This is a genomic window from Acinetobacter sp. YH12070 (genome assembly GCF_013419625.1).
Classification (GTDB): Bacteria; Pseudomonadota; Gammaproteobacteria; order Pseudomonadales; family Moraxellaceae; genus Acinetobacter; species Acinetobacter amyesii.
Map to the genome: position 1 here is coordinate 1 of NZ_VOZT01000008.1, position 57,671 is coordinate 57,671.

Here is a 57,671-nt window from a genome sequence, read left to right on the forward strand (position 1 = left end):
GCTAATAGAGTTCGGTTCTGTCATGAGAAAGCCCATATAAATGGGTAATGTACAAGTTGCTGTAGAAGCATGTTTAATTCGTCTGATCACAGATACTTTATAAAGTATTTTAATACTTTTTTGAATCAGTCAATGCGTAAGTCCTAGGATATTAATTTGATGTTGTTAAGCCCTGAAATTTTTACATCATTCAGGGCTTTTTTTTAGCTATATTTCAACTTATTTCAGTTCTTCAACCAACGTTGGATAGATTGATCCATCGACATCCATTTCGGTTTTATAAATGCCATTGGCAACATTAAATTTGTTCACGTGATAACTCGAGCCATAAAGTGAATCAAATCCTGTACCTTTTTTAAAGACTTGTTTATTGGCAGCCAAGTCCAATAAATGTGTGCCTCCAATAAACTGTTCATATTGTGCAGGGTCAACACCAACTCGGGTTGACATGATTTTCACTGCATCGGCATGCGTTGCAGGGTCGTTGATGTATTTAACCGTTTTATCCCAAACTTGAATAATTTTTTTCCATTCTTCTTTGTTGGCAGATAAATGCGTCATATTGACGGTTAATGTGTCGTAAATCAGACCGGGTTTATCTTTCGATGTATAAATAATTTTAGAGCCAGCAACAGCTTTCAGTGCTTGATTTGCGACCGGTTGCCACACGGCAATTGCTGCAATATCAGGACTCGCAAATACTTGTGGCAGCTCGTTGGTCATGGTGTTGACCAATTTCACTTCAGACGCTTGAATTTTTGTATCATCCAACGCCGTCGCCAAAAGCAAGTGATCAACCAAGCCTTTTTCTGTTGCGACACTTTTTCCTTTTAAATCGGCAAGGCTATTGATGCCATCTTTCGCGATGATAACATCATTACCCGCAGAATAGTCCGTCGCCATAATCATGACGCCTTTAGTGCCGCCAGAACCCGTGACTAAGTTGTCACCATTGGTGACTAGAACAGCATCCAACTGATTTGCCGCAAATGCAGATAGTGAAGCTGAATAATCAAACCATTTAAAGTTCACATTGACACCAGCTTCTTTCAACCAGCCTTTTTCAATAGCAACTTGCCATGCGACAAAACCAGGCCAGTCGCTATAGCCGATCGTGATGGCTTTTGTATTGACTGCGCCTTCTGCCTGAGCATTTGGTTCAGGTGTTTTGGCCGTATTGTCACAACCACCTAGTAAGATGGCGGTCAAAACGGATGCAGATAAGCAGGCTTTTTTGATCATAGTGCGATTTCCCCGATGGCATTACAGTTAAATTTGGTATTGGTATACAAAAACGATGATGTATTCGGATTGCTGACAGATTGAGCATGGTGCTTTGCACGATTTGGTCTTTGGTTGGCTGCATTAGCATGTGCTTGCTTTTGGTTTGTGATTTGATCTTTAAACTGACCTTGCGATCGATATAATTGGCCCATTTTAAAACTCCTTAATTCTTTGCATTTTGCGGAATTGGCGGCATTACAGCGTCCATCAACTCCAAATGTCCTTTAATCACACCTTTAAGTGCTGAAAAATGCTGACTGATAACTTTGAGCTCTGAACTGATGCCTTGCAGAATCATGACTTCTAAAATTTTGTGGTCATCAAGCTGAATATGCAGCGAGCTCACCACTTGTTCTAAAAACTGCTGCTGTAAATCTAAAAGCTGAATACGTAGCGCCGTACTACTTGCGTCATAAAGTAAGGTAAACGTGCCAACCATCACTTCGTTGCGCTGCTCCTGATCGGCAATCAGATGCTTATTGATCATGTCGACAATGGCCTGAGAACGGCTTTCATAATGCTGATCGACAATTTTTTGATCCAAAGCATCGACTGTTTTTTCAGGCACTGTAATACTGATACGCGCCAGCTTTTGTTTAGGCACTGTTTTTCCTTATTTTTTTTGCTGAATATAGAAACCCGCACGGGCGCTCAGTAGTTCAATAAATAAATGCTTTAATTGATGCAGAAATGTTGCAGATTGATGGCGGTTCATATGCATCTCCTGTTTAAGTAATACAAAATATTTATTTCGTAATATCGATAGAAATGCAGAAACTGTGCCAAGTGAGGAATATGAAAAATGATCGATTATTTTCTTCTTTTAACTTTCTTATAGATTTTATTGTTCATCATTTGTGCAACAAGTGCACTCATAGCGACTCATTTGCACTATTGCTGCGATGTATTATTTGATGAAAGACTATTTCTAAAGGTCGTTGTTCTTAAGCAAGAGCATTGACCGACATGCAACAAACTCGAAGTTCAATTTATTTCATCAACATTGAACATCATTTATACTGATTGATCATTCTATTCATCACTCAACGCCTATGAAGTATTTCAGCTGCGCGGTATGTTCTAACCAAATCTTTTTTGCCAATTCACACTGTGTCAATTGTCAGACTGCGCTGGGTTATATTGCCTCTGAAAAGCAAATGGGTTGTTTTGAAAAGCACAGCACTACGCTGTGGCTTGCGTTAAATCCTGAAATAAAGGGAAAACGCTTTAAGCCTTGTCATAATTATCAGCATCATCAGGTTTGCAACTGGATGGTGCCTGCCGACAGTGAAGAAATTTACTGTGAGTCTTGCCTGCTCACGCACACCATTCCCAACTTAGATAACCCAGACCATATTGTGTACTGGGCACGATTGGAACATGCCAAACGGCGTTTTTTATATTTGATGCAGCAGCTCAATACCATGCCGCGTCCTAAACGCAGTCAAGATGACCGTTTTGGGCTGCGTTTTGACTTTCTGATGCCAACAGAAAATACACCTGTCATGACCGGTCATGCCAATGGCATTATTACCTTAAATGCCAGTGAAGCAGATGTGATTTACCGCGAAACAACGCGTATAAAAATGGGTGAAAACTACCGTACACTTCTAGGTCATTTTAGACATGAAAGCGGTCATTATTATTTTGATTTGATCAAACATTTACACCCTGAACTGATTGAGGAATTTCGGGAACTGTTTGGTGATGAACGACAAGATTATAGTGAAGCTTTGAAACGACATTATAATGATGGTGCGCCGCAAAATTGGGCGGATTACTATGTCAGTTCCTATGCCAGTACGCATCCTTGGGAAGATTGGGCGGAAACATGGGCGCATTATTTGCACATGATGGACACTCTTGAAACCGCCTACTATGCAGGATTAGTGGTCAAAACCAATAAGTCAGATTTAAATAATTTAGAACTGAAAGAGAACCCGATTGGCGCTCAGGATTTTGACCTCTTGCTGCAACATTGGATGACCTTGACCTTTAATTTAAATGCATTGAACCGCAGCATGGGCTTAGATGATGCTTATCCATTTACATTGTCGAATCCCGTATTGGATAAATTACGATTCATTCACCACAAACTGCTCAACATGACCTTAAAAAACCAGCAGCACAATTAGATTAAATTTAACACGTGACAGTGTTTGAATCTCAAATCAACTTTTCGGTATCACAGTATTCGTACATTAGCTTATAGAAAGGATGTATACGTAGTAATTTTCTTGGATTGAGCGCTGTAACACCTGCCCTATTTTTACTATTTTATAAAGGTTAAAATAACAAAAAATAGATGCCTGTGACCTTTCCAATGATGCCTTTCACGCATTTACCCGCTCGTTTTATGTGTATCATCAGCCTGAGTTTGCTCAGTGGATGTCAATTGATCAAATTACAAGAAAATCAACTCAGTGCGTCACTAAATAATAAAACAGATAGCATATTAACCCATCAGAAGCTCAGTACATTTAGCCATCAAATCCTGTTAATGGTGAATGAAAGCGACCAATCTTGTTTAAATGCGCTTGAAAGCTGTATTCACAAAATGCGTAACAATGAAACTTTAGATATTGCTCAAGTCTATGCAGCAGCAAGTGAGCTGTACATGGCACGTGCTTTAAACGCCGATCAAAATCCACAATGCAAAAAAAGCTTAAAACAACACAGCGGAAAACTAGCTTCAAGTAAAATTAAAATGTGTATGGATCAGCAGCTTGCAGACTTTGATTTCAGTCTGCGTTACAGCTATGTCTATCTATTTAAATCCGCTCAAGCCCCAGAAGAACGCTTATTTGATTTGCGTCAGGGACAAGTCCGCACCTTTTATAATGTGGCTTTATCACGTTTAATCACCTCATCATTCACCCGTTTTGACTATCAGCAAATGCCTGAAAGTTTAATGCTGGGTTCATCGCTTTATCATTTTAACTATGAGTATTATCCTGAAATCAAAAATGCGGACATTGATAAATTACTGTCGAGCTATAATTTTAATTTTTCAGGCCTAAAAACCATTAACCGTCAGGAAGGCATTGGTTCTGAATTTGTCTTAGTCAAAAAAGCCACGGATCTGTCTGCTGCGCAGCCTTTTGTATTAGATCCTGAACAATATTATTCAAATAAACCTAACCCCAATATCCATACGGCACGGTATTTATCTGTCAGTGCGATCGCCGAACCTGCCAAGACCAATAGCAGCATTAGTGAAATTGTGTCACCGCAATCAGAGTTTAAGGTTGAATTATTTAATCCCTATCAATTTAAAAAGGCAAAAATTGAATCTCAGTCCTACACGCTAACGGCCAATTATTCTGTGCCTTATGGACTTTGGTTAGCCGAAAATAAATTAGGACAATCTGGCTATTGGACACTCCTGAATAAGGAAGAACATTTGCGCATGCCACATGTGTTTATGTTAGAGCCGTATCAACCTAATAAAAAGATTATTGTCATGGTTCACGGTTTAGCCAGCAGTCCTGAAACTTGGATCAGCCTGACCAATAACATTATGGGTGATCAAAAACTACGTGATCATTACCAAGTTTGGCAAGTGTTTTACTCAACCAATATGCCAATATTTGAGAGTCGCTTTCAAATCAATGCTTTACTCAAACAGGCATTTGCAACTGTTCAGCCCAATACACCATCGGCTCAGGATGCTGTCATTATCGGGCATAGTATGGGCGGCATCATCAGTCGTTTATTGATTAGCGATGCAGATATTTCCGCTCAAGCTATTCCACTCATGAACTATGAACAAAATACACAGTTACAACGTCATCCAATTATCCGCGATCGTTTTGTCTTTAAAGCATTGAAGCCAGTTAGTCGTGCAATTTTCATTGCCGCACCGCATCATGGTACTGACTATGCAGACCGCTGGTTTACCAATTTGGCGAAAAAAATCGTGGTATTGCCTTTAAGTTTTTTAAATGATGTCAATGTTGAAATCCCGAATGCAAAAAATTCAACTATGGGCCTGATTAAGTCTGGGCCGGCAGATTTAAGTCAACAATCACGTTTTATGCTGTTGACCGCAGACATCATGCCAAATAAAGATATTCCTTATCATTCTATTATGGGGAATCAGATGCAAAGCACTGAGCCGAGCAAAATGTCGGATGGCATTGTTCCCTATACAAGTTCTCATTTAGATGGTGCGGTGTCTGAAAAGATTTTCAATGGTGGACATTCCATCCATGAGTCTGCAGATGCCATTTTAGAATTGCGACGCATTTTGAGAGAGCATTTGGACAATGAAGCGTTGAATCAATAACGATAAAATTGCTTTATGTATTTATAAATTATCTTTTAAAAGCAGTGTTTTATTGCTAAATTAGCTCTATATTTTGGGGGCTTTATGACAGAAAAATTATACTATTGGGCTGAAAATTTAGAAAATTACACATCAAATAATGATAGTGAAACTGGTTATGATGAAGTTATAGAAATCAAACGACTTAATTTCTTTATTGGTAAAAATAACGCAGGTAAAAGTAGGTTTTTACGTGAATTATTTAAAACATCTCAAGGTCAGCAACTTTATAACTCACTACAATTCAGAAAATTAATAACTTTTAAAAATAGGTTAATCGTTAGCAAAAAATATAACAAACATGATGATTACAATCATTTTTTAACAACGATTGAACAAATTAAACCGTCCAATATCGGTTCTGTAATCACATTATTCTCAAATTCGCTTACCCACTTATCAAGATTCAATCAACTATCAGGAATTTATTCAAATAATAATATTCAGCAAGCTCAAACATATTTTAATCAAGAACTTCAGCAAAACCTAAATCCTATTTTTACAAATACTAAATTTTATATCCCTATCTTACGTGGCATGCGCCCTGTAACCGATTTAGACGAAAAATATCCTTATATAGAGCGTGCACAAAAAGACTATTTCAAGAATCAGAATAAATTTAATCATGAAAATATAATTACAGGAGAACGCTTATATTACGAGCTTAAAGCTCACTTATTAGGAGAACCTGAACACCGAGAACTTATTAAAAAATATGAAGAAAAATTAAGTCAGTATTTTTTTGATAATGAACCTGTCACTTTAATTCCAAAATTCGGAAAAGATGAACAAGGAAATGAGATTGATGTCGTTCATATTAAAATTGGCTCAGATGCTCAAAGACCTATTTATGAGTTAGGTGATGGCTTACAACAAGCGATAATCTTAACTTATGAAGCTTATATAAAAAGTAAAGACAAAGCAGGCAATCCAAAAACACATGCCTTTTTTATAGAAGAACCGGAATTACATATGCACGCGGGTATGGTTCGTCAACTGATGAACTTCTACTTAAATGAGACTCCACATTATTATTTCTTTACGACACATTCCAATCATTTACTTGATATGGCAGATGAATCAGATCAAGTGATGATTCAAAAATTTGTTAAACAACCCAAAGCTGGTTCATCTAACAATTTTGATTTTAAAATTTATCGCTGCGACCGGGATCGTGACTTACTTGCTTCATTAGGTGTGCGTCCGTCTTCTGTCTATTTGGCAAACTGTACGATTTGGGTGGAAGGCATTACAGATCGGCTGTATATCACTAAATATATGGAAAAATATTTAGCTGAACTAGAGTCAGCTGATATGGAGCTTTATAAAAAATACCGTAGATTTATGCCGAACTATCACTATACGTTTGTGGAATATGCAGGCAGCAATTTATCTCATTGGTCTTTTGATGATGATTATCCTAAAACACGGGAAGAAAGAATCGAATTTTTAAAGCAAGACCGTGGTCAAAGTGCAACTGCTGTTGCAAGTGACATGCTATTAATTGCTGATGGCGACATACAAAAAAATTCTGAAAAAATAAAGTTCTTAAGAAAGGAATTAAATAAAGAAAATTTAATTATTTTGGATTGTAAAGAAACAGAAAATACTTTACCTAAAGATTCTATTCTTCGTGTAGCTCAGAAAAAGTTCAGTAATATGAAAAGGAAGACCTCTCAAGGATTTAATATCGAAAAGCTAGAGGGAATTAATTCATTAGATTATTTTGATCATAAAGATTATGGCATAGGAAAATTATTGGATGATCAAATACGAAATCCAAGAACTTCTGCTGAAAAAACTGCTTTTGCCGATGGTACAGGTGTAGGAACCATTAAATATAAACTAGATTTTTGTCGTGAAATCATCAAATATTTTGATGAAAATCCTGATTGGGAAATGACACCAAAAGCAAAGGATCTATGCATCCGAATTTTCAAACATATTGAAAAGTGTAATTCAAATTAGAAAAAGACCGCCTAAGCGGTCTTTTTTAATTAAACATTAAATCCAATATGTTTACCTGTAGGTAATTCGACATCAATACGAAGTTTCCCACCCATTGCTTCTACATATTTTTTCATGGTTGATATTTTTAAATCATTACCACGGTTTTCGATTGCAGAAAGCGAAGGCTGTTTAATCCCTAAAGTTTCTGCTAATTCTTTTTGAGACATTTCCAACTCTTCACGAATCATGTGAAGATGCTGTTCAAGCATCAGTTCTTCTGCCATTTGCTGAATACGAGCTTGGCTTTCAGCAGAGCGAGCTGCCAATAATTCTTGTAAACTTTTTGCCATGTTAGGAATCTCCTAAACTCTTTAAATGCAAAGTGTATTGCTCATCTGCAATTGCCAGCATTTCTGTATAAAAACGCTTTTTACCGCTTTTATCACCAATGCATAACACAATCGCTTGTCTTAACGGATCAAAAGCAAAGAAAGCTCGAATCGGTTTGCCACGGTGTTGCACACGAAGTTCTTTCATATTGGTATATTTAGAATCATATACAGTGTCCACCAAAGGTCGACCTAAGCTTGGTCCTTGTGATTGCAACACAACCAAAGCTGCCAAGACCTTTTCTTGTGTCGAATCGTCTTGCTGAGCAAGCCATTCATTAAATACATCTGTGGCCAATACTGTCCACATAGCACAACCAAAATATAGACTATAAGCTATATCATAATTTAATCGAGTAAACACTGCAAATAAAAAACCGTCCTTACGGACAGTCTTAAAATTCCCTCCTTTTTCAAAGGAGGGTCAGGGAGGATTATTTAAGCCACTGGCGCCAAGGTAAACAACACTTGTCCTGTTTTTACCGTTTGCCCTTTTTCAATGACAATCTCTTCCACCTTCATACGCTCAGGCGCAATAATTGGAATCTCAATCTTCATCGCTTCAATCACAGCAAGCGTTGCACCTTCTTCCACAATATCGCCTGATGCACATTCGATTTTCCAAATACTGCCCGGCATGTGCGATTCCACTGCACAGCCACCTTCTGGAATTTGAATATCGCTGTCTTCTACTACAGCATCCAAACTTTCAGAAACATATTCTGCAAGCCCAGCTTCATGCCAACGACGACGTTCTTCATCAAAATTGGCTTGTTGGACATATTTAAATGCTGAGATAGATTCGGCATTTTCAGTCAAGAAGTCATTGTATTCTTTTAGATTCAGTACACCTTCTTCTACACGCAGTTTTAAGCGTCCTGCTTTAAAGTCCTCACGCATTTGCATAAGTTCAGTTTCTGAAACTTCATAAAACTTAATTTGGTCAAAGAAGCGTAGTAACCACGGCATGCCTTGTTCAAAATCAGGGTTTTTACGGTAGCGTGACCACATTTGCGTGGTACGACCCACAAATTGATAGCCCCCCGGACCTTCCATACCGTACACGCACATATACGCACCGCCAATACCGACAGCATTTTCAGGTGTCCATGTCCGTGCAGGATTGTATTTCGTCGTCACTAAACGCTGGCGAGGATCAAGAGGTGTTGCCACAGGTGCACCTAAATACACATCGCCCAAACCCATGACCAAATAACTCGCGTCATAAACCACATCTTTGACCGCTTGTTTGTCTTTTAAACCATTAATACGACGGATAAACTCAATATTGTCAGGACACCATGGCGCATCTGGGCGTACTGTTTGCATATAACGCTCTGTCGCTAGCTGGGTTTGTGAATCCTCCCAAGCGAGTGGCAGATATACGGTACGTGATGGGACTTGCATTTCAGTCACATCAGGCAGTTCAGCTTCAGCGACTTGTAATAAACGCAGTAAATCAATTTGATTAAGTTTGATTGAATCAAAATGGATTTGTAGCGAACGTATTCCCGGTGTCAGGTCAATAATGCCGGCAATATTTTGCTTTTGAACCCATTGCATTAAGGCATGAATACGGAAACGTAAGTTCAGATCTAAAACTAACTCACCATATTCCACCAACATGTAGTTATTGCCGGCAGGACGATACACCACATCAGGCGTACCATTCTGACCTTTTAAAGTATCAAGCACCGCATTTTTTAAGGTGGAAAGTTCAGGATAAAATGACTCATCAAATGCCACAACCTGCGTATCAGATGCTTCTAATTGTGCATGATATTTTTCATTTAAAAGTTTCGCTTGATGATAACTCACAGGTATAAATTTGACTTTGTCTCCTGCTTTCAATTGACCGAGTTTCCAAAGCTCAGAATTAATCACCACGGCAGGACAAACAAAGCCTCCTAAACTTGGACCATCTGGACCCAAAATAATCGGCATATCACCCGTAAAGTCGATAGCACCAATGGCATAAGCATTGTCATGAATATTCGATGGATGCAAACCGGCTTCACCACCATCCTCACGTGCCCATTCAGGTTTTGGACCAATCAAACGAATACCTGTACGGCTTGAGTTAAAGTGAATCTCAAAAGTATTGGCAAAGAAGGTATCAATGTCTTTTTTAGTAAAGAAGTCTGGTGCACCATGCGGGCCGTACTTCACCGCAATTTCCCATTCATGACTAAACGTTGGCACTTGTTCAGGCGCAAGCGCTGTCACTTGTTCAGATGTAAATGCCATGATTGGCAACATATCTCCAATCAATAAATTACGACCAGCATGACCACCAAACTGACCAAGGGTAAAGGTTGCTTGTGAGCCTAAATATTCAGGTACATTCAAACCGCCTTTAATGCCGATATAGGTACGGCAACCTGTGGCGATTTTTCCACATTTTAAAATCTGACCTTTACGCACATTCACGGTTTGCCACATTGGTACAGACATACCATCAAGCGTTGATGGCATATCACCACCCGCCAATACAATTTGGCTATCACAGTGGAATTTTAAACTTGGGCCTTGCAAAGTGCATTCAAGCCCTGCCGTGTTATATGCATTGCCTAACAATTGATTCGCAACATTAAGTGACAGCGGATCAATCGCACCTGATGGTGGCACACCCACATCCCAATAGCCCAAACGACCTGTGACATCTTGCACAGAAGTTTGAATGCCTGATTGCAACACTTCAATTTTTTGGGTTTTCCACTCAAATGTATTTAAGAATCGTGTGGTTTGCGTACCGGCTTTAAATACATCGCAGTTGATAATATTTTGTAGATATTCAAGATTGGTTTCGATACCTGCAACCGATGTTTTGGCGAGTGTTTCGGTCATTGCAGCAATTGCAGAGTCACGATCATCCGCTGTGACAATGATTTTCGCAATCATCGGGTCATAAAATGATGAGACATTTGAACCGGTTTCTACCCAAGTTTCATTGCGTGCCTGCGGATCAAAATCGACATAGGTCAACAGCCCTGCACTCGGTTGGAAGTTTTTAATTGGGTCTTCTGCATATAAACGTACTTGAATTGAATGACCTTTCGATTCAAGTTGTGCTGTTGGTGCAATCCAATCCCCACTACCGAGAGTCACCATCCATTCCACAAGGTCTACACCAAACACTTGCTCTGTCACACCATGTTCAACTTGCAGGCGGGTATTCACTTCTAAGAAATAGAATTCCTGTGTGTCGGTATCCATCACAAACTCAACTGTACCTGCCGAACGGTAATTCACCGACTGCATCAACCCAATCGCAACCGATTGAATATAGGCACGTTGATCATCATTGATATGCGGTGCTGGGGTTTCCTCAATCACTTTTTGGTTTCGGCGCTGCACCGAACAATCACGCTCACCGAGTGCTAAAACTAAGCCATTGCCATCACCAAAAATCTGCACTTCGATATGACGGGCATTTTGTACGAATTTTTCGAGGTACAAACCTGCATCTTTAAAGTTGGCTTGGGCTAAATAAGACACCGTTGCATAAGCATCTTTCAGCTCTTCTTCACTCCACACCAAACGCATACCAATACCGCCACCGCCCGCGGTACTTTTCAGCATCACAGGATAACCAATACGATTGGCTTCAAGCAGTGCTTCAGCTTCATCTGCCAAAAGCTGACTGCCCGGAAGAAGTGGTACATTGGCTTGAATCGCGAGTTGGCGCGCGGTATGTTTTAAGCCAAAGGATTTCATTTGCGCCGAATTTGGCCCTAAAAATACAATGCCTTGCGCTTCACACAGATCACAAAATTCTGCATTTTCAGACAAGAAGCCATAGCCCGGATGAATCGCTTCTGCGCCTGTTTGTTTCGCGACTTCTAACATTTTATCGACATTTAAATAACTTTGGCTGGCTGGTGCTTCACCGATGTACACCGCTTCATCGGCCAAAGTCACATGCAATGAATCACGATCTGCTTCTGAATATACCGCAACAGATTGGATACCTAACTTTTTAAGGGTACGAATAACACGACACGCAATTGCACCACGGTTGGCGATTAATACTTTATTAAACCCATATTTTATAGACATGGCTTATTCCTCGCCTTCACGGATGATCAATTGAATTTTGGTTGGGTTATAAGCATTACATGGGTTATTCAGCTGTGGGCAGTTGGAGATCAGCACGATCAAATCCATTTCCGCTTTGACTTCGACATATTTACCCGGTGCAGAAATACCATCATCAAACTTTAGATGTCCCTCACTTGTAACGGGCACATTCATAAAGAAGTTAATATTTGGACCGATGTGACGTACGTTTAAGCCATGTTTTTTGGCAATCGAATGTTGCGACAGAGCAATCATGAAATTATTACGGCAACTGTGCATTGGATATTTTTCATGTGCATAACGAACGGTGTTACTTTCACATGAACATGCCCCGCCTAAGGTGTCATGGCGACCACAGTTGTCATCATGAATAGTGGCAATTTTATTGCCAAAGTTGGTATATAAAGCTGTGCCTTTTTCTAAATAAATCTGTTGGTTAATCGCTAAAGTATCCGTCGCGCTATAACGCTCTTCAGGGTTTTGGCTAGAGATAAATAGCGTATCCACCGCTTGATTGCCTTCGAGGTCAACGATACGGAAATATTGCCCTTTTTTGACTTCGCACATCCAAGCTTCGCCGGCAGGACATACTTCGCTTAACACTGATTTTTCAAAATTTTGTGTTGGATTTACTAATGCAGTCATGATCATTCCCCTCAAGCCGTTAAAGCGTAATAGCGTTTATTATTTTGAAAAGCACGTTGATTTTGCGGGCAAGAATCACGGCAAACATCGGTGTCTGCCAAAGGCAACGCCTTAAATAAACTTAGTTGTACATCAGCAGAGTTATATTCTTCTGCTTGAGATAATCCATGTGGTGCACTAGATAAAAAGACCAAACAATCCATTTCAAAGCGCAGTTCAATGACTTGATTTGTATTGTCCGAAGCAACATAACTTAAGTTGCCATTGTCATCAGGTTGAACTTTAGAGAATAAATTTAAGGTACTGCTGAGGTCAGTTGCAGATAAGCCAAACTTGGTCATTTCAAGCAATAAGCTATCTTTGCCATTACGGTACATATCATTACGGGCATCTTGGAAAGTTTTGTTGCCGAATTGGTTTTCAATTTGCGATGCCGTACTTGGTGCACAAAAAGCATCATTCCAAGCGTGATCATCTTTGACTATCGAGATCATGGCACGGCCTAAATCCGACGCCAAAATATGACCTGTACTTAAATAAGCCGTGTGCTGCCCCTTAAGACTATCTGGCATGTTGTAACGTTCAAGCTTATCTTCACTATTTACACAGTACAGCGACACATTGGCATTTTGCCCTAGCGATTTAAGCTGTAATACTGCCCCACGCTGAATACGCGCTGACCAGTGGTGTCCACCCGGTAAAAGTTCAGTCCATAGTGCTTTATCGTCATGATAATGTATTGTGCTCATTGCAGCCTCTGCCTAATTCTTAACTGTTTACCTCCCGGGCTTTTATCCCTCCGTGCAGCTTTGCTTTGAATTAAAACGAAGCCGTGAACTCTCGGTCGCGGTCATACATGAAGATGTATCGGAACCCTAGATCACTTTATGATGTATGTAGAAATGCAAAGGCTGTGCCAATTTAGTATTACCAATTTATATAAACGTAATACTGCTATTTATTAGACTTTTTTATAGTATTGAGCTATAGCATGACCAAATCGGGTGCAGCCCATGCACAAAATTGCTGCAAAAATTGCAAAAAAAAAAGCCCAAAATCATTTTTGGGCTTTATGTAATGCATAAAAATTATTTTACCAATATCTCATGGAACATATGACGTAGCCATTGATGGCTGGTTTTATGATGGCAAGACATATGCCAATATTGCTTCACGCCATAGGTTGGAAATGCAATCGGTGCGTCAAATATTTTTAAGTTGCCGCGCGAAAGCAATACTTCACTCAAGTAATACGGCACAGTAGCAATCGCATCAGTGTCTTGCACGACTAAGCCTACACCTAAATAACTAGGTAAACGCATCAAAATATCACGTTTTAAATCAAGGTTAAGCAGCTCATTTTCAATATGGTAGTGCCCCATCCCTGCATCAATATCAATGTGCGACTCTGATAAATATTGCTCAGTTGTAATGGTGTCACCCTTTAATCGTGGATGATCCTTAGCTGCAATCACCACATAATATTGCTCAAACAGTTTTTGCTGATAAAAGCCGCTTTCCAAATGCGGTAAAAAACCCAGTGCCAAATCAATTTCACCATTCGCCATTTGATAACTGGTTTCAGTGGTAATCGGTCGTACATTTAGACGTATTTGTGGCGCATGTTTTTTTAGATATTGGCTGATTTTAGGCAATAAAACCAAATGAGAAACATCGGTCATGGCTAGAGTAAATTGTTGATCTGAAATGGCTTGATCAAAATTAATTGTAAAATTATTAATGGCTTCAACTTTACTCAAGGCTTCGCTGACTAAAGGAAATAATTGACGCGATAACTCCGTAGGCACCATTTCATTGCCGATACGTAAAAATAAGGGGTCGTTATAATGCTGTCGTATTTTATTTAAAATATTACTGACTGTAGGCTGACTCATTTGCAAGTGTTCAGCAGCTTGCGACACATTTTTGTACTTATAAACATGAAAAAAAATGCTAAGAAGTTTACAGTCCAATTCAAACACGAAAGATTTAGTCCCTAATTAAATATTGCAAGTTATGCTGTGCATCATCTGCTGAATTATACAAAAAGCCAATAACGAAATATTACTTTTATTGCAGATGAAACGCCAGTTTAGCCTGCTCAGTTGAGTTCAGCTTTTCAACACTCCAATCAGTCCGCATAATAGACATAGCTCGAATTTGGATATCAACATGCTTCAAGGAAAAAAACTGGTTTGTTTTGATTTAGATGGCACACTTATCGATTCTGTTGGCGTGTGGAATCAGGTCGATGCAGATTTGATTCAACAGTTAACTGGACAAACCATCCAACTGGGTTTAATTCAACGTGAACGTGACATTCAGCTGCAATTATTTAAAAACACCGCAGACCCTTACTTAATGTACTGTAACCATCTAAAAGATACTTATAAAATTGAACAACACACGGCTGATCAAATCAAACAGCAACGATATGCCATTTCACAGCATTTTTTAGAACATATCATCTTGCTTAAACCACATGCAGCGTTATTTGTTCAACAGCTCATTCAGCAAGGTATTCAGGTGGCAATTACCACCACGACCAGCTTGCAAAATATTTATCGATATCAAAAAAATATCAACATTTATCCAAAGCTGCATTTTGAAAATACTTTTGATCTGATCCTGACCCGTGAAAGTGTCAAAAATATTAAGCCGCATCCTGAAGTCTATTTACAGGCGATTGAACATTTTGCAGTAAGACCTGAAGAATGTTTAATTTTTGAAGATTCACTCATTGGTGTAGAAGCCGCAAATGCTGCGGGTATTGAAGTCGTTGCCGTGTATGATGCATATTCAGAACACGAAATTGAGCAAATCAAAAATAAAGCGGATTATTTTATCCATGATTTCTCTTCGGTTTTGAACTGAGTTAAAGCAAATAAACATTCGCTTTAGAGTTAAAAAAAGCAGCCCAATTTAGAGGCTGCTTTTGATATTTTTGCATCAATAGATAATTGATCTATTTTACTTTTTTATAAATTGATCCAGATCCGACTAAATTTCCAGTTTTTTCGTCAATTGCAAATTCAACAGCACCTGTCCCAGAGTTTAAAGCGAGTAAACCAGATTCAGCGACAGATGCAGGTACAGGATTTTTCTTTTCAGATTTACCACTTTGTTTATCTTTTAAAGTATTGGTAATGAAATAGTTTTCACCATTTTTACTAATAATCAACGCATTTTCAAGTTGCGGATCTACTGCGGTATTTTGCCATGTTCCAGCATAATCAGGCGCTGGACTTTGTTTACATGCAGTGAGGAGAACTGCGAACAACATCGCAAAAAAAAATTGAATCTTTTTCAAAATACTGACCTTCTTTGTCAATGAATTTTGCATTATAGAAAGCCTTGAACAGAACTTAAGACCGTTCGTGTTGTGCAAAAGTTTCAAACCAAGTGCTGCTGTTTTTCTTTTGTCATGTTTTGAAACATTTGTAGTCTTTCATAAAAAATAAGCCCACTTAATCGTGGGCTTATTTAAAAATTTTCAATCTTTAGATTTATACGATTTGACGCATTGAACCAGTTTCTTCAAAAGTGGCATGCCAAGATAAAGCCTCTTTTAAAATATGCGGCGTTTGACCACCACGCTCACATGCGCGTTCAAAGTAGCTCAACAATGCTGCGCGATAATCTGGATGCGCACAGATTTCAATGACTTTACGTGCACGCTCACGTGGTGAAAGACCACGTAAATCTGCCAAGCCCTGCTCTGTAACCACGATATCAACGTCATGGTCAGTATGGTCGGTATGACTCACCATTGGGACTACAGATGAAATCGCACCGCCTTTTGCAATCGACTTGGTTACGAAAATGGCAATGTGCGCATGACGAGTAAAGTCTCCAGAACCACCAATACCATTCATCATTTTGGTACCCGTCACATGGGTCGAATTTACGTTTCCGTAAATATCAAACTCAAGCGCCGTATTAATCGCGATAATGCCTAAACGTCGAATGATTTCAGGGTTATTAGATAGCTCTTGTGGACGTAACACAATTTTGTCTTTGTACTGATCAAAATTGTTCATCACGTGCTGTGCACAAGGCTCAGATAACGTCATTGAACAGCCTGAGGCAAATTTCATTTTTCCAGAATCAATTAGCTGGAAAGTACAGTCTTGTAGTACTTCTGAATACATTTCCAAATCATGGAAATTAGAATGCTCAAAACCGGCAAATACAGCGTTGGCAATCGAACCCACACCTGACTGTAGCGGGCCTAAATTTTCAGGCAAACGCCCTGCTGCGACTTCACCTTCAAAGAAATCAATCAGATGCTGAGCAATCGCTAGGGTTTCAGCATCAGGTTCATCCATTTTAAACTGGGTATCTGGCAGATCATTCAACACAATAGCTGAAATCTTATCGGGGCTGACATTGATCCCAATCGTACCGATACGTTCACCGACCTGAGTCAGTGGAATTGGCCCACGGTTTGGTCGCGCTTTCGGCACATAAATATCATGTACACCTTCGAGCACTGGGTTAATCGTATTATCAATTTCAATAATCACATGATCTGCCATTTCAATGAAATTGGCTGAGTTACCACATGAACCTGTCGGAATAATTTGACCATCTTCGGTAATTGCAGTCGCTGCAATAACGGCCACATTAATGCGCGGTAAATTATGATGACGAATATTGTCAGCCATTTCAGACAAGTGTTGGTCAATATACATGACCTCGCCAGCGTTAATGGCTTTACGTAAACCAGGATCTGCCTGATACGGATAACGACGTTCTATCGCATGCGCCGCATTGAGGCGACCATCGATACTATTTCCTAAACTAGCACCCGTTGCCAACGTGATACGAAGAGGATGTGAAACTGCATGATCTGCAAGTGCCAATGGAACCGTCTTTGCCTCACCTGCACCACCAAAACCACTTAAACCAACCACTGAACCATCTTGAATTAACTCAATCGCTTTTTCAGCAGACATTACTTTGTCGCGAAGGGAGAGTAAGCGAATGCGATCTAAACCATTCATAATTAAATCTCAAAAAATAAATATCTCAAAATAAACATCTTTTTTCGCCATCCCAGCGAACTGAGATAGCGTTTGTTATTGCTTATCTAAAACGTACTTATCTAAAAGCTTACTTATATAAATTGAGGCAAATTAAATCAGTTCAACCGCAATTGCAGTTGCTTCACCGCCACCAATACACAGTGCTGCGACACCTTTTTTACCGCCAGTGCGTTTTAAGGCATGAATCAGCGTCACAATAATACGTGAACCTGATGAACCTAGTGGGTGACCAAGTGAGCAAGCACCACCATGAATGTTCACTTTTGCTTCATCTAAGTTAAATCCATCAATCGCCAGCATTGTAACCATGGCAAATGCTTCATTGACTTCCCACAGGTCAACTTCTTGTGCATCCCAACCGGCTTGTGCAAGTACTTTCTCAATAGCACCGACTGGAGCAATCGTGAACTCTGACGGATGCTGTGAATTTGTAGCATAAGCAACGACTTTTGCCAGTGGTATTAAACCACGTGCTTGGGCCGTTTCTTCTGATGTAACCACCAAAGCAGATGCACCGTCAGAAATTGAGCTGGCATTGGCAGCTGTGATCGTGCCGTCTTTTTTGAATGCAGGACGCAGTGTAGGGATTTTTTCAGGCTTAGCACTTAAAGGCTGTTCATCTGTGTCAACAACGACGTCACCTTTACGGCTTTTAACGGTAACCGGCACGATTTCATTTTTGAAGAAACCGCCTTGAATCGCTGCAACGGCTTTATTGAGTGAGTTGATGGCAAAAGCATCTTGCTGTTCACGGGTATAGCCTTTTTTATCTGCCATATCTTGTGCCAGAATACCCATCGATAAACCTGTCTCAGCATCTTCTAAGCCTTCTTGAAACATGTGGTCTGTAGTTTTACCATGCCCCATACGATAGCCTGAACGCGCTTTTTCAAGTAAATATGGCGCATTTGACATCGACTCCATACCACCAGCAACCACAATATTAGCAGAACCGGCTTTAATCGCATCAGCTGCTTGCATCACTGCCTTCATGCCTGAACCACAGATTTTATTAATCGTGGTGGCACCCGTTGTATCTGGCAAACCTGCTTGACGCATCGCTTGGCGTGCAGGACCTTGTTTAAGACCAGCCGGTAATACACAGCCAAAAATAACTTCGTCAATATCTGTAGGTTCTAAACCTGCACGTGCAACAACAGCCTGAATCGCTGCAGCACCTAAGTCTGGGGCTGTACAAGATGAAAGTGAACCCTGAAAACCACCCATCGCTGTACGTACGCCATCTACAATTACAATCATTTCTTATTTCATCCTGTTTTAAATCTTTTAACCCCAAGGAACCATGACTGGTTCCTCAGATTTTCCATCTTAATGTTTTTCACAGTGGTTTCGATGAAACCTTAAGATTGAGCGGTGAAGTATTCTTCAGATAGCTGCATGATAAGTTCAGAACCTGCTTTAATGCGTTGAGCACGAGCAGCAAGGTCAGGTAGAACTTTCTCAACATAGAAATCTGCGAGTACCAGTTTGTTTTGGAAGAAGCTCTCTGGTTTTGCAGCCGCAGCTTTGCTAATACGCGCAAACATATACACAAAGCTGAGTAAACCAACAGCGTGCAGGTAATCGACTGCCACCGAACTGCTAAAGTCTGGGGTGGTCTTAGATTGTTCTACAATGAATTGCGTTAATGCTTCAACTTCGTCAGAAACTTGCAATGCTGCAGATTTAACTTTTGAATCAGCCATGGTTGCAGCAAAGTCACGAATTTCAGCAATGTATTCGGCAATAAATGCACCATTACATTTCGTGGTTTTGCGTCCAATTAAATCAATCGCTTGTACGCCATTTGTGCCTTCGTAAATCTGTGAAATACGTAAGTCACGAATGCATTGCTCCATACCCCATTCACGGATATAGCCATGACCACCAAAGCACATTTGCGCTTCTAAAGTAGCTTGTAGGGCTGTATCTGTTAGGTAGGCTTTTGCAATAGGTGTCAATAAAGCCACGCGGTCATTAGCTTTTTTCACTGCAGCTTCGTCAGTTGAATATTTTGTAATATCCAGTTGCTGGCCAACATACACAGCAAATGCACGAGATGCTTCGTTGTTGGCGCGTACATTCAACAACATACGACGTACATCACCATGTACTAAAATAGAGTCTGCTGGTTTTTCAGGAGATTTCACACCTGTCGCAGAACGACCTTGTAGACGATCAGTCGCATACTGTGCAGCATTTTGGTAAGCAAATTCTGCAGCGCCAATCCCTTGGATACCCATCGATAAACGTTCATAGTTCATCATGACAAACATCGCCGCAAGACCTTCGTTTTCTTTACCAACGATATAACCTTTGGCACCATCAAAGTTCATAACACACGTTGCAGAACCTTTAATACCCATCTTGTGTTCAATTGAACCCGCTGAAACAGCATTACGTTCACCGACTGAGCCATCGGCATTGACATGGAATTTTGGAACGATAAACAATGAAATACCACGTGAACCCGCAGGTGCATTTGGCGTTTTTGCTAACACAAGATGGATGATGTTTTCACACAGATCATGTTCACCACTGGTGATGAAAATTTTCGTGCCTGTAATATTAAATGAACCATCTTCATTCGGCTCTGCTTTGGTTTTAATGATCCCCAAATCAGTCCCTGAATGTGGTTCAGTTAAACACATAGTGCCTGACCATTCACCCGTATAAAATTTTGGAAGATAGGTTTCTTTTTGCTCTTGCGAAGCACGGTCATTAATCGCCATACCTGCACCCACAGTCAGTAGTGGATACAACATAAATGATGGATTGGTACTCCAAATCATTTCGTCAGCAAGTACTGTCAACATTTTCGGCATGTTTTGGCCGCCCCATTCTTCAGAAGCGCCTAAACCCACCCAGCCACCTTCAGCGAATTGTTTAAAAGCGTCTTTAAACCCTGTAGGCGTAGTAACAACACCATTACTAAACTGCGCACCACCTTCTTCATCTGCAGTACGGTTCAAGTCTAGAATAACGTTTTTAGAAAACTTAGCCATTTCTTCTAAAATGGCATTTGCAGTCGCCATATCAATATGAGCTAAGTTTTCATTTGACTGCCAGAACTCATCTGCATTGAATACATCATTTAAGATGAAGTCCATGTCCTTTAACGGCGCATTGTATATTGGCATTGTACTTTCCTTTTCTACAGGCTTTGTCAGCGTCTTTGACAAAGTACTTTTTTAAAGTTGCACGCTCCCGCACAAAATCATCAAATCAATTTTGTGTGGATTTTTTAAAGATCTGTTTTTTCAGATAGATATCTAAAAAGAATATAGATAATGTGTTTTTACCGACAAGTGAAAAATAACCACCTGATATTTTGAGCAGCATTATTTTATTACACTTAAATAAATTTATTGAGTTGACTAAATTTATAATTGGTAATTGATTAAAACCAAACATAATAGTACCCATAATCATGTTTAATTTAGGTTGTATTAATAACATAACAACCAAGACCGTTTTGTTAAATGCTGCTTTTGTTGTAAAAGCGAAAAGACAATAAATTAAAAAAAATAAAAATGGAATTTTATTTCAAAAAAATGACCTCAAGGGTTCAGTTTTATTGACATTAATTTTATGCTATGAATTCTATATGCTTTACGCACTCTACTAATGTGTTTATTTTTAAACCAATTTATGTAATATTTGAGACCATAGTGGAATGTAAGATTCACAAGATTTAGCTTAAGCTAGGCTTGTTCACCCTCAAGCTGTTTATGGAACAGGTATCATGAGTTCAGTACGCCAACAAAATTTTATCCTTCGCAAGGAAAAAATTTTAGCCATGGCAGAAACCCTGCTATTAGATAATAATCAAGACATCACCTTAAGTGAGTTAGCTTGTGAACTAGATATTGCCAAAGGCACGATTTATAAACATTTTAAAAGTAAAAACCAATTATATTTAGAACTGATTATCTTAAATGAAAAACGATTATTAGAAATTTCAAAAAAATATAATCATGATATTAAAACTTATGTTTCACAATATATGCTTTACAATATGTTGAATTCTAATCGAACTATATTATTACATGTCATTGAAGAACGCTTAACCAATAATGAACGTAAATTAAAAGAGTTATTTGAAGAGCTCTATCGTGTTCGTGAAGAACGTATTATTGAAATTAAGGATATGACCAGTGATTATTTAAAATCACTTGAAAGCGCAATGTCGATACGTGATTATTTATCTTATATTTGGACGGTCACTTATGGTGCATCCCTACTCCTCAATTCAACGCATTATCAAAAATCAATCGGTTCACGTGAACGCTTAATCAAGCTATATATTAATCAGGCGCTGATGACGCCAGATAAAATTTCAGCCGTATAGAATTGATTTATAAATAAAAAATCCGAACAATTGTTCGGCTTTTTTTTTCATTAAACAATATCTAGGTTATGCAATCACAGGTGGGAAGCCATCTTCGGTTAAAGCGCTAATCAATTGCTCTGCACTGGCACTAGATTCAACGTCAACTAATTTTGTAGCTACATCAATAGTGACCGTTGCATTTTCGTCTAAGTCTTTAATCGTTGCTGTTACGCTACGGGCACAACCACCGCATGTCATATTATCAATACGAAATTTCATGATATTCATCCTTCTTTTCTAATAACAACACTATAAACCTTGCCACGATTGTAAGGTCAAGCGGATTTAAATCTTTGCTGTATGGCAGCACTCAGCCATGCCCGTTTCGATTTGATTTAAAATCGTACAATCGGCTTGATCATTACCGGCACAGCCATCTACAGATTGTTGCAAGAGCTCAACCATGGCCTGTAAGTCTGCGATTTTTTGATTTAAGGTCTGGATATGTTTTAACGCCAATGCTTTAACTTCTACACTTTGCCGACTTTGATTTTTCCAAAGCCCAAGTAAATCTTTCATTTGTTCAGAAGAAAAACCTAAATCACGCGCATGTCTTAAGAAACTCAAGGTTTTAATATCGGCTTCCGAGTAAATTCGATAGCCTGCATCGGTGCGCTTTGCATTATTTAACAGCCCAATCGATTCATAATAACGGATCATTTTTGCAGAAATGCCCGAAGCTTTCGCTGCTTGTCCAATATTCATCTCAAGACTCCTGAAAAACTGGCCCTTTAAATGCTTTTAAACGTAAGGCATTCGATACAACAAACACCGATGAAAGTGCCATTGCACCAGCTGCGAACATAGGTGAAAGCAATATGCCAAAGAATGGATATAACACACCTGCAGCGACAGGAATCAATGCTGCATTGTAAATAAATGCCCAAAATAGGTTTTGGCGAATATTATTCATCGTCGCTGTGCTCAGTGCGATTGCTGTCGGCACCATTTGTAAATTACCCGACATAAGCACAACGTCCGCGGCCTCTATCGCCACATCTGTCCCTGTACCAATCGCCATGCCCACATCTGCTTGCGCAAGTGCAGGCGCATCATTAATACCATCGCCAACAAAACATACAACACCATGTTCTTTTTGCAACTGTTGTACAGATTGCACTTTTTGATCTGGCATCACTTCAGCGATCACATGATCAATTTTCAACTGTCGTGCTATGGCAGAAGCAGTATGTCGGTTGTCGCCTGTAATCATGGCCACTTTCAGCCCTAAATCATGCAAAGCTTGAATGGCTGCGAAGGTTGTGGCTTTGATCGGGTCGGCTACAGCAACAATGGCAGCAAGCTGTTGATCGATCGATACATATAGCGGGGTTTTCCCTTCATTGCCCATGCGTTCTGCCAGTGCTGAAAAGATTTGTGTTTCTAAACCAAGTTTATGCATCAAATGATCTGCACCAATATAAATGCTTTGTCCTTCAACAACCGCCTGAATCCCAGCACCAGTCACGGAATCAAACTGTTCAACTTCTAAAAGTTGCACTTGCATCTCTTTCGCAGCTTGTACGATGGCATAGGCAATTGGATGTTCAGATTTCTGCTCTACGGAGGCCAATAACTGAAATACACGATCTTTATCAAATGCTTCAGTGACTTCAAAATCTGTCAGTTTCGGTTTACCTTCCGTCAATGTCCCAGTTTTATCGACCGCAACCACTTGCGTATTTTTGAGTTGTTGTAAGGCTTCACCTTTACGGAACAATACTCCAAGCTCTGCACCTCGCCCTGTACCGACCATAATAGACGTTGGCGTTGCCAAACCCATTGCACATGGACATGCGATGATCAGAACTGCTACAGCATTGACTAATGCATAGGTTAAACTCGGTTCAGGTCCAACTACATACCAAACTAAAAAGGTGATCAACGCCAACGCCATCACCACCGGTACAAACCATAACGTGACTTTATCCACCAAAGCTTGAATCGGTAATTTTGAACCCTGAGCTTGTTCGACCATATGGATAATTTGTGCCAAAACAGAATCTTGACCTACCGCAGTGGCTTGTATTTTCAATGCCCCATTTTGGTTAATCGTACCACCGACAACTTCATCACCGGCTTTTTTCTCGACCGGAATCGGCTCTCCACTGATCATCGATTCATCAATATAACTGTTCCCAGACACTACAGCACCATCAACTGGGCAACGTTCACCAGGCCGTATTTCAATCAACATACCTGTTTCAACATCACTAATCGGCAAATCTATATAGCTTCCAGATTGCTCTACACGTGCTGTTTTGGGTTGCATGCCGACTAAGTATTGAATGGCTTGCGATGTTTTACCTTTGGCTTTCGCCTCCATAAAACGACCCAAAAGAATCAACGCCACAATTACTGCGGCTGCTTCAAAGTACACATGAACCGTACCTTGCGGTAATAATTGCGGAGCAAATGTTGCAACACAAGAAAAACTATAAGCAGATAAAGTCCCGACTGCGACCAAAGAATTCATATCCGGGGCAAGTCGCGCAAGTGCTGGTATGCCGTGCTGATAAAAGCGTCTTCCGGGTAGGATTAACACCAAAGTGGTTAATATAAACTGAATATACCAACTATTTTGTGTCCCTAAATTATGCGCAATAAAATGATGAAAAGCTGGAATCATGTGTGATCCCATCTCCAAGATAAAAACAGGAACAGCGAGTACCAATGCGATGATTAAATCACGTTTGAGTAACCGAGCTTCGTCGGCTTTTTTTTCTGCCATTGTCGGTTGTTGCTGCGTAGCAACGGTCGCATTGTATCCCGCTTTTTTTACTGCCGCGATCAATTCTTGTGTTTTTGAAACTGGCGCCTGAACAAAGGCTTTTTCACTGGCTAAATTTACCGTTGCTTTACTGACACCGTCTACAGCGTTTAAGGCTTTTTCAACCCGTGCTACACATGAAGCACAGGTCATACCGTCAATATTTAATTCAATATTGGGCTGTGCAATATGAAAACCTGCTTTTTCTACGGACTTCGCCAATGCAGAATTTTCAACAGATGCCAATGCCGTAATTGTGGCTTTTTCAGTTGCCAAATTCACTTTTGCATCGATGACTTCTGGAACTGTCTTTAAGGCTTTTTCAACACGTGCAACACACGATGCGCAAGTCATTCCTTCAATTTCAAGTTCAATCTGCTTTTGTGCAACGCCAAAACCTGCCTTTGCAACGGCCTGAATTACAGCAGAATAATCCACATTTTTATCACTCTGAACATGTGCTGTTTCAGTGGCTAAATTCACTTGAGCATCAGTGATGCCATCGACTTTTTTTAAGGCTTTTTCCACCCGTGCCACACAAGAAGCACAGGTCATCCCTTCAATAGCAAGTATGCCATCAAAAAGTTTGCGTTCTGTCGAATCTGTCATGGCAACATCCCAATCATATGTGCTTGTTTTAGGCTATAGCTTAAACTTTACCACAATGGGAAGGTCAAGTTTTTCTGACTCACAGCAAGGCTTTTCTTTAAGGTATAAAGAATTGCGAAGATTTAAAAACATAATCAATAATATTGAATAATGATTATTCAATTAGTTTATTTTTCTGATATTAAAACTACACATTTCCTCATTATTCAGTAAGATAGAGATTCGTGACCGCCAAACGAATTACTCTCTTTCGCATGTACAAACTGTCGAACATTTGCTTTAACTGCGCATATTTGTGTGCTTTTTTATTTTTAATTTTAAGTTGGAGTCGGGATCATATTGATGTTTGGGTCACTCAAGTGGTTATCCCTGCTGTCACGATATGCATACTCTTAGGCTTCCTGTTTAAATACATCGCTCGAAAGTTAGGACATGAACCACCTAAACGAAAAACTAAACAACAAAATGCCAAAAACGATGATCACGACGCGTCTTAAGACACGTACAAATAGCAAAATCATCAATAAAAAAGCCCATTCAAATGAATGGGCTTTTTTTCATGTCAGACCTATTAGTCAGCACTAATATCTTCAAATAAAACGGAAGAAAGGTAACGTTCACCACCATCCGGTAAAATGACCACAATGGTTTTGCCTGCATTCTCAGGACGTGCAGCAAGTTTTGCCGCCGCAGCCATTGCCGCGCCACTAGAGATACCCACTAAAATACCGTCGTGAGTAGCCGTTTTACGTGCCCACTCGATCGCTTCAGCACTTTCAATACCGATCACTTCATCAACAAGGTCTAGATCTAAGTTACCCGGAATAAAGTTAGCGCCAATCCCCTGAATTTTGTGTGGCCCAGGAGTCAGTGTTTCGCCTTTTTTCGCTTGGGCAATAATCGGAGATTCAGCCGGTTCAACCGCAACAGAATAAAGTGGCTGATTTTTCACTTTTTCAAAATAGCTTGAAATGCCTGAAATCGTACCGCCTGTACCTACACCTGAAACTAAAATATCCACTTTACCACCGGTCGCTTCCCAAATTTCTGGGCCAGTGGTCAATTCATGAATTTTAGGGTTTGCAGGGTTTTCAAACTGTTGTGGTAAATAATACGTTTCAGGATGTTCGGCAACGAGGCGCTGTGCTTCTTCGACCGCACCTCTCATGCCTTTAGCAGGTTCAGTCAATACGAGATTTGCACCAAAAGACTTCAACACCTTACGGCGTTCGATACTCATACTTGCTGGCATGGTTAATGTAATTGCATAACCTTTCGCTGCTGCAACAAATGCCAAAGCAATCCCTGTATTACCACTTGTAGGTTCTACAATATGCATACCCGGTTTTAATAAACCTTTTTCTTCTGCATCTGCAATGAGAGCTGCACCTACACGACATTTCACAGAAAATGCTGGGTTACGGCTTTCAACTTTAGCCAAGACCGTTGCTTCTGACTGAATCGCACGATTAATACGAACTAAAGGTGTATTACCAATCGCTTCAGCGTTATTACTATATACTGCGATACCTAAATTACTCGTTGCTGGAAAAGCTGAATCTGTTGTCATGACTATTTATCCCTTGTGTATTTATTGAATACGATCTTTAGATGATACAATTATTTTCAAAGTGTGCATGATTTTTTAAGCTAATGTCTTATATTTATGTGCATTTTGTGAAAGCTTGCACTAAAATCAAGCAATAAATTTAACTGATTAACTAAATTTAAACTTATAAAAATTAATGATATTTGATTTCATAAAAAACCATAGAAATTGTCTTATTTATTCAATGTATTAAGCCGTGATATCCGTATACTTGAGCTGTTGTTAATCGTATGGACATATCCAATGAATACCGATCTGGAAATCACTACTATGCGTGATTCTGCCGAATTAGTCGTGGGCGTTTTAAAGTCGCTGGCAAATACGGATCGTCTACTAATTTTATGTCATCTAGCACAGCAAGAATTGAATGTGTCTCAGATTGAAGAAATCACTGATATTAAACAGCCAACCCTCTCACAACAACTGATGATGTTACGCAAAAGTGATGTTGTGACCACGCGTCGTGATGGAAAGCAAATTTATTATTCAATTAAAGATGCAAATTTAGTTCAAGTTCTCAATACTCTTTACCAATTGTATTGCAACCAATCTTATAAATAACACTCAGTTATTTTAAAATTTCAAGCCAGACATGCTGTTCTTGCACCACTATAGATGAATTATCGCAATGGACAGCAATTCAATACCTCAATTTACCCGCAATACTTCTTCAAAATTTCAATATCTATATCTATTTCGAATATCCAAAGCTTTAAATCAGCTCATACTTTTTATTAATTCATTTAAAATGATGGTTTCTTACATATCCCGTAAATAAGCAGCGATATTGAACGGTCAAAATTTATTGCACAAGACTTCTTAGCACTTTTTGTGCATAATATATATGAAATTGTGATTTAGATAAGTTTATGTCAGATTTAAAACCTCATTTCTTACAGAAATTTCCTGCTTGGCAGTGGTTACAGCACTACAGCCCCGTGAAATTTAAATCTGATGTACTTGCTTCGCTGATCGTGATTGCCATGTTGGTTCCTCAAGGTATGGCGTATTCTATGCTGGCCGGTTTACCTCCAATCATGGGTTTATATGCCAGTATTTTACCAATGATTGTGTACGCCCTCATTGGAGGAAGTTCAACCTTATCGATTGGCCCTGTGGCAATCATTTCGATGATGACCTTCGCCACGCTCAATCCGCTATTTGAAGTTGGTTCGCCTGTTTATATTGAAGCAGCGACACTTTTGGCCTTAATGGTCGGGCTGATTTCTCTACTTTTGGGTGTATTCCGTTTCGGTTTTTTAATTCAGTTGATCAGTCATCCTGTCATTAAAAGCTTCATTATTGCTTCGGCACTGCTCATTGCACTGGGTCAGTTTAAGTTTCTCGTCGATGTCCCGCTTAAAGCCAATAACATCCCTGAGTTTGTTTTAAGTTTGTGGGAATACCTGAGTTTGACTCACTTTGCTTCACTCATCTTTGGTGTGCTGGCCATACTGTTTTTAATCTATGTGCCGAAAATATTGGCCACTCAATCGATTCAATCCCGATTCGGCTCTACAGCCTTTCTAAGTAAAGCACTGCCACTGATATTAGTGGTGATCTCGATTGCATCGGTCATGTTATTTGACCTGCAAAATGTCGGTATTAAAACCGTCGGTGAAATTCCTTCAGGTTTTCCACCCTTAAGCTTTCCACATTGGAACTGGGAACTGGTACAAACCTTACTGCCCGGTGCAACAATGATTACAATGATTAGTTTTGTTGAGTCACTGTCTATCGCCCAAGCTACTGCCTTACAACAACGAAGCCAACTTAATAGTAACCAAGAGTTGATCGCTCTAGGTTTAGCCAATCTAAGCGCTGGGGTTAGCTCCGCCTTTCCTGTGACAGGTAGCTTATCGCGTACAGTTGTTAATGCAGATGCAGGTGCAAAAACACCGATGGCAGGTGTGTTGTCGTCATTGCTGATTATCGTTGTCAGTCTCTACTTCACTGGTTTTTTCCAAGACTTACCTTTAGTGATCTTGGCGGCCACAATTATTGTTTCCATTTGGAAATTAGTCGACTTTAAACCTTTTGTGGATACATGGCGTTATTCAAAAGCTGATGGTATAGCGATGTGGGTGACCTTTTTCGGTGTGGTGTGTATCGATATTTCTACAGGTCTCATTATTGGCATCATTTCTACCTTTATTCTGTTGTTATGGCGCATCAGTCGTCCACATATTGCGGTGATCGGTTTAGTCGAGGGCACACAGCACTTCCGCAATGTACAGCGCCATCATGTCTATACCGCACCACATATTCTCTCGCTCCGTATAGATGAAAATATCTCGTTTTTAAATGCCAATACGCTTAAAGGTTTCCTGATCAATGAAGTCAGTGAAAATATTGACCTAGAACATGTTGTTATCAACTGCTCAAGCGTCAGTTCAATTGACCTCAGTGCCTTAGAAATGTTGGAAGAGTTAAATGCTGAATTATCAAAATTAGATATTCGACTGCATTTTTCCGAGGTCAAAGGCCCTGTCATGGATAAATTGCAGCACTCAAAATTACTCACTCATTTGAGTGGTCAAATTTTTCTCACCCACTATCAAGCCGTTACTGAGCTTGCGACAGCCAGTTCTGAGTACCAAATTTAAAGGCCTATTAGCTCACTGTTTAATCAATGCGAATTTGATAAACAGTGAGTTTTGAAGGGTTTACATTTTAATACACAAAAATAGATTATAAAAAACAAAGTTTTATTTTTAAATTAAATTATTTTTTAAGCATTCCACATTTTCGTATAAAATACAGGGCTAATTTTCATCATTTTGTCATTGTAATTCTGACAAGGCTCTCCTATGTTTTCAGCATTTACACGCTTGAGTTTAGTAACCCGAATTATTATCGCCATTATTTTAGGTGTATTGGTTGCTGTTGTGGCTCCGGGCGTTGCACCCTATTTAAGTTTGCTTGGTGATTTATTCATTAAGGCATTGAAATCCGTAGCACCGATACTGGTCTTTGTACTTGTACTGTCATCCATTGCAAATTTCAAAGTGGGTAGCAGTAATTCTTACATTAAACCGATTATGTTGATGTACGCTATTGGTATGTTCCTTGCTGCTTTAAGTTCAGTAGTAGCAAGCCTTTTATTCCCTAGTACATTAATTCTTGATGTTGCTGCAGAAAACCTTGTGCCGCCAGGCAGTCTTGCTGAAATATTGAAAAACTTATTATTAAGTTTTGTCGCAAACCCTGTTACAGCAATTTCTGAAGCAAATTTCATTGGTATTTTGGCTTGGGCTGTTGCCTTAGGTATTGCATTTCGTCATGCATCAGAGAACACCAAAGTCTTTTTATCTGACGCTGCTGATGCAGTGAATAAAGTGATCCGTTTAGTGATTAACTTTGCACCTATTGGTATCTTCGGTTTGGTTGCTGTTACATTTGCCGACTCAGGTCTAAAAACGCTTGTTAGTTATGCGCACTTACTTGCGGTATTACTCGGTACCATGTTCTTTGTAGCTTTGGTCATTAACCCACTAATGGTGGCATTTATGACTCGCTCAAACCCGTTCCCATTGGTTTTCCAATGTCTACGTGAAAGTGGTATCACTGCATTCTTTACACGTAGTTCCGCTGCAAACATTCCTGTAAACCTTGACCTTGCAAAGCGTCTTGGTGTACCAGAGTCAACTGCAAGCGTAGCGATTCCTTTAGGTGCAACTGTCAATATGGCAGGTGCATCGGTCACAATTACAGTCCTCACACTAGCAGCAGTTCATACTTTGGGCATTTCTGTTGATTTCAGCACAATGTTGATTTTATCAGTCGTTGCTACCGTTTCTGCATGTGGTGCTTCAGGTGTTGCTGGTGGTTCATTGCTGCTTATTCCAGTGGCTTGTGGCCTGTTTGGTATTTCAAGTGATATCGCGATGCAAGTTGTTGCCATTGGTATGGTCATTAGTGTACTTCAAGATTCAACTGAAACAGCTTTAAACTCTTCGACTGACGTATTATTTACAGCTGCAGTAGACCGTGGTTTAAGATAATATCCTGATATTGGATACTTTTTAAGGCGAGGCCATGCCTTTTCAAACTTTACCGCTTTGGATACAACTGGGTGCTTTTTTTCTCGCAGTGAATGCAGGAATGATTAATGTACTCGGCCTGGTGACGATCTTGCACCAGTCGGTATCTCACATGACGGGTAATGTCAGTATGTTAGCCATGGCCTTCATTGCATGGCAGCCAGCTACGATTATTTATTTGATTTTAGTCTTGCTCTGTTATGTGATTGGCTCATTTTATAGTGGGCTTATTCTTGGAAATAGTCACTTTAGCTTAACCCGACGTTATGGCGTCCCATTAAGCTTGGTGGCTTTTTTTATTGTCCTGTGTTGGCTGCTATTACCCTATTTTCCACGTTATGCTTTGCTTTGGGCATGCGTGGCGATGGGTGTACAAAATGCAATGGTCAGCCACTATAAAGGCACCATTATTCGTACCACACACCTCTCTGGTGTTTTGACGGACTTAGGTTTGGCTTTGGGTTATAAAGCTCGTGGACTTTCGGTTGAGTCTAAACGTGTGGTCTTACATTTATTAATTTTAGCGGGATTTATCGTCGGTGGCATACTTGCCAGTTGGCTTTATCCTTATTTAAAATTAAACGCATTCCTGATTCCTGCCGCACTCAGTTTAGTCATGAGCGCAGTATATTGGATCATCTATTTTCATTATCGACATATACACGATTAGTTGGAACGTACTATGGTTAAAAATGCATTACAGGCGCAACTGCTTAAAGCAGGTCTGGTCGATAATAAAAAGGCAAAAAAATTGTCTAAACAAGCCGTACATGAAAAACGTACCGGTGAAAGTAAAGATGCTGAAATCAAGGCGAAAATTGAGCAAGATCAGCAGCAAAAAATCGCAAAAGATCATGCTTTAGAGCAAGATCGTAAAGCAGTGTTGCAAGAAAAAGAATTAAAAGCTGCCATCATGCAAATGATTAATCAGCATAAAATTCGTGATACCGATGGCGAATCGACCTATCAATTTATCGATGATGCCAAGATCAAAAAGCTTTATATCAATCAGCAAATTTATAATGCCTTGGTTGCTGGCAGTCTTGTTATTGCACGGGAAAATAGCAACTATGCTTTTTTACCAAAAGAATTAGCCGACCGTATTAATGCGAAAATGGAAGGCTTTATTATTGTGAATAATTCTGAAGTGAATGAACAAACCACGGATGAAGAAGATCCGTATGCAGCTTATGTAATTCCTGATGATTTAATGTGGTAAGCACTTCAAATCGCCAATGAAGCTCCCGATTCGGGGGCTTTTTTTTATCAACATTAATCTTTTTCAGTCCATAAATATCGGTTATACCTTCAAAAAATCATTCCTTAGCACCCAATAAGTAACATTATGGACTATACATGTCGTAACTCCGTAAATTTTACGAGTATAAAATTGCTTATATAATCACCACAATTACAATAGTTTGATCATTAACCCTTTCATTTACTTCAATAAGAGTAGGATAATTTTGGAAAAATTTCAGTTCATTAAAAATATTCAAGACTGGTCAGATCAATATCCGTGGCTAGAAATGCTGACTTCGCTCAGTCTTATTATTATTTTTGCCATTATCGCAAATTTTATCGCCAAGCAAATCGTGGTGCGTGGAATTCGTAAGCTCGTTTCTAAAATGGCCTTTAGCCATAGTCAAATTTTGTCAGAACATAGTGTGATTAAACGCTTTGCTAACATTGTTCCAGCAATTGTGATCTTAAATGGCATAACCACAGTCCCACATTTATCTGTGAAATTTATTTCAATCGTGCAGATGGCTTGTCAGGCTTTTATCTTCTTGACCATTGCTTTGGCAATTTCTGAATTACTGAATATTTTTAATCTGATTTACCAACGTAATCCAAAATCTAGAAACAAACCGATTAAAGGCTATTTGCAGTTGGTCAAATTGATTATTTTTTTGGTGTGTGGCCTGATGATTTTAGGTACTTTCCTGAAAAAAGATGTATTTACATTACTCGCAGGCTTTGGTGCTATGGCGGCCGTGCTCATGTTGGTTTTTCAGAACACCATTTTGTCACTGGTGGCTTCGGTACAAATTTCTTCTTATGATATGGTGCGAATTGGTGACTGGATTGAGATGCCGTCGCTTAATGCAGATGGCGATGTCATTGATATGTCATTACATACCATTACCGTGCAGAACTTTGATAAGACCTTTACCACGATTCCAACCAATAAACTGGTGACTGACACCTTTAAAAACTGGCGTGGTATGGCACAGTCTGGTGTGCGCCGTATCAAACGCTCGCTTTATATCGATCAAAGCTCTATTCATTTCATGACTCAGGATGAGCAAAACAAACTCAAAGAATTTTTATTATTAGATCAATATCTTGACCATAAGCATGAAGAGCTTGCTCAGTTTAATCAGCAACTTTCAAATCAGTCGCAATATAATCAGCGCCGTTTAACCAATCTTGGGACCTTTCGTGCCTATGTAGAATTCTACTTACAACAGCATTCAGGCATTGCCCAACACCAAACGATTTTGGTGCGTCAGTTACAACCCACGAGTGAAGGCATTCCTTTAGAGATTTATGCTTTTAGTAAAACCATTGCATGGAAAGATTATGAAGCGATTCAATCGGATATCTTTGACCATCTGATCGCAATCACACCTGAGTTTGGACTTAAAATCTATCAAGCCCCTTCTAGTGCCGATTTTAAAGCCCTCGTTCAACCAAATGTTGATAAAAGCTAAGACTTAATTGCGCATCTCCCCATGTATATTTGAAGAAGAAATTCTTTAGGTTAAAGAATTCACAATGTCGATTGAATATATATTGGGGGCGTTTTCTTTAAAAGCTATTCGACATCTGCTAGTGCTTGTTTATCGCGCAATGCAAGGATTTAGAGCAGGCTAGATAAATGCGCTGATCGTATAATTTCCTAAAAATATAATGCATCTGAAACAACTAAAAATAATTAACTGATGTTACGCACATAACAGTAATTTCACATTTTAAAAATGATTTTTAATTCTATTCGACGGAGTCTTACATCTAGGGGGTGAATAAAGGGATTAGCCTTCGGCTGGAGGTACTTTTGTTTTGGCAAAAGCACCCAAAACCATTGTCATCCGCAAAACTCGTTCACTAGCGTCAAATTATTCAAAGTATCGCAAAAACATTTTTGATTAGAAGAAGTGCTGTCTCAAACACTTGCGGATGACGTTACCGCGTATCATACTTTTATTTAAATCAAATTACGCTTCTAGTGTTACTGCGTAACATCAGTAATTAAAAAAACCCAAACAAATACTATACAAATGTAGACATTTTTAGATACTATTTGTTAACAGTTGCATAAAAACGCTTCTAAAATAGGAACTTGATCATGGAAGGCCCCAATCAACCTTCTCGGAAATCAGTTAAAAACGAATCACAATTACTCATAGAATCGATGAATCGCACTTCTGCCAAACATACGCTCATACAGGCAGAAGCATGTGACTTAGAGAATCGTGTCCGTATTGAGCGTGCTTTATCCGACCCGATTGCACGTATCCCGGCACAGTTTAAAAATGCTTATTACAAATTTTTGTACTACAACCAGAAAGACTATTTAAAGCAGGTCAACTATTTCGCTCAATTGGCATTTTTAATCTATTTTTGGGCAGATCGCTATGTTCTGCCTGACATAGAAGTACTGTCAGGTGTGATTCGTATCATTGCTATTATTGGTGCATTTAGCCTGAACTATGTTCTGTTTAAATATATCAAACAGATTAAATTGCTGGATTTGATTTTGCCACTCGCCACTTGCATTTCAGCAATTCTCTGGTTTGAGATATTACTTCAGTCGAAAAATGAACTGGTTCATAGCTATCAATATGCCGCCATTATTTTGATCGTATTGGGTAATTTAAGTATTCATGTGCATTTTCGCCCTTCGATTATGACCTCAGCCATGATCACGGCAGCGATCCTTTTTGGCGCATGGCGCATTAATGATTTTGGTGATTTTACGATTTTTTTATTGGTGTATATTCCTGTGCTGCTATTCAGTATGTATATCTGCTGGAACTCAACGCTCAACTCTCGTAAAACGTTTCTAAGAGCGCTGCTAGATGACTGGAACTTTCATACCCTTCGCAAAATTGCCCATACGGATGAATTAACCCAGTTAAGTAATCGTCGCCAATTTGTACATGCCGCCAATAAAAAAATCCAAGAAACCCCGATGACGGTCTGCACCAGTCTATTGATTTTTGATGTCGATCATTTTAAAGCGATTAATGATCAATACGGACATGATGTCGGCGATCAAGTGCTATGCCAAATTGCTGAAATTGCACGTAAAGAAATGCGGTTTTACGATATGTTGGCACGTTTTGGAGGTGAAGAATTTATTGTACTTTTACCTTTTACTGTCCCAGAAGATGCATTAAAAATTGCTGAACGGTTAAGACATAAAATGGAACAATATCAATTTCATATGGATGGTCAATTGGTGAAATTTTCGATCTCCATTGGTGTTTCCAAAATTGACCCTGACCACGCCAAACTTGATCAGTTAATTAAACAAGCCGATATTGCTTTATATGAAGCAAAACGCCAAGGTCGTAATCGGGTTGTGCATTTTAATTTTATGAATTTTTGCAGCCAAGCTTTTTAAGTAAATAAACAAATCAAAATGGAGAAAAATTAGCGAATCCATTACACTCAGAGCTGAAGAAAGAAAGATTAATTACAGTAAAATTCTCAGGTTATCTGCATGCTTAAATGGTTTGAAAATTTAGTTGACGCTTATCCTGAACAGGACTTGAATAAACCATTGCCAACAAAATTTTTCCCCTTTGTATGGCAAGCTGCAACGGGTGTAAAAAAATACCTCTTGTTATTGGTACTCTGTACAGCTGGTGTAGCGAGTTTTGAAGCATTGCTTTATTCCAAAATTGGCGAATTAGTCAATTGGATCAGTAAGTCTCAGCCTGAAACCTTTTTACAGCAGCACCAGACGAATCTAACTATTTTAAGCTTTATTTTATTGGCAAATATCTTCTTTTCTTGCCTTCAAACCATTATTAAACATCAGATTTTATATAGTACCTTTCCAATGCGCCTACGTTGGAGATTTCATAACTTATTATTGAAACAAAGTTTAGATTTCTTCCACAACGACTTTGCTGGTCGTTTATCTGCCAAGGTTATGCAAACTTCACTGGCTGTACGTGAGTTTTGGATTATTCTTGGTGACATGTTGGCCTATGTCTTCATTTACCTGATTTCGATCACTGTCATTTTAGGTGCTATATCGCCACTGTTGATTATTCCTTTATTACTTTGGCTGGCTTTATTTATTGGTTCTGCATGCTATTTCATCCCAAAATTAAGCAAAATTTCAAATGAACAAGCCAATGCACGCGCAGTAATGACTGGTCGTGTCACCGATGCCTACACCAACATTCAAACGGTGAAATTGTTTGCCCATGCAGGACGCGAAAGCCAATATGCCAAAGCCTCAATGAAAGAATTTATGGTGACGGTGTATAAGCAAATGCGACTTGCGGCAAAATACAACATCGCGACGAATTTGCTGATCATTGTTTTATATGGTGGCGTACTTGGAACAGCCGTTTGGCTTTGGATGGATGGTCAAGCTGAGCTTGGGGTCATTGCAGCAGCGACCGCTATGATTTTAAAACTCAGTAGTATTTCCGAGTTTATGATGTGGCAAACGTCTGCCCTATTTGAAAATGTCGGGACCATTCAAGATGGGATGAAAACCATGGGTCGCCCAATTCAGATTCAAGACAAAGCTGATGCAACCGACTTAAAAGTACCGCAAGGCGAAATTAAATTTGAGGACGTCAGTTTTGCTTATAATGATAAAAATGTCATCGATCAATTTAATTTAACTATTCGACCAGGTGAAAAAATTGGTATTGTCGGGCGTTCGGGTGCCGGAAAATCAACACTAATTCAACTTTTACTCCACTTTTATGATATCAACCATGGTCGTATTTCGATTGATGGCCAAAATATAGAAGATATTACCCAAGATAGCTTAAGAAAAAATATTGCATTGGTGACCCAAGACACCTCGTTATTGCATCGTACAGTTGAAGAAAATATTAAATATGGTCGCCCGAATGCAACCGATGAAGAAATGTATGATGCAGTGCGTAAAGCGAAAGCTGACGAATTCATTCCTCAATTGATCGATTTACGTGGCCAACGTGGCTATGACGCATTTGTCGGTGAACGTGGCGTAAAATTATCAGGTGGTCAGCGTCAACGTATTGCGATTGCTCGGGTATTTTTAAAAGACGCACCGATTTTAATTTTAGATGAAGCCACAAGTGCGCTCGATTCAGAAGTCGAAGCCGCGATTCAATCGAGTTTAGATGATTTGATGCAAGGCAAAACTGTGATTGCCATTGCGCATCGACTTTCAACCATTGCGCAAATGGATCGCTTGATTGTCTTGGATCAAGGACGTATTGCTGAGCAAGGCACCCACGAAGAGCTTGTTGCTTTGAATGGTATTTATGCACACTTGTGGCAGCGTCAAACCGGTGGATTTTTAATAGAACAACATAAAGTAGAATCAAAGGAAGATGAAAATGCTGTATCTGGAAGACCTTAAAGTTGGTGATCACTTTAGCAGTCGTGAATATGAAATGACTGTTGAAGAAATCAAGCAATTTGCCAACGCTTTTGATCCTCAGGAATTTCATACAGATGAAGTCAAAGCCCAACAGCACCCGATCTTTCAAGGGCTAGCGGCAAGTGGTTGGCATACTGCTGCTGTAACAATGCGCTTATGGACTGAATGTTTCCCTGTGGCTTATGGCTTAATTGGCTCAGAGTCAAGTCTGCGTTGGCCGCGCCCAACACGTCCAGGGGATAAAATTCGTGTAGAAGTTGAAATATTTGCAATTACTCCGTCGAAAAGTAAGACAGACCGCGGCATTGTGACCTATGTTACGCAAGCGCTCAATCAGCACAATGACGTTCTTTATATGTCTACGACCAAAATTGTGGTCTTTTCCAAAGATTTTAAACCGAATTAATCCTTAACGGCCTACTTTACAACGCTAAGGTAGGCCGCTATAAATAGTTGAGCCTAGTCAGTTTGTCCAACAATTTTTGTGGGATATAACACGGAATCATGCCAATATAACCTTGAACAGAAGAAAAACCCGCATTGCAACGGAACGCTATGAAAACAATTAATTCCCGTCAGGATCAGGGTATTCCCGGAGTGTATGGATTGCTCCTTTTAGATGTGGTCTCTCGATGGGGCTACACTGCAGAAACATTATTTAGTCCATTCGGATTAAACAGCGAACAATTGGCTGAACCAGATTTCCGTATTCCAACACCCATCGCCAATCAATTGGTAGAGCACGCACTACGATTAACCGGTGAGCCCACTTTAGGTTTTCATTTGGGCAACCAAATGCGCATCTCGATTCATGGTTTTATTGGCTATGCCATCATGACGGCGAAGGACATAACCGATGCCTTAGTCTTGGCAAACCGTTTTATTCAGTTACGCATGCCCTTTTTACAGCTTTTTTTCTCGACTTTTGGAACCAAAGCGACTGTTCAACTACAAACCGACGTTACGATAGAGCCTTTACGTACTGAGATTTCAATTGCCTTAATTTTTGGCATGATCAGCATGGGCAAAGCAATTACCGGTGTGGATTATTCTGCTGGTGAAATTGATTTTGATTTCCCTCAACCTGAAGGTTTTGAGCGGTTTATTGCCAAATATCCACGGCACCAATTTAGATTTGATCAGCCACACCTTTTACTCAGTTTTGATAAGCAATATTTAACCAATAAATTGGTCCATGCAGACCCGATTGCCAGTCAAATCGCGATTAATCAATGTGAAGCTGAACTCTCCGCTTTGGGCGAACGTCACCGTATTGCCATGCGCGTTCGTGACATTTTAACCAACTCCGAGCAGCACTATTTAAGTATCGAAAGTGTTGCTGAACGGCTACACATGTCCGATCGAACCCTTAAACGCCAACTTGCTGCTGAAGGGACTTCATTTTCAACTTTGGTCGACGAAGTTCGCTACCGTCATGCCACTTCGCTTCTATCACGGACTGACTTTACCTTAGAGCAAATTGCTGATGAATTGGGCTATAGCGATGTTGCCAATTTCAGCCGTGCATTTAAACGCTGGAGTGGTCGTAGCCCAAGCAATTGGCGTAAAGATCCGTACTTATAAGTCTTTTGTTTTACGTAAAAAGCATGTATAACTCATGCCAAAAATGAATTTAATGGATTTAAGGAGTTATCAATGAATCATCCTTCAGATTTAAAGTACGCAAGTACACATGAATGGGTGCGAATTGAAGGTGACCTTGTTGTTACAGGCATTTCTGATCATGCACAAGACGCATTGGGTGATTTAGTTTATGTTGAAGCACCAGATGTGGGTCAACATATCACAGCTGGCGAACAAGCGGGTGTGGTTGAGTCGGTAAAAACTGCTTCTGATATTCATGCTCCAGTTTCTGGTGTGGTTGTTGAAGTCAATCCAGACCTTGAAGATGATCCTGATTTTGTAAATGATGCACCTTATAGCAAAGGTTGGATTTATAAAATTAAACCAGACAATATGGCTGATGTAGATGCTTTGTTGACAAGCGAGCAATACGAAGCTGGTCTGTAAATATTTCTAATATCTAAAAAATCAGCCATCAGGCTGATTTTTTTATTTCAATATGATGGCTGAATTGGCTTATATAACATTTGCATGAATATGCAGCTTATATTTCTTCCGAAGCTTCGGTACTTTCAGGTTCTTCTTTCTTTTCTTCAACCATACTAAAGGATTGCGCAGTCGCTGAAGTACCATTTGCACGTGAACTTTTCAGTTTAATTTGCAAACGTAATTCATTAGTTGAATCGGCATTTCTTAAAGCTTCTTCATAAGAAATAGCGCCGTCATTATATAAATCAAATAAAGCTTGGTCGAAAGTTTGCATCCCAAGTTCTCGAGATTTTGCCATGATCGCTTTTAGTTCATGAAACTCACCTTTCAAAATCAAATCTGAAATGAGCGGTGTGTTTAACATAATTTCAACGGCTGCACGGCGTCCTTTACCATCTTCAGTCCGGATTAAACGCTGCGAAACAATCGCTTTCATATTGCTCGATAAATCCATAAGCAATTGATTTCTTCGCTCTTCTGGGAAGAAGTTAATGATTCGATCTAGGGTTTGATTGGCGTTATTTGAATGTAGCGTACCTAAACATAAATGTCCTGTTTCAGCAAAGGCAATTGCATGTTCCATAGTCTCGGTGTCACGAATTTCACCAATTAAAATCACGTCTGGTGCTTGTCGCAAGGTATTTTTTAAAGCGTTATGCCACGAATGACTGTCTACACCGACTTCACGATGCGTAATCATTAATTTTTTATGCTTATGCACATATTCCACTGGGTCTTCAACAGTGATGATATGCCCTGCGCTGTTTTCATTTCGATAATCAATCAGCGCCGCTAAAGAGGTTGATTTTCCTGAACCTGTACCTCCAACCACTAAAACTAAACCACGTTTTTCCATAATCACGTGCTTAAGCGAAGCCGGTAATTTAAGCTTTTCAAAATTTGGAATTTCTGCCGTAATGGTACGAATGACCATACCCACATGTAACTGTTGCTGAAATACATTGACACGAAAACGCGAAACGTTTGGCACACTAATCGCAAAGTTACATTCTAGTTCTGTTTCAAACTCTTTGCGCTGCTTCTCATTCATCAAACTATAGGCGAAAAGCTTTGTTTTCTCAGCATCAAGTTCTTGCTGCCCAAAGGGTTTCATCATGCCTTGATGTTTAATACTTGGTGGAAAATCTGCCGTAATAAATAAATCAGAACCACCATATTCAACCACTTTGGTTAACATGTGGAACATAAAACGGCGTGCTTCTTCCAGCAATTCAGCAGTGTACATCAACTTCCCCAATATAAAATTTCAAACACCCAAGCACAGATTGTCATTATTTCTGGCGCTGTATTGAGCTTAGACATTATTGTGCATAAAAAATTTGATTCACTCAAACATAAAACACTGAATTATCAGTATATATTTTAAATATATAGGCCATATTTCAATTTTTATATTGAAGTAAGCAACAAAGGATTTTTCAAAATAAAAGCCTTAGAACAATCAATGTTCTAAGGCTTTGGGGTAAATCAATTCAGACTGAGTATGCTCTGGATTGTTAAGCACTACGTTTAATTTGTGATGCATGAAGTTCATTCGTAACCTGTTGAATCAAAGCAATGGTCTTATCCCAACCTAAGCATCCATCTGTTATAGATTGACCATAAGTCATGTCACAACTAATTTTTTGATTACCATCCACTAAATGACTTTCCAACATCACGCCACGCACTTGGGTATGCTCACGCTCCGCTACAATAGTGCGTAATACTTCAGGTTGCTTCATTGGGTCTTTATGGCTATTACCATGACTACAATCGATCACTAAAGCCGGTAAATCGCCTTTTACTTTACTACGAATTTTGTCTATTTCAGCCAAACTATAATTTGGACCTGTATTGGAGCCACGTAAAATCAAATGTGCTTGTGGGTTGCCAACAGATTCTAAAATACACGGTAAGCCGGCTTGACTCATACCTAAGAACTGGTGTGGATGGGACGCAGATTGAATGGCATCTAGAGCAATTTGGATTGAGCCATCTGTTCCGTTTTTGAAACCAATACTGTATGGCATATGACTCGAGATTTCACGATGAATTTGTGATTCGCTGGTACGCGCACCGATTGCACCCCAAGCCAAAAGGTCATCAAAATAACCCGTCGCCATTGGGCTTAAAATTTCAGAGGCGATCGGCAAACCCATTTCAATAATTTGTAAGTACAGCTCACGTGATTTTTCTAAGCCCAACTGCATATTAGATGATCCATCTAAACTTGGGTCATACATATAGCCTTTCCAGCCCACTGTAGTACGTGGTTTCTCAATATATGCGCGCATCACAAGAAAAATTTGATCTGAAACCTGTGCCTGTAATTGTTTTAATTTTTCAGCATATTCCAAAGCAGCAATCGGATCATGGATTGAACATGGACCTGTAATAATCATTAGACGCGGGTCTTGACCCGTCAAAATATTTTGAATCGTTGCACGATGTGCAGCAATTTGTTCTGCAGCATGAACTGATAAAGGTAATTGTTGTTTCAGTTGATGTGGCAAGCTCAAAAGCGTTTCTTTTGACTGTGTAGATTTCTGAATTTCTGAATTTTGAGTTTGTTGTAAAGCTGTATTTAGCGCATTCATTGGTTCTATTCCTTTGGACTGTACGTATAAACAGTCCGATCTTTTATCTGAGCGTTATGGGACTTTGGGACTTCAGGGCTTTAGACATAGACTGACTAAAGTAAAACCAATAACCGTTGCTAAAATATGAATTATTTACTGTAAACATGAGATTTCTCCAAAAATATTATAAAAATCAAGACATAAAAAAACCTGATCAGGGTTGCCGATCAGGTATAAACTTGGTGGGCAACCTTTTTCATGCCCGAACGCGTTCAGGCAATTATCTAAACTGCCAAAAGTAATAATATGCGTTTAAGATTAAAGGTTGCTTTAACATCTTGATTTCATCAAAAAGTATCTGTCTGAAAATTAAAATACGCTGTATTCATCGGTTTGACAATAGTTTTTTGCTATTTTGTTGTATTAAATAACTCTACTGTCAATTACTGCGACCTATTTTTAAAATTTGATGTATTGATTAATAAATAAACATTTATTAGACTGCACAACATTAGGCTGTCTTAAGATTTTTTCCATTTATTTTTAATTCGAGTATTTGCCAATGAAGTAAGCCCTGTTTTTTTCATCATCAAATCCATTTTTTTGATGTGCAAACACATGGCTAATGACTTCGACTGCATTTTCTCAAATATTGTCTTTTTTATAGAATAAAATTAGTTATTTGTATTGCGCATCTTTGCTATCGCAAGGTGCATCTATGACTCAAACAACTTGTACAATTTCCAAACTAAGCTTGGAATTTCCTTCTAAAAAACTTTTTAAAAACCTGAAATTTAACCTCAATCAACAACAGCTTTCGGCATGTATTGGTCGCAATGGTTTAGGAAAGTCCTGCATCCTTAAAATTTTACATCAGCAAAATCTGAAAGATCTCCCATACGAAGGGGAAATTTCATGGAATGTACCACATGCCTATTTATCACAATTTACTCGACTAGAAGCTGACACGATTGCTTCTGCACTCGGTGTGGAAAATTTATATGACGCATTTCAACGTATCGAAATAGGCAATGCCAGTTTTGAAGACTTTGAGCTGACTGAAAACCAGTGGCACCTTCCTACACTTTGGCAGCAACAACTTAAGCAGGCTTCACTTCCAACAGATTTAAATTTCCCAGTCGCTCAGCTGAGTGAAGGTCAAAAAACCAAATTGGCATTGTGTGCATTATTTTTAAAACCCGACCATTATTTGCTTTTGGATGAGCCAAGTAATCATTTAGATGTATCTTCACGTTTATGGCTCATCGATCGCTTAAAAAACCATCCTGCCGGTGCATTTTTTGTCAGTCATGATCGAGAGTTGCTGCAACATGTAGAGCATATCTACGCTTTAAATGAGTTTGGAGTCACGCATGTTACTTGTAACTATGAAGACTACGTTCAACAAAATGATCTGCAAAATAAAGCCTTACAACGTAATGCTTTACAGCATAAACGTGAGTTAAAACAGCTCAAATTACAGCAACACGAAACACAAATGAAAGCACAAAAACGAGAACAACAAAGTCATGCACTACGCAAGTCGGGCTCCCAAGCCAAAGTGTTACTCGATTTTAAAAAGGAACAAGCCGGTCAAAACCTCGCAACAGTTCAAACACAACAGCAGAAGCAATTGGAAGAAAAGAGAACCCAACTGCTTCAATCACAGCAACAACTTGAGCATGTCAAAGAGCAGCAATTTGTTTTTCAACATCGCGCTGAAAAAACTGGAGAAATCTTAAGAGTTAAACATTTTCATAGCAAAATATCTCAGCACCAGCCTTTTGACTTGGCCTTACAGGCAGGTGAAAAAATTCATTTAAAAGGAAAAAATGGTATTGGTAAATCTACATTTCTAAAGTATCTGAGTCAGACCACATCACAGTCTAGCCATGAAACGTTTTTGTCTGTGCATACCCTGTATTTAGATCAAAACTTGAGTAATTTATCACCTGAACTGAGTGTTTTGGACAATTTGGCAAAGTTTAATCCTGAGGTTTCGTCAACGGAATGGCGTAATCAACTCGGTCAACTTAGAATCCGTGGTCAAAAAGCGGAACTGCCATTTCACTGTTTAAGTGGTGGTGAGCGTTTAAAAGTGACCTTGTTAGGCTTAAATTATTTAACACCGAATATTGAGCTTTTATTGTTAGATGAACCTGAAAATCACTTAGATATAGAGTCTAGAATGTTATTGGCTCAAGCCATTCAGCATTATACAGGTGCGGTGATCCTCGTTTCACATGATGCTTATTTTGTAGAATCTTGTGGCATTCAGAGTAGCGTCCAATTAGTTGAATAGCTCTTACTCTTTAGAAAGATCTAAAAAAGCCAAAGTAGATGAACGCTACTTTGGCGAATTTGCTGCTTTAGAAATCGTTCTTATTTAACTGATATTACGCACGTAAAAGTAATTTCGCATTTTTAAAATGCTTTTTCAGTCTATTCGACGGAGTCTTACATCTAGGGTTTAGATAAAGAGATTAGCCTTCGGCTGGAGGTGCTCTTACGAAACGATGTTTCTCATTAGGCAAAATGAGAAGCAAAGCTTCGCAAGGAAACCATCTTGCAGTGCAATGCACCTCACCGACAAAACTCGTTCACTAGCGTCAAATTATTCAAAGTATCGCAAAAGCATTTTTGATGAGAAGTAGTCCTGTCTCAAACAGTTGCAGATGACGTTACCGTGTATCGTTCTTTTATTTGAATCAAATTGCGTTTCTGATGTTAATACGTAGCTTCAGCTTCTAATTTAAGATCTCTTAGGACAATATTGCTAAACAATACTGTGTTTTAACGCCCGATTTTCTTCATGATTTTTTGTTTAACATGCTGTTGAAGTGATGCTGAACGTTCCTTGATTTCGGCTCTCCAGTCATTCGGCACTGAGCATTTCGCGAGGCGAACCCAAACGCTAGCAAACTGTTTGATAAAACTGGCTTCGTTATAGTGAATACTATATTCCTCACAAAGTGCTTTAATTTTAGGTGCGGCTTCTGCATAGCGATTCGCAGGCATATCTGGAAATAAATGGTGTTCAATTTGGTGACTCAAATTACCACTGAGTATATGTAACCATTGCGTTCCACTAAAATTACTTGAGCCACGAATTTGACGGAGATACCATTCTGCTCGAGTTTCATTTTCGGTATTGTCCATCTCAAAGTTTTCCGCATCTTCAGTAAAATGTCCATTAAAGATGACAGCGGAAGCCCATAAGCTACGAATCACGTTGGCTACAGCATTTCCTGCAAATACAGGAATTGCATTGGGACCTGCAATAAGCGGGAAAAACACATAATCTTTAATCACTTGGCGCTTAATTTTCTGACGTACATCGGCCGCTTCATGCCATACATCTTTCCAAGTTTTGGTTTTATACGCGATAACATCTTCTAAATGTAAACGTTGAATGCCGACATACCACTCAAAGAAAACCATGAGTTGGGCAGCCAGTGGAATATTAAAAAGGAAACGTGGCTCCCACTTTTGCGATTCACTTACACGGATTAAGCCATAGCCGACATCATGGTCCATACCGACAATATTGGTATAGGTATGATGCACATAGTTATGGGTATATTTCCAGTCTTGACCTGTGGCAATGGTATCCCAATCATAATTAGCACCATTTAAACTCGGGTCATTTAACCAATCAAACTGACCATGCATCACATTATGACCGAGTTCCATGTTCTCTACGATTTTAGAAATACCCAATAAACCCGTACCCATTAACCAAACTGGTGGAATCCAACCTGCAAACATCAACATGCCACGAGAAGCAATCTCGCTATAACGGACAAAATTGCGAATTTTATAAATATACGCTGCATCTTTTTCACCTACACTCTGCATGATTTCACGTCGTATTTGCTCGACTTTTTCACCAAATTCAGCAGTTTGTTCGGGTGATAAATAACGTGACTTACTATTCGGACGAATATATATCGATTGATTCATGATGATGCCCCTGATTTGTTTTTATGCGGCTTGGGTTAGAGTTGAATACGTACAGGTGAAATTGCCTGAGAGACACATAATTTGATTTGTGTGTTATTCGCATGATCGATTTCGCCAGTAAGTAAGTTTTTCACTGAACCCTGCAATTTCGTACACGAACAAGTATTACAAATACCCATCCGACAACCATGCGCAGGTTTTAAACCGGCTTTTTCAGCACTTTCCAGTAAATTACCCTCTGCCAAAAAATCTTGCTGGGCTAAACTAAAAGTGACAGGTTGAGCAGGTACTGAATCATCAGCAATCATTTGAAAATATTCAGTGTATAAATAATCTGAAAGCTTAAACTCACGATACAGTTGTTCAATGCTGTGCATCATTGGTGCTGCACCACAGGCATAGCAATCTCGCTTTTTAAAATCAGGGACCATGTGATTTAGCACCTCTGGTGAGATATGCAATTTTGTTTTCAGCGTATTAATCGCGTGTAAATGTGCATGGTTAGATTGCTTCGCCAGTTGAATCAATTCATCCAAATAAGCATCATCTCGATTGAAATAAATCAGGTCAACCTTACGCCCAATCTGTATTGCTTGTTTAAACAAAGCCATAATTGAGGTAATGCCACTACCAGAAGCAAGCAGCAAAATTGGTCGATCCGAATTTAGCTTTAGGCCAAACTCACCTTGCGGTTGGGATAATTCAACAACCTCACCTGTTTTTAATTGCGTCAGGTAGTTGGACACTTTGCCTTGTTGTTTGACTGCGATTACTACATGACCAGATGTATTGATTTCGACGATGCTATAGCTACGTTGATGACGTACACCATCTTTGACAACTGTTACCAAAACACATTGGCCTGGTCGAAAGTTTGCTGATTTAAAGTTGTGATTCGCTAAAAAACTCAGTTCATAAAACCCGATCCCCACACAACGTGATTTAACCAATTGTGCTTTTACACGTTTGTAGGCCCAAATTGCATCAAATTTCTCTCCGATAAAATCAATAAAATCTTCCCGAATCCACTCAGGCTTGTAACTTGTAGTTGTCATTTTTTGCCTCGGACAATGTATTAATATACATTTGTTTTTAAATTATGCATACCTTATGTTTAGTGCTAATTTCCCACCATGTGAATTCGGGACAAAATCTATCATTTGGCATTTTTTATCATTTTATGTCTAACAATCTGTCACTTTTTGCAAATCCTAATTTGACGTTTTGATTTGTTATAACGACACAAATAAAAAAAACTAGGCCAAAGCCTAGTTTTTAAAAAAGTGAAAATTAACGCATTAATATTTAAATGATTAGTCGTTTAATCAAAAATATTTAAATCAATGTTTAATCTTCAAAATGTACAACAGAGCGAATTGATTTACCTTCATGCATTAAATCAAAGGCTTCATTGATTTTATCCAGCCCCATGGTATGGGTCACGAATGGTTCAAGTTTGATCTCGCCTGACATGGCTTCTTCTACCATACCCGGTAATTGTGAACGACCTTTAACACCACCGAAAGCAGTGCCTTTCCAACTACGACCTGTAACCAATTGGAATGGACGGGTTGAAATTTCTTGACCTGCACCTGCCACACCAATAATCACAGATTGCCCCCAACCACGGTGAGCACATTCCAAAGCAGAGCGCATCACATTGGTATTGCCAATACATTCAAATGAATGGTCAACGCCCCAGCCGGTCATTTCTACAATCACTTCTTGAACTGGACGATCATAATCTTTTGGATTAACAAAATCTGTAGCGCCAAATTCTTTAGCCAGTTTGAATTTGTCAGGATTGGTATCTACCGCAATGATACGACCTGCTTTGGCTTTTTTAGCACCTTGTACCACAGCCAAACCAATACCACCTAAACCAAAGACTGCAACTGAGTCACCTTCCTGAACTTTAGCGGTATTTTTAACTGCACCAAGGCCTGTTGTTACGCCGCAACCCAACAAACATACATGTTCGTGGTTCGCTTCAGGGTTAATTTTTGCCAAAGAAACTTCTGCAACCACAGTATATTCAGAGAATGTTGAACAGCCCATATAGTGATAAATCGGCTGACCATTATAAGAAAAACGTGTTGTGCCATCCGGCATTAAACCTTTCCCTTGTGTTGCTCGTACAGATACACAAAGATTTGTTTTACCCGATTTACAGAATAAACATTCACCACATTCTGCGGTATAAAGTGGAATAACATGATCACCCGGTTGCACTGAAGTCACACCTTCACCGACTTCAACCACAACACCTGCACCTTCATGCCCTAAAATTGCTGGAAATACGCCTTCAGGATCATCACCCGACAATGTAAATGCATCTGTATGACACACACCTGTATGGCTAATTTTGACTAAAACCTCACCTGCTTTAGGTGGTGCCACATCAATTTCAACAATTTCTAAAGGCTGACCCGGTCCAAAAGCAACGGCTGCACGTGATTTCATGTCTAAAAACATCCTGTATGGCTTATAGTAACAGATGAGCTACAGTAACCTCTTTTTAAGCCTAGATACAACCTTAAAACATGATGTTATGATGAATTTTTTCAAGGAATGATTAATGCTATTCGAATGATACAATTACGTGAAATAAGTTGTACTGTCGGTTTAACTGTTTCCATCAGCCTATTAACTGGATGCAGCTTACCTAGCAATCAGTCAAAAAAAGATGTCCCTATACAATCACATGCAGAAAAATGGATTACGTCTGCTACGGATTTAGAAAAATTAGAACAAAAACAAACGGCTTATTTAGCATTAGATGATGCCTTCTTAAGCATTGCTTCTCGCCTACATTTGATTCGAAATGCAAAATACACCATCGATTTGCAATATTACATTTGGGAAAATGATGCTATTGGACACCTGATGTTTCAAGAATTACTGCATGCCGCTGACCGTGGGGTAAAAGTCAGGCTACTAATTGATGATCAAAACGGGACGAAACTCGATCCGACCTTACAATCCCTTTCAGCTCATCCCAACATTTCAATCAAACTGTTTAATCCCTATAAATTCAGAAAATTACGTGTCATTGATTATGTATTTCGCTTAAAGCACATTAACCATCGTATGCATAATAAATTAATTATTGCCGATGGTTTTATGGGCGTAACTGGCGGTCGTAACATCAGTAATGAATATTTTGATGCCAGTGAAAGTTTTCAATTTACAGATTTGGACATCCTTTTCTATGGGGAAGCCATTCAACAAGCCAATCAGGTGTTTTTGAACTTTTGGAATGATGATTTAAGTTATTCTGTTCAGCAATGGATTGGTGCAGGTACAAAAGAAGAATTAAGTCAATTAAGACAACAATACCAAGAAAACTCTACAACGTTGACTAAAGATCAACAGCGCATTAACTATGCACAGCAACAACTGGCGGCTCAGCTTAAACTAATACCGGTGAATTGGGCCGAAGCACATTTCATTGCGGATAGTCCGAATAAAATTCGTGGTGAGGCTAAAGAGCAAGAATTAATTTATAACCAATTTTCTACTTTGATGGGACAGCCCAAGGAACGTATGGAATTGGTTTCAGCTTATTTTGTTCCTTCGCAACAAAGAACTGACTTTTTGACGGGTCTTGCAGGCAAAAATGTAGAAGTCCGTGTGTTAACCAATTCATTTTTAGCCAATGACGTCGCTGTCGTTCATGCGTTTTATCAAAAATATCGCAAAGATTTACTCGAAAATGGCGTGAAACTATATGAATTTAAACCTTATATAGAGCGTTCAAAACGCACATGGTATGAAGTCATGACTGGAAATATCATCCCTGCGAAAGGCAAAAATGCCTCTAGTTTGCATGCAAAATTTTTCGATATTGACGGTATGGTGTTTATTGGATCGTTTAACTTTGATCCACGTTCCGCAAATTTAAATTCGGAAGTTGGTCTAGTCGTTAAATCTGATCGATTACAAAACGATATTTCTGCCGCATTAAACCAATACTTACCGCAAATTGCATATGAGCTAAAACTGGATAAAAACGGCGAAATCATTTGGTTAGAGCATCAAAAAAATGGAAAAATCAAAACCTATATTCATGAACCAGAAACAACTCGATTCCAAAGATTTAGCATAAAAGCAGTGTCATACCTCCCGATTGAATGGATGATGTAATGACAATGCACTGCTAAATGATTAAATTTTCCTCATCGAGGCTATTTATTGAAATAATCTGAAAAGTTCGATCAAGTCGAAGATGTTCTTGGTCAGTCTCGTTTATATGAGTGCTGGCTTTTGAAAATAACCAAACCATTGATTTCGCCAAGACATTCCACTTGGCCATAATTGGCTGCTTTAAGCGCTGCTAAATGTTCCTCAACTGACTTATACAACTCATGATTTTGCTGAGCATGTGCTGCATATAAATGATCACATACAAAATACACGCCTTGTGTATTTAACAACGTTTTTACAGTCCGATGAAACTCTGCTGCATACGCCTTATGTCTCAATTCATGTAAGGCCTGATGAATAATAATCACATCAAAGGTACTTTTTTCATTGAAGTGAAGAGATTTTTCCCAATCCGATTGTTTGAAATCCCCTGTTATAAAATTGCATTTTAAGCGTTGCGCTACACTTAGTTTTCCTTTTGCCAAGTCATGCATAGCTTCGGAAAAATCAAATGCTGTGTAGTGAATATTTGGACAATGATTAATTAAAAACTCAGCCAAATAGCCTGGACCTGAACCGAGTTCAAGTACGTGCGCATTCGGATTGAAAGCCAAAATAGAGTCAACATACATTTGAAAGATGTCATAACGCCACGTGCGTTTAAGATTCACTTCAGCTGCCCATTGTTTAGCTTCGATTGGATCTTTTAAGTCTATGGGGCTTGGTACATCGTTTGTGTGTATATTATTTTCGCAATTCATTTTTCTTAGACTTAATTTAGATAGATCGAATGCTATTTATACATAAAATATCTCAATAAAAGCAAAGGTTTTACTCACACTTGATGATGCTTTAACATCCACCTCTTATTTTGTTTTATCTCCCCCTAAAGTTTTCTAATGCAATTTTTTGATTTAAGCCGCCAATTTAATTTAAGTGATATTTTAACGCCTTTTACGACACTTCCTGAACTTGGTCATCAAGAATGGTTTTTGTCGAAAGTTCGAGTTGAGCATGACTGCTTATCTGACAATGAAATGATTGAAGGTCAAGCTGTGCTTAAATCTAATCACAATATCCAAATTGAGTTGGAATGGTTAATTCAAGATACAGGTCATGAATTACAGCTTTTATTTAAAGGCATTGAAACTGCGGCAAGCGAAGAAACGTTAGTGATTGTGAAAGGTGCGCAAATTGTAGATGATGCAAACAAAAAAGTTTCATCTCAGACACTGAGTTTATGGATCGATGGCACTTTACTGCCTATGCTGCCAAATATTCGCAAAGAAATTAAAGCGCGATTAAACCTTTGGGATTATGTTGAATATGATGGCTAAGGAGTTGGAATTATCCATTATTGAGATGCTACGTTTTAAGTATTGAATGTTTGCCTATTTAAAAGAGGCATTTTATAAATCCTAAAATTTCCTTAAAGTAAGCTTATATCTTTAAATAAGTTTTGGTAGGCTTCAGCTTTTTTTTCCAGTGCTAGTGGATAAGCTCTAGATGATGATGGCATGCGGTATAAAGTCAAATCTCTGCCTGCAAATTCGGTACGAACAGCATGCCCAATGTGTGGTTTTTCAGTATTTTCTGGCATCGAGAGCATCAAAGTATCAGTCGCTTTGTCTCCCGTCGTCATAATACTATGGCAATTCGGCATCTGCGTAAGCAGCTTCGCAATATCGGTTGGCTGATGGATCTGTAAAAACTTGTCTGATGCATTGCCTTTCAAACGAATCACTTGATAGGCTGTATCAAAAATGCCTATGCCTTTTTCATTTAAAAAATCTCGAATGAGCTGTTCTTTAAAAGTCTTGCTATCTACATTGAGAAAATGATTTTTATCCTGAAAAAAACATAGGCCAAAGATCTTCCACATGTCATTTTGAAAATTTGGATAGTAAAAATCCATTTTCCAGCGTGTTTTTGGAGGTGGAAAACTCCCTAGCATCAAGAGTTTCCCATTTGATGGCAAAAATGGTGCTAAAGGATGTGTTTCGATTTGCGGATTCGCGTCGGAAATATCTTTGCTCATGTAGATTTAACTTCGCCCAGTGGTTGAATCATAAAATGTCTATGAAAATTGTTCAGTGATGTGTTTCGCGATTTTTTCAGCCCATAATTCATAAATTTCTTTACTCGGGTGAAAGCCATCTTTTGCCATTTGTAAGTTTTTCTCACGATACTCTTTTAAATCGTATTCAATTAGCTTCGTATTAGGCTTTGTTTTAATATAATTTTTTAACAGCGCATTCATCTTTTGTGAATACTGTCCAAATAGCCATGACAATGGAAACGGTAAAGCCGGAAACTCATCCATTGGTGGCACACCTGAAATGATCAATAGCTGTGGATGAAACTTTTCCTCGACAGTTTGATATAAACGCTGCTGGAGCTTCAACCACTGGTCTGGCTGTTTTAATGTTGTGACATCATTGACACCAACAGAGCTGATCACGACATCAAAGTTCTGCGTAATGACATTGTCCAAAGCATTGATGATTTGCTGGCTGTTACGCCCCGTTGTGGCTTCAAGGCAAAAGTGAACTTGATAATCAGGCGATAAAATTTTAAGCAATTGTCCCAATAGCGCATCTGACTGATGCTCGACGCCGACACCTGCTGCTGCTGAATCACCTAGTATTAATAGCGATAATGGTCGATTGCCCTGACCACTCATCCCACAACGTTCTCCCATCGGTTCTGCTAAACGTGGGGTATTTTTTTTCACACGGTAACCTTGGATCAGTAACGCAGGTAACAGCAGCAGTGTTGATACTTTGAGTAGCATAATATTTGGGTAATGAATTAAAGCTTGTCGTCTTCATTATTTTAAATAGTTTAAGAAACAAAGCATTGACTCTATTGTTATTTTTCTACATTTTCTTATATTAAAAGCATCATTCTGCGGCATATTGCTAGTTTTTTATATTAATAATGATTATCATTTATTAGTTTTCATCCTACCTATTTTATTATTTCAATGAAAAAACTTTCCCCATTTTTTTTAGCTTGCTCTATGAGCATTGCTGTTTCTTCTGCTTTTGCCCAAACTCAAAATTCACCCGCTTTAACCGATACAACAGAAAAAAAACATTTCCCCTATGCTGCTGCATGTGACGATGTCAAGGCGCAAAGCCAAATATTATTAAACCTACAACATCAGTTAAATCAAAATCCAAAACAACATGCTCAAATTCTTGAAGATTTTTGGAAGCGTGTAGAGCTTATGGGTACACCAATCATTGAAAACTATGATGAAAAACATGACCGTATAATTTTTTTATGGAAAGGTGCGCAGCATAATGTACGCCTTATTGGTGGCCCGAGTAATGACCATGAATGGTTAACACGCCTACCAAATACCGATATTTGGTTTAAAGAATCGATTATTGATCATCGTTACATTGGCAGTTATAGCTTTGCTGTCGATTTACCGAACTTTGAAGGTTATCTGTCAAATTATTGTCCGCATCTGAATCCAAAACTTAAAGAATCAAGAACACAGCGCCGTGCTGTGATACAGGTACAACGCATCGATCCTTTCAACAAAAACACTTATCTCGCAAGTGATGACACATCAGGCTTGCGTAATGAAAATTTTGTGGCCCTTAAAGATGCCCCGCCTTTTATTGATCCAAAACAATATCTAAATATTAAACAGCCCAAATTACAAGAGTTTGCTCTAGATAGCAAAATTTTGAATAACTCACGTAAAATCCAAATTTACCAATCTAAAGCCAAGAAAAACCAGAGCTATATCACCGCTATATTTTTTGATGGTCAGCAATATAATGAATTACTGAATGTTCCAAAGGCGTTAGACATTTTAGTTGAACAAGGTCAATTGCCACCAATTCAAGCCATATTTGTTTCTCCACCGAATGATCAGGAACGACCTAAAGAATTAACACCTAATGCAAAATTTTCAGCGTTTTTTAGTGATGAACTGATGCCTTGGATTCAAAAAAATGCACCTGCAAAAGTCGATTCGAAGAAAACGGTACTACTTGGGTCAAGTCTTGGCGGTTTAAGTTCAGCTTATTTAGCCTTAGAAAATCCAAATCAAATTAGTCACGTCGTACCTTTATCTGGATCATTTTGGTGGCAAAATGAAGCGACAGACCTCCCAAATGGCATGAGTAAAATCATTCGTGATAAAACCTCGCAACCTAAACAGCATTGGTTTATTACTGCTAATAGTTATGAAAGCTCACGCAATAATAATGAACTGAGTATTTTAGAGACTTCGCCTATTGTTGCAGCCGACTTAAAAAATAAAGGTCATGATGTACATTACAAATCGTATATAGGCGGACATTCCTACGCGGTATGGCAAGTTGCCTTGCAAGATGCACTCAAACATTTTTTTGCGCAAAAGTAGTTTATAAACGTTTAGATCATAAAAAAGCCCTCAATTGAGGGCTTTTTTTGAAGATGGTACTGATTTAATTCCAGCGGTTTATGCGTTTAAAGGTTCCAAAATCATTGAAACGCACACCAACTTCACGCATGACTTGGTGTGCCGTTTTTGCAGTTAGGTGACGAATATAAAACGGCTCTTTGACCACAAAATGGTGAATGGCATGGGTCGAACCGAAGTTAAAGCAAAACAATTGCATTGGGAACAACCACCACGGATTTAACACCTGAGTTTGTTTAATGACATCACGTGGGTCAATATCACCATAATAATGCATATTTGAGCTGATAAATTGTAAGCAGAAAGAGCGTATAAAGTTCGGAATAATCCAAACCACAGCTAGAAAATTAATCGTTGGAATTAACTTCACTAAATTAACTGACCAACTAATACTTTGTCCTAACATTGGAGCAATACCATTCACCACATGATAAATTACAAAAACATACCAAATGCCGTAATAAACAAAACTTAAAGGAAAAAATCCAGTCAGTTGAGAGATCAATGCAGTTTTACGTTCTTTTTCAGGTTGTTTTTCAATGAATTTCCCAATCATTTTAAACATTTGAAATGGGCGCAAATATACCGTCATCAATTGATCGCTAATGACCAATAGACGACGCAATCCCCACGGCATGCCATTACTGATGCCCCGTTCTTCCAAATCGTATTCGGAACCTGAATACTTGTGATGATTGAGGTGCAAACGACGACGTGCCCAAGGACTAATGGTATTGGGACGTGCTAACCAAACCAAAGCCAACATGAGATGGTGAGCCCATGGCGTCTTTTTAAAATACATATAATGAATCAGGTCATGTTCTAATTCATGTGTCAGTGAAGCAAACATCGCCACCAAAATCACACAAGCCCATGCCGGTAAAATGCCAACAGCAAACGCCCAAGCTGAACCCAACATTCCCAGTAGTGCAAAAATAAGGATGGCTGCGCCTATAAAGTTTTGATGTTTTAAAATGGGATATTGCTGACGTAAGTCTTCACCAGCTTTCGTTACGACAGTTCTGACTTTGTTAATTCGCTGTTGATCTGTCATATCGGAAGACATAGACATAGTACAAACCTAAAAATTAAAAAACAGTTGTACATTAAAGCAAATTAAAAAAAAGGAAATCGCTATTTTGAGAACAAATCATCGTCTGTTCAAATATTCAACATTTTATTTATTTTCAATATCTTATTTATAAATAATCTGAGTATTTACTCCATTTTTTCTTTGCAAAATCGGCTGCTTTTAATGTCTTTTCATCACAGGTTTTATGTATTCCTTTTTAACCTACAGAGGATGACGAATATCATTTGAGAATAATAAAGCCCCAAAATTGGAGCTTTATTATTGCATAAAGGTTTAACCCAATTTATTCACGATCTTTAACGGCAATACTTTCATCGCAAGACCTAGAGGCAACCAAGGCCATTGTGGTACATAGGCTTTAACCGGTGCTTTCTCAATGGCTTTTGCTAAAAGATGTGAACCCGTTTTTTCATCGACTTCAAATGGCAGTTTTTTCGCACCTTCATTGATCTCTGTACGAATATAACCAGGGAAAATAGTCGTCACTTTAATTGGGGTATCAATCAGTTCTGCACGAATACCTTCAGCTAGAGCAGCAACACCTGCTTTACTCGCACCATAAGCCGTTAAATGTTTAGGCATGCCACGCATAGCACTCATCGAAGAAATCACCACCAAATGCCCTGCATTTTGGCTACGGAAAATTTCAACCGCAGCTTCACATTGCGCTAATGCAGAGATAAAGTTAGTTTCAACTGTGGCACGGTTAATTTCAAAATTGCCTTTACCAATACGACGACCTTCACCGACACCTGCGTTGACAATAACACGATCAATACTGCCAAAATCTGCTTTAAAGGCACGGAATACTTCAAACACTTGATCGTAATTTGTGACATCGAGGGTTTTCGCAACCACTTTGATGCCATATTGGCTTTCCAGTTCATTTTTTAGCGTTTCTAGACGCTCTAAACGACGTGCGCAAATGGCCAAGTTGTAGCCTTTTTGTGCAAACTCGCGTGCCATTCCTGCACCAATCCCTGAGCTTGCACCTGTAATTAAAATTGTTTTAGCCATGATAATTCCTTTGTTTATCTTAGATCCAAGTTAATAAATTTGGATCAACTGCTTTTATAAAATGGTGTTCATTTAAACTGAGTAATTGCGGTTCATTTCCAACCAAACGCAGTGTTGTCATACTGGTATTGGCAATGGCCCAATTGAGTGCAAATGTTTTTTCTGGACTCAGCCCTAAAATTTTACCTACGGCAACGGAGATCACTCCACCTGAACTAAACACAACAGCATAGCGTGGTTTGGTTTCAGCCAGTTGAGTGCATAACTTTTCTAGCGCTGTTTCGACTCGACTTTTAAAATGTGGCCAAGATTCATCATATTCATGATGAAATTCTCCACCTGTCCAACGCTCAATGGCGCCTTCAAAAATTTTCGATAAATAAGCACGTGGGTTTTCATGCTTAGATACATCTTCTTTTAATAAATGCGGTTGGTTAAATCGAGGTTCATATTGAGCAAAAACTTGCTGATGATTAAATTCATTCCACGCGTTATCTGTATCAACTTGTGCTTCTGGAAAGCATTCAGCCAATGCAAGATTGGCTGTTTGTTGATGACGTTGCATGGAGCCTGCAACCACATAAGGACTTTCTTTT

General features: G+C 39.0%; 48 protein-coding genes, 1 pseudogene and 1 riboswitch (1 of these 50 running past the window's edge). Of the genes and pseudogenes, 20 read left to right on the forward strand and 29 right to left on the reverse strand.

The window, feature by feature from the left end:
* Window positions 1–219: 219 nt before the first annotated feature.
* From FTU17_RS03370 to FTU17_RS03380, 3 genes are read right to left on the reverse strand one after another with little or no spacing between them, the layout of a single operon-like run.
* Window positions 220–1,242, reverse strand: coding sequence for an ABC transporter substrate-binding protein (locus FTU17_RS03370; protein WP_180134681.1), 1,023 nt, complete (start codon window positions 1,240–1,242; stop codon window positions 220–222).
* Window positions 1,239–1,436 (reverse strand): hypothetical protein, encoded by a 198-nt coding sequence (locus FTU17_RS03375; protein WP_180134682.1) that lies wholly within the window; start codon window positions 1,434–1,436, stop codon window positions 1,239–1,241. The genes FTU17_RS03370 and FTU17_RS03375 overlap by 4 nt, the downstream gene beginning before the upstream one ends.
* An 11-nt stretch (window positions 1,437–1,447) precedes the next feature.
* The gene (locus FTU17_RS03380; RefSeq protein WP_180134683.1) at window positions 1,448–1,888 is read right to left on the reverse strand and encodes a ribbon-helix-helix protein, CopG family; all 441 of its coding nucleotides are present in this window, start codon (window positions 1,886–1,888) and stop codon (window positions 1,448–1,450) included.
* Between the two features lie 448 nt (window positions 1,889–2,336).
* Between FTU17_RS03380 and FTU17_RS03385 the strand changes: the two genes are divergently transcribed.
* From FTU17_RS03385 to FTU17_RS03395, 3 genes are all read left to right on the forward strand, one after another.
* Window positions 2,337–3,419, forward strand: coding sequence for a putative zinc-binding metallopeptidase (locus FTU17_RS03385; RefSeq protein WP_078190924.1), 1,083 nt, complete (start codon window positions 2,337–2,339; stop codon window positions 3,417–3,419).
* A 188-nt stretch (window positions 3,420–3,607) separates the two neighbouring features.
* Window positions 3,608–5,572: a triacylglycerol lipase gene (locus FTU17_RS03390; protein ID WP_180134684.1), complete on the forward strand. Its 1,965-nt coding sequence runs from the start codon at window positions 3,608–3,610 to the stop codon at window positions 5,570–5,572.
* Between the two features lie 84 nt (window positions 5,573–5,656).
* Complete coding sequence (locus tag FTU17_RS03395; protein WP_180134685.1) at window positions 5,657–7,579, forward strand: AAA family ATPase; 1,923 nt, start codon at window positions 5,657–5,659, stop codon at window positions 7,577–7,579.
* Window positions 7,580–7,608: 29 nt separating this feature from the next.
* Here the strand turns inward: FTU17_RS03395 and FTU17_RS03400 are convergent, their stop codons facing one another.
* From FTU17_RS03400 to FTU17_RS03425, 6 genes are all read right to left on the reverse strand, one after another.
* Window positions 7,609–7,911, reverse strand: coding sequence for a helix-turn-helix domain-containing protein (locus tag FTU17_RS03400; RefSeq protein ID WP_180041501.1), 303 nt, complete (start codon window positions 7,909–7,911; stop codon window positions 7,609–7,611).
* A gap of 1 nt (window position 7,912) precedes the next feature.
* Window positions 7,913–8,260: a type II toxin-antitoxin system RelE/ParE family toxin gene (locus FTU17_RS03405; protein ID WP_180041500.1), complete on the reverse strand. Its 348-nt coding sequence runs from the start codon at window positions 8,258–8,260 to the stop codon at window positions 7,913–7,915.
* 128 nt (window positions 8,261–8,388) lie between these two features.
* Window positions 8,389–12,009, reverse strand: coding sequence for an urea carboxylase (gene uca / locus FTU17_RS03410; RefSeq protein ID WP_180134686.1), 3,621 nt, complete (start codon window positions 12,007–12,009; stop codon window positions 8,389–8,391).
* Window positions 12,010–12,012: 3 nt separating this feature from the next.
* Window positions 12,013–12,675, reverse strand: coding sequence for an urea amidolyase associated protein UAAP2 (locus tag FTU17_RS03415; RefSeq protein ID WP_180134687.1), 663 nt, complete (start codon window positions 12,673–12,675; stop codon window positions 12,013–12,015).
* 11 nt (window positions 12,676–12,686) lie between these two features.
* Window positions 12,687–13,424 (reverse strand): urea amidolyase associated protein UAAP1, encoded by a 738-nt coding sequence (locus FTU17_RS03420; protein ID WP_180134688.1) that lies wholly within the window; start codon window positions 13,422–13,424, stop codon window positions 12,687–12,689.
* Window positions 13,425–13,453: 29 nt separating this feature from the next.
* Window positions 13,454–13,565, reverse strand: a riboswitch (guanidine-I (ykkC/yxkD leader).
* A gap of 198 nt (window positions 13,566–13,763) precedes the next feature.
* A complete protein-coding gene (locus FTU17_RS03425) occupies window positions 13,764–14,657 on the reverse strand; it encodes a LysR substrate-binding domain-containing protein (RefSeq protein WP_168377518.1) in 894 nt (297 codons plus the stop codon).
* Between the two features lie 190 nt (window positions 14,658–14,847).
* Between FTU17_RS03425 and FTU17_RS03430 the strand changes: the two genes are divergently transcribed.
* Entirely contained in the window at window positions 14,848–15,549 is a 702-nt protein-coding gene (locus FTU17_RS03430; RefSeq protein ID WP_180134689.1) for an HAD family phosphatase, read from the forward strand.
* A gap of 91 nt (window positions 15,550–15,640) precedes the next feature.
* Here FTU17_RS03430 and FTU17_RS03435 read toward each other — a convergent pair whose 3' ends face one another.
* The 4 genes from FTU17_RS03435 to FTU17_RS03450 all read right to left on the reverse strand — a co-directional run bounded on the left by FTU17_RS03435 (window position 15,641) and on the right by FTU17_RS03450 (window position 20,863).
* Window positions 15,641–15,958 carry a hypothetical protein gene (locus FTU17_RS03435; protein ID WP_180048939.1) on the reverse strand — a complete coding sequence of 106 codons (318 nt, stop codon included), beginning with the start codon at window positions 15,956–15,958 and terminating at the stop codon, window positions 15,641–15,643.
* Window positions 15,959–16,181: 223 nt separating this feature from the next.
* Window positions 16,182–17,681: a succinate CoA transferase gene (locus tag FTU17_RS03440; protein ID WP_180134690.1), complete on the reverse strand. Its 1,500-nt coding sequence runs from the start codon at window positions 17,679–17,681 to the stop codon at window positions 16,182–16,184.
* A gap of 132 nt (window positions 17,682–17,813) precedes the next feature.
* A complete protein-coding gene (locus FTU17_RS03445) occupies window positions 17,814–18,983 on the reverse strand; it encodes a thiolase family protein (protein WP_168377520.1) in 1,170 nt (389 codons plus the stop codon).
* Between the two features lie 101 nt (window positions 18,984–19,084).
* The gene (locus tag FTU17_RS03450) at window positions 19,085–20,863 is read right to left on the reverse strand and encodes an acyl-CoA dehydrogenase C-terminal domain-containing protein (protein ID WP_180041492.1); all 1,779 of its coding nucleotides are present in this window, start codon (window positions 20,861–20,863) and stop codon (window positions 19,085–19,087) included.
* A 605-nt stretch (window positions 20,864–21,468) separates the two neighbouring features.
* On the opposite strand from FTU17_RS03450, the gene FTU17_RS03455 reads away from it, so the two are divergent.
* Window positions 21,469–22,074, forward strand: coding sequence for a TetR/AcrR family transcriptional regulator (locus tag FTU17_RS03455; protein WP_078190941.1), 606 nt, complete (start codon window positions 21,469–21,471; stop codon window positions 22,072–22,074).
* Window positions 22,075–22,140: 66 nt separating this feature from the next.
* On the opposite strand, the gene FTU17_RS03460 is transcribed toward FTU17_RS03455, so the two are convergent.
* The 5 genes and pseudogenes from FTU17_RS03460 to cysK all read right to left on the reverse strand — a co-directional run bounded on the left by FTU17_RS03460 (window position 22,141) and on the right by cysK (window position 27,065).
* Window positions 22,141–22,335: a heavy-metal-associated domain-containing protein gene (locus tag FTU17_RS03460; protein ID WP_078190942.1), complete on the reverse strand. Its 195-nt coding sequence runs from the start codon at window positions 22,333–22,335 to the stop codon at window positions 22,141–22,143.
* Between the two features lie 66 nt (window positions 22,336–22,401).
* Complete coding sequence (gene cueR / locus FTU17_RS03465) at window positions 22,402–22,821, reverse strand: Cu(I)-responsive transcriptional regulator (RefSeq protein ID WP_180134691.1); 420 nt, start codon at window positions 22,819–22,821, stop codon at window positions 22,402–22,404.
* A 1-nt stretch (window position 22,822) separates the two neighbouring features.
* Window positions 22,823–25,261, reverse strand: coding sequence for a copper-translocating P-type ATPase (locus FTU17_RS03470; protein ID WP_373684053.1), 2,439 nt, complete (start codon window positions 25,259–25,261; stop codon window positions 22,823–22,825).
* 72 nt (window positions 25,262–25,333) lie between these two features.
* Window positions 25,334–25,495 (reverse strand): annotated as a pseudogene (locus FTU17_RS17725) (cation transporter); the annotation flags it as partial.
* Between the two features lie 571 nt (window positions 25,496–26,066).
* Window positions 26,067–27,065, reverse strand: coding sequence for a cysteine synthase A (gene cysK / locus FTU17_RS03475; RefSeq protein ID WP_180011715.1), 999 nt, complete (start codon window positions 27,063–27,065; stop codon window positions 26,067–26,069).
* Window positions 27,066–27,347: 282 nt separating this feature from the next.
* Here cysK and FTU17_RS03480 point away from each other — a divergent pair, with 282 nt between their 5' ends.
* The 11 genes from FTU17_RS03480 to gcvH all read left to right on the forward strand — a co-directional run bounded on the left by FTU17_RS03480 (window position 27,348) and on the right by gcvH (window position 39,806).
* Window positions 27,348–27,665, forward strand: a complete 318-nt coding sequence (locus FTU17_RS03480) for a helix-turn-helix transcriptional regulator (RefSeq protein WP_078193801.1) — start codon at window positions 27,348–27,350, stop codon at window positions 27,663–27,665.
* 308 nt (window positions 27,666–27,973) lie between these two features.
* A complete protein-coding gene (locus FTU17_RS03485) occupies window positions 27,974–29,710 on the forward strand; it encodes a SulP family inorganic anion transporter (protein ID WP_180134693.1) in 1,737 nt (578 codons plus the stop codon).
* A gap of 204 nt (window positions 29,711–29,914) precedes the next feature.
* Window positions 29,915–31,108: a serine/threonine transporter SstT gene (sstT, locus tag FTU17_RS03490; RefSeq protein WP_180109115.1), complete on the forward strand. Its 1,194-nt coding sequence runs from the start codon at window positions 29,915–29,917 to the stop codon at window positions 31,106–31,108.
* A gap of 34 nt (window positions 31,109–31,142) precedes the next feature.
* Entirely contained in the window at window positions 31,143–31,817 is a 675-nt protein-coding gene (locus tag FTU17_RS03495; RefSeq protein ID WP_180003692.1) for a YoaK family protein, read from the forward strand.
* A gap of 12 nt (window positions 31,818–31,829) precedes the next feature.
* Window positions 31,830–32,366 (forward strand): DUF2058 domain-containing protein, encoded by a 537-nt coding sequence (locus tag FTU17_RS03500; protein ID WP_180011723.1) that lies wholly within the window; start codon window positions 31,830–31,832, stop codon window positions 32,364–32,366.
* 247 nt (window positions 32,367–32,613) lie between these two features.
* Window positions 32,614–33,864: a mechanosensitive ion channel family protein gene (locus FTU17_RS03505; protein WP_168377530.1), complete on the forward strand. Its 1,251-nt coding sequence runs from the start codon at window positions 32,614–32,616 to the stop codon at window positions 33,862–33,864.
* Between the two features lie 635 nt (window positions 33,865–34,499).
* Entirely contained in the window at window positions 34,500–35,780 is a 1,281-nt protein-coding gene (locus tag FTU17_RS03510; RefSeq protein ID WP_257227355.1) for a GGDEF domain-containing protein, read from the forward strand.
* A gap of 99 nt (window positions 35,781–35,879) precedes the next feature.
* Window positions 35,880–37,754 carry an ABC transporter ATP-binding protein gene (locus FTU17_RS03515; protein WP_180134694.1) on the forward strand — a complete coding sequence of 625 codons (1,875 nt, stop codon included), beginning with the start codon at window positions 35,880–35,882 and terminating at the stop codon, window positions 37,752–37,754.
* Complete coding sequence (locus tag FTU17_RS03520; protein ID WP_180011729.1) at window positions 37,732–38,181, forward strand: MaoC family dehydratase; 450 nt, start codon at window positions 37,732–37,734, stop codon at window positions 38,179–38,181. The genes FTU17_RS03515 and FTU17_RS03520 overlap by 23 nt, the downstream gene beginning before the upstream one ends.
* Before the next feature lie 149 nt (window positions 38,182–38,330).
* Complete coding sequence (locus tag FTU17_RS03525) at window positions 38,331–39,359, forward strand: AraC family transcriptional regulator (protein WP_078190954.1); 1,029 nt, start codon at window positions 38,331–38,333, stop codon at window positions 39,357–39,359.
* 72 nt (window positions 39,360–39,431) lie between these two features.
* Entirely contained in the window at window positions 39,432–39,806 is a 375-nt protein-coding gene (gcvH, locus tag FTU17_RS03530) for a glycine cleavage system protein GcvH (RefSeq protein ID WP_078193810.1), read from the forward strand.
* Window positions 39,807–39,903: 97 nt separating this feature from the next.
* On the opposite strand, the gene FTU17_RS03535 is transcribed toward gcvH, so the two are convergent.
* Both FTU17_RS03535 and FTU17_RS03540 read right to left on the reverse strand, forming a co-directional pair.
* Complete coding sequence (locus FTU17_RS03535; protein WP_180134695.1) at window positions 39,904–41,094, reverse strand: PilT/PilU family type 4a pilus ATPase; 1,191 nt, start codon at window positions 41,092–41,094, stop codon at window positions 39,904–39,906.
* Window positions 41,095–41,365: 271 nt separating this feature from the next.
* Window positions 41,366–42,448, reverse strand: coding sequence for a 3-deoxy-7-phosphoheptulonate synthase (locus FTU17_RS03540; RefSeq protein WP_180134696.1), 1,083 nt, complete (start codon window positions 42,446–42,448; stop codon window positions 41,366–41,368).
* Window positions 42,449–43,148: 700 nt separating this feature from the next.
* On the opposite strand from FTU17_RS03540, the gene FTU17_RS03545 reads away from it, so the two are divergent.
* Complete coding sequence (locus FTU17_RS03545) at window positions 43,149–44,732, forward strand: ATP-binding cassette domain-containing protein (protein ID WP_180134697.1); 1,584 nt, start codon at window positions 43,149–43,151, stop codon at window positions 44,730–44,732.
* Window positions 44,733–45,223: 491 nt separating this feature from the next.
* On the opposite strand, the gene FTU17_RS03550 is transcribed toward FTU17_RS03545, so the two are convergent.
* From FTU17_RS03550 to FTU17_RS03560, 3 genes are all read right to left on the reverse strand, one after another.
* Window positions 45,224–46,393, reverse strand: coding sequence for an acyl-CoA desaturase (locus FTU17_RS03550; protein ID WP_180134698.1), 1,170 nt, complete (start codon window positions 46,391–46,393; stop codon window positions 45,224–45,226).
* Between the two features lie 35 nt (window positions 46,394–46,428).
* A complete protein-coding gene (locus FTU17_RS03555; protein WP_180134699.1) occupies window positions 46,429–47,448 on the reverse strand; it encodes a flavin reductase family protein in 1,020 nt (339 codons plus the stop codon).
* 292 nt (window positions 47,449–47,740) lie between these two features.
* Complete coding sequence (locus tag FTU17_RS03560; protein ID WP_180134700.1) at window positions 47,741–48,856, reverse strand: S-(hydroxymethyl)glutathione dehydrogenase/class III alcohol dehydrogenase; 1,116 nt, start codon at window positions 48,854–48,856, stop codon at window positions 47,741–47,743.
* A gap of 126 nt (window positions 48,857–48,982) precedes the next feature.
* Here FTU17_RS03560 and FTU17_RS03565 point away from each other — a divergent pair, with 126 nt between their 5' ends.
* Complete coding sequence (locus FTU17_RS03565; RefSeq protein WP_180134701.1) at window positions 48,983–50,539, forward strand: phospholipase D family protein; 1,557 nt, start codon at window positions 48,983–48,985, stop codon at window positions 50,537–50,539.
* 92 nt (window positions 50,540–50,631) lie between these two features.
* Here FTU17_RS03565 and FTU17_RS03570 read toward each other — a convergent pair whose 3' ends face one another.
* The gene (locus FTU17_RS03570) at window positions 50,632–51,300 is read right to left on the reverse strand and encodes a class I SAM-dependent methyltransferase (protein ID WP_180054824.1); all 669 of its coding nucleotides are present in this window, start codon (window positions 51,298–51,300) and stop codon (window positions 50,632–50,634) included.
* A gap of 138 nt (window positions 51,301–51,438) precedes the next feature.
* Here FTU17_RS03570 and FTU17_RS03575 point away from each other — a divergent pair, with 138 nt between their 5' ends.
* Window positions 51,439–51,876, forward strand: a complete 438-nt coding sequence (locus tag FTU17_RS03575) for a hypothetical protein (protein ID WP_180134702.1) — start codon at window positions 51,439–51,441, stop codon at window positions 51,874–51,876.
* Between the two features lie 92 nt (window positions 51,877–51,968).
* Here FTU17_RS03575 and FTU17_RS03580 read toward each other — a convergent pair whose 3' ends face one another.
* Window positions 51,969–52,577 (reverse strand): uracil-DNA glycosylase family protein, encoded by a 609-nt coding sequence (locus tag FTU17_RS03580; RefSeq protein ID WP_180134703.1) that lies wholly within the window; start codon window positions 52,575–52,577, stop codon window positions 51,969–51,971.
* Between the two features lie 39 nt (window positions 52,578–52,616).
* Complete coding sequence (locus tag FTU17_RS03585; RefSeq protein ID WP_180134704.1) at window positions 52,617–53,333, reverse strand: SGNH/GDSL hydrolase family protein; 717 nt, start codon at window positions 53,331–53,333, stop codon at window positions 52,617–52,619.
* Window positions 53,334–53,561: 228 nt separating this feature from the next.
* Between FTU17_RS03585 and FTU17_RS03590 the strand changes: the two genes are divergently transcribed.
* Window positions 53,562–54,926: an alpha/beta hydrolase-fold protein gene (locus FTU17_RS03590; RefSeq protein ID WP_180134705.1), complete on the forward strand. Its 1,365-nt coding sequence runs from the start codon at window positions 53,562–53,564 to the stop codon at window positions 54,924–54,926.
* 64 nt (window positions 54,927–54,990) lie between these two features.
* On the opposite strand, the gene FTU17_RS03595 is transcribed toward FTU17_RS03590, so the two are convergent.
* The 3 genes from FTU17_RS03595 to FTU17_RS03605 form a co-directional block, all read right to left on the reverse strand.
* Complete coding sequence (locus tag FTU17_RS03595) at window positions 54,991–56,037, reverse strand: fatty acid desaturase (protein ID WP_180134706.1); 1,047 nt, start codon at window positions 56,035–56,037, stop codon at window positions 54,991–54,993.
* A gap of 294 nt (window positions 56,038–56,331) precedes the next feature.
* On the reverse strand, window positions 56,332–57,075 hold the full coding sequence (locus FTU17_RS03600; RefSeq protein WP_180134707.1) for an SDR family oxidoreductase: 744 nt from the start codon (window positions 57,073–57,075) through the stop codon (window positions 56,332–56,334).
* 19 nt (window positions 57,076–57,094) lie between these two features.
* Window positions 57,095–57,671, reverse strand: the 3' portion of a protein-coding gene (locus FTU17_RS03605; RefSeq protein ID WP_078193820.1) for a histidine phosphatase family protein. The gene runs 122 nt beyond the window's last position; only the last 577 of its 699 coding nucleotides appear in the window; its start codon lies beyond the right edge, outside the window; its stop codon occupies window positions 57,095–57,097.

Bases quoted from the DNA above. Each gene is read 5' to 3' on its own strand.
- FTU17_RS03480 (WP_078193801.1), top strand. From the start codon at position 27,348: ATGAATACCGATCTGGAAATCACTACTATGCGTGATTCTGCCGAATTA.
- FTU17_RS03595 (WP_180134706.1), bottom strand. From the start codon at position 56,037: ATGTCTATGTCTTCCGATATGACAGATCAACAGCGAATTAACAAAGTC.
- sstT (WP_180109115.1), top strand. From the start codon at position 29,915: ATGTTTTCAGCATTTACACGCTTGAGTTTAGTAACCCGAATTATTATC.
- FTU17_RS03415 (WP_180134687.1), bottom strand. From the start codon at position 12,675: ATGACTGCATTAGTAAATCCAACACAAAATTTTGAAAAATCAGTGTTA.
- FTU17_RS03395 (WP_180134685.1), top strand. From the start codon at position 5,657: ATGACAGAAAAATTATACTATTGGGCTGAAAATTTAGAAAATTACACA.
- FTU17_RS03525 (WP_078190954.1), top strand. From the start codon at position 38,331: ATGAAAACAATTAATTCCCGTCAGGATCAGGGTATTCCCGGAGTGTAT.
- FTU17_RS03375 (WP_180134682.1), bottom strand. From the start codon at position 1,436: ATGGGCCAATTATATCGATCGCAAGGTCAGTTTAAAGATCAAATCACA.
- FTU17_RS03450 (WP_180041492.1), bottom strand. From the start codon at position 20,863: ATGCCAATATACAATGCGCCGTTAAAGGACATGGACTTCATCTTAAAT.
- FTU17_RS03510 (WP_257227355.1), top strand. From the start codon at position 34,500: ATGGAAGGCCCCAATCAACCTTCTCGGAAATCAGTTAAAAACGAATCA.
- FTU17_RS03555 (WP_180134699.1), bottom strand. From the start codon at position 47,448: ATGACAACTACAAGTTACAAGCCTGAGTGGATTCGGGAAGATTTTATT.
- FTU17_RS03460 (WP_078190942.1), bottom strand. From the start codon at position 22,335: ATGAAATTTCGTATTGATAATATGACATGCGGTGGTTGTGCCCGTAGC.
- FTU17_RS03580 (WP_180134703.1), bottom strand. From the start codon at position 52,577: ATGAGCAAAGATATTTCCGACGCGAATCCGCAAATCGAAACACATCCT.
- FTU17_RS03390 (WP_180134684.1), top strand. From the start codon at position 3,608: ATGATGCCTTTCACGCATTTACCCGCTCGTTTTATGTGTATCATCAGC.
- FTU17_RS03550 (WP_180134698.1), bottom strand. From the start codon at position 46,393: ATGAATCAATCGATATATATTCGTCCGAATAGTAAGTCACGTTATTTA.
- cysK (WP_180011715.1), bottom strand. From the start codon at position 27,065: ATGACAACAGATTCAGCTTTTCCAGCAACGAGTAATTTAGGTATCGCA.
- FTU17_RS03515 (WP_180134694.1), top strand. From the start codon at position 35,880: ATGCTTAAATGGTTTGAAAATTTAGTTGACGCTTATCCTGAACAGGAC.
- FTU17_RS03440 (WP_180134690.1), bottom strand. From the start codon at position 17,681: ATGAATGGTTTAGATCGCATTCGCTTACTCTCCCTTCGCGACAAAGTA.
- FTU17_RS03385 (WP_078190924.1), top strand. From the start codon at position 2,337: ATGAAGTATTTCAGCTGCGCGGTATGTTCTAACCAAATCTTTTTTGCC.
- FTU17_RS03430 (WP_180134689.1), top strand. From the start codon at position 14,848: ATGCTTCAAGGAAAAAAACTGGTTTGTTTTGATTTAGATGGCACACTT.
- FTU17_RS03495 (WP_180003692.1), top strand. From the start codon at position 31,143: ATGCCTTTTCAAACTTTACCGCTTTGGATACAACTGGGTGCTTTTTTT.
- FTU17_RS03590 (WP_180134705.1), top strand. From the start codon at position 53,562: ATGAGCATTGCTGTTTCTTCTGCTTTTGCCCAAACTCAAAATTCACCC.
- gcvH (WP_078193810.1), top strand. From the start codon at position 39,432: ATGAATCATCCTTCAGATTTAAAGTACGCAAGTACACATGAATGGGTG.
- FTU17_RS03585 (WP_180134704.1), bottom strand. From the start codon at position 53,333: ATGCTACTCAAAGTATCAACACTGCTGCTGTTACCTGCGTTACTGATC.
- FTU17_RS03500 (WP_180011723.1), top strand. From the start codon at position 31,830: ATGGTTAAAAATGCATTACAGGCGCAACTGCTTAAAGCAGGTCTGGTC.
- uca (WP_180134686.1), bottom strand. From the start codon at position 12,009: ATGTCTATAAAATATGGGTTTAATAAAGTATTAATCGCCAACCGTGGT.
- FTU17_RS03535 (WP_180134695.1), bottom strand. From the start codon at position 41,094: ATGTACACTGCTGAATTGCTGGAAGAAGCACGCCGTTTTATGTTCCAC.
- FTU17_RS03570 (WP_180054824.1), bottom strand. From the start codon at position 51,300: ATGAATTGCGAAAATAATATACACACAAACGATGTACCAAGCCCCATA.
- FTU17_RS03520 (WP_180011729.1), top strand. From the start codon at position 37,732: ATGCTGTATCTGGAAGACCTTAAAGTTGGTGATCACTTTAGCAGTCGT.
- FTU17_RS03485 (WP_180134693.1), top strand. From the start codon at position 27,974: ATGTCAGATTTAAAACCTCATTTCTTACAGAAATTTCCTGCTTGGCAG.
- FTU17_RS03575 (WP_180134702.1), top strand. From the start codon at position 51,439: ATGCAATTTTTTGATTTAAGCCGCCAATTTAATTTAAGTGATATTTTA.
- FTU17_RS03565 (WP_180134701.1), top strand. From the start codon at position 48,983: ATGATACAATTACGTGAAATAAGTTGTACTGTCGGTTTAACTGTTTCC.
- FTU17_RS03455 (WP_078190941.1), top strand. From the start codon at position 21,469: ATGAGTTCAGTACGCCAACAAAATTTTATCCTTCGCAAGGAAAAAATT.
- FTU17_RS03420 (WP_180134688.1), bottom strand. From the start codon at position 13,424: ATGAGCACAATACATTATCATGACGATAAAGCACTATGGACTGAACTT.
- cueR (WP_180134691.1), bottom strand. From the start codon at position 22,821: ATGAATATTGGACAAGCAGCGAAAGCTTCGGGCATTTCTGCAAAAATG.
- FTU17_RS03445 (WP_168377520.1), bottom strand. From the start codon at position 18,983: ATGATTGTAATTGTAGATGGCGTACGTACAGCGATGGGTGGTTTTCAG.
- FTU17_RS03400 (WP_180041501.1), bottom strand. From the start codon at position 7,911: ATGGCAAAAAGTTTACAAGAATTATTGGCAGCTCGCTCTGCTGAAAGC.
- FTU17_RS03435 (WP_180048939.1), bottom strand. From the start codon at position 15,958: ATGTTGTTCGCAGTTCTCCTCACTGCATGTAAACAAAGTCCAGCGCCT.
- FTU17_RS03600 (WP_180134707.1), bottom strand. From the start codon at position 57,075: ATGGCTAAAACAATTTTAATTACAGGTGCAAGCTCAGGGATTGGTGCA.
- FTU17_RS03370 (WP_180134681.1), bottom strand. From the start codon at position 1,242: ATGATCAAAAAAGCCTGCTTATCTGCATCCGTTTTGACCGCCATCTTA.
- FTU17_RS03560 (WP_180134700.1), bottom strand. From the start codon at position 48,856: ATGAAATCACGTGCAGCCGTTGCTTTTGGACCGGGTCAGCCTTTAGAA.
- FTU17_RS03405 (WP_180041500.1), bottom strand. From the start codon at position 8,260: ATGTGGACAGTATTGGCCACAGATGTATTTAATGAATGGCTTGCTCAG.
- FTU17_RS03540 (WP_180134696.1), bottom strand. From the start codon at position 42,448: ATGAATGCGCTAAATACAGCTTTACAACAAACTCAAAATTCAGAAATT.
- FTU17_RS03545 (WP_180134697.1), top strand. From the start codon at position 43,149: ATGACTCAAACAACTTGTACAATTTCCAAACTAAGCTTGGAATTTCCT.